The sequence below is a fragment of the Anaerospora hongkongensis genome, assembly GCF_004339805.1.
Taxonomy (GTDB): Bacteria; Bacillota; Negativicutes; order Sporomusales; family DSM-15969; genus Anaerospora; species Anaerospora hongkongensis.
On record NZ_SLUI01000007.1, the window covers coordinates 230,685 to 278,185 of the forward strand.

A 47,501-nucleotide genomic window follows, 5' to 3' on the forward strand; every position below is an offset into this window, starting at 1 on the left:
GGACAGTCCCCTTTTTTGTATACAACGAGGTTGATAAGATGAGTCATTTTTTTGCCTTTTTATCCCGTATGAAATTGATACAGCGCTGGGGTCTGATGCGCAATGTGGCAGCTGAAAATATTCAAGAACATAGCCTGCAGGTCAGTATGATTGCTCATTGTCTGGCGGTTATCCGCAATACGCATTTTGGGGGCAATGTTGATGGTGCGCAGGCGGCTCTCCTGGGGATGTATCATGAAGTATCAGAGGTGTTTACCGGGGATATGCCGACACCGGTAAAGTATTTCAATCCCCAGATCAAAGCGGTTTATAAAAATATTGAAGATTTAGCGCAGCAAAAGCTCTATCATATGCTGCCCCAAGAGTTAAAATCCAGTTACCGGAATCTCCTGATCAGGAATGAAGAGGATGCAGAGCTTTGGATACTGGTAAAAGCGGCTGACAAGCTCAGTGCTTATTTAAAATGCCTCGAAGAATTGAAAGCTGGCAATCAGGAATTTGCAGCGGCTGAAAAAACGGTTAAGCAGGAGCTGCTTGACTCACCTTTGCCGGAAGTCCACTATTTTATGGAGGTATTTATGCCAAGCTTTCTGTTGTCTTTGGATGAACTGAATGAAGAATAAAAGGCAAGGAAAAAGCTGCGCTGTAAATGTACAGAGCAGCTTTTTCCTTTACCTGGCATGAGTAAGATACTGATTATTTCTAAATTCCAGTGGTGTGAATTTGGTGAATTTCTTAAAAAGTACTGTATAGTAATTCTGGTTATTAAAGCCTACCGCAAGAGCGACATCCAAAATTGAGCCCGTCTCTTTCACTAGCAGTTCTTTGCTTTTTTCAATGCGGATTTCATTTAAGTACCGGGAGAATGTTTTTCCAGTTTCTTTTTTAAACAAGCTGCAAAAATAACTTTTGCTGATGGAGAGAGTCTTGGCAATGTCGTCCAGCGTAAACGGTTCGTGATAGCGGGCATCAAGGCAGTCAAGTGCTTTCTTTACATATAGGCTGTAGGGCATTTGATAAAATGCTGTAACTTTTTGTTTTACATAGAGACTATCGGCAGCGATATTGCGGATTAACGTGATAATATGGGGGATACAGCATTGGGGCTTATACAAGATGCCGGGGACCGTTGTCTGCGGACAGGTCGTATAAGGGCCGAGGATATGTAAGCCTCTGTTACTGTTTTTTGCGCAAATTAAGAAAGCGGTATAGGCAAGCGAATTACTGCACGTGATGGTTACCGACTGTTCTTCAGTTGCCGCTAAAAGCTGCTGTTTGGCCTGCTCGAAGATATTCTGCCGGTAGAGCCGTTCTTCTAATTGTCTGCTGTAACCGGCTGAGGAGAGCGGCGTACCGTCGAACTCAAAGGAACAGATGGGAATATGAGTACATAAAAATGCCATGCGGATGGTTTCTTGAATATGTTCTTTTACTTGCAAAATAATCTCCTCCCAGAGTTAGTGCAAAAGATCGAAATATGCTAATAAAAATAGTAATATTTTGATAAGAAAGCTGGCGAAAAAGTGGTACCTTAATTGATAAAGATAATTAATATCACTAAACGTCTATCTAAAATAGTACTTTCGTAACGACAAAGAAGCAAGACTTTTTTTGCAGCGTGGTTACCATGACGCTAGCGTTACAAGAGGGCAAAGGAGCAAAAAGCAATGAGAAAAACAATCGTAGTTGTTCTGGCAGGGCTACTGATGACAATACTAAGCGGCTGCGGTCAGGAAAATGAACCAAAAGCTGCCGTAAAAAATAATTCGGGCCAAGTCCGGTCTATACACTATTGGGGCCAGGTATACACTGTGCCGGAAAAGGTGGAAAGAATCGTGGTCACCGGTGCACTTGAGTCGCTCGAGGATGCCGTGCTATTAGATGTAAAACCGGTTGGCGCAATGACGGTTGGAGGAACTTTTCCTGCTATGCTGGCAAGTATCACGCAAAAGACGGTCCCGATTGGTGAGCAAAAACAGCCTAATTTCGAGGCTATTTTGAAGCTGTCGCCGGATATCATCTTAAGCAGTGATAAATTTCCGGCAGGTACGGCTGAACAATTGCAAAAAATTGCGCCTGTCATTCCGGTATCCCATATTGCTACTGCCGGTGAAGCCAATCTCCTATTACTGGCAGAGTTGACCGGAAAGAGCAGTTTAGCCCAGGAGATTCTGCAAAAGTATCATGAGCAGGTTAAAGCAGTACAAGCACAGCTGCAGGAAAACGTACGGAACAAAAAAATTATTGCCGTACGATTCCGAGCTGGCAATCTGAATATTTATCCGGAAGATGTTTTCTTTAATGAAATTATTTATCAGGATTTAGGGTTGGCAGTACCTGCGGAAATAAAAGCCGCCAAGGCTCAGGAAATTATTTCGCTGGAAAAGTTAAGCGAAATGAATCCGGATGTGATCATCCTGCAATACGCAGCAGGAGAAAACCTGGCGCAGCCAAAGGCACTGGAGGAGCTGCAGCAAAATGCGATTTGGCGCAATTTAACGGCAGTTAGAAATAAGCAGGTCTTTGTTAATATTGTCGATCCATTAATTCAGGGAGTGGCTATAGGCGGAAAAATGCAATTTTTACAGGCTTTTGCTGACAGGCTGCAATGAAAAACAGTACGTATTATTACCTGATTCTGGCAGTGGCGCCGGTTTTATTTATTGGCGTAATTGTGCTGTCGGTTTTTTGCGGTGTAAAAACAATCAGTCCGGAAATGGTTGTTTCCGCATTCCTGGATTTCAATCCCGCGAATGTTGATCATCAGATTATTATGAGTTCCCGTCTGCCCCGGGCCTTAGGAGCTTTGCTTATCGGCGGTGCCTTGGCCGTTTCAGGCGCATTGATGCAGGGGGTTACCCGAAACTACCTGGCATCGCCGGGCTTAATGGGGATCAGTGACGGCTCAGCACTGGCGGTTACCGTAAGTATGCTTATACTCCCTGATGCTACACTTACGGAAAGAATGCTCTACTCTTTTGGTGGATCAGGACTTGGTGCCGGTTTGGTTTTTGGCTTTGGGGCAGTTGTTCCCCGGGGGCTGTCTCCTGTTCGGCTAGCAATTTTAGGTGCAGTCGTCGGCACTTTTTTAAGCAGTATGGCAGCTGTGCTGGCACTGTATTTTCAAATTTCCCAGGATATCAGTTTCTGGTACAACGCACGTCTTCACCAAATGAATGCGGAGCATCTGCACCTTGCCGGCGGAATGATTCTGGGTGGCATGGCAGCAGCCTGGTGGCTGGCACGGTCTGTTACTGTTCTTGCTCTGGGCGAAGAAGTAGCGGTCAGTCTGGGGCAAAGAACCGGGAGAGTCAAAATTGCTGTAGCTGCCGTTGTTATGCTGCTAACCGGTGCGGCAGTTGCCTTAGCAGGAAAAATAGTCTTTGTTGGTTTGATTATTCCTCATATAGCCCGCTATTTGGTTGGCGTGGATTATAAATGGGTTATACCCTGTTCCGGCGTGCTGGGCGCAGTATTTTTGGCCTTAGCCGATGTTGGCAGCCGATTTTTAAATTATCCCTTTGAGACGCCGGTAGGAGTCATTACGTCGCTGATCGGCGTGCCGTTCTTTCTCTATCTGGCACGGACAAGAGGTGGCAATAAAAATGGTTAACACAGACCGTCAATATAGGACTGTTATTACCGTGTCATTATGCTTATTAGCTATAGTCATGTATTTCAGTTTAACTTATGGAATATTTTCGATCACTGTTTCTGATGTGGTTACCACCTTGCTTAGAATTGATCCTGTTAGAGAATATGATTTGCTGTTGTTTGATTTTCGGCTGCCCCGTATTATTATTGCCGGTCTGGTAGGGGCCGGTTTAGGAATGTCTGGCGTTGTCCTCCAGGGGATTTCCCGCAATGGTCTTGCCGATCCCGGGATTTTAGGGATTAATGCAGGTGCCGGTTTGGGGATTGTTTGTTTCCTCTTTTTTGTCCAGGGAAGCTTTACCGGCATAAGCTGGCTGTCTGCGCTGGCTATGCCCCTTTATGGCCTGGCAGGCGGGTTGGGGGCAATGCTGCTGGTATGGCTGTTCTCCTGGGAGAGTGGCAGACTGAATTCGGAACGCTTCCTGTTAACGGGAATTGCGGTTAGTGCAGGCTTGAGTTCAATCTCCTTATACTTAACCTTAAAAATGAATCCTGCTGATTTTCACATGGTGGCAGTGTGGCATACCGGCAGTATCTGGAATGCAAACTGGCAATTTATAGCAGCTTCCATACCATGGTTTATTCTGCTGGTGCCTGTGTTGATACACAAGGCATCAGTGCTGGACTTGTTTCAGCTGGAGACAAGCAGTGTGCGCAGTCTGGGAGTTGCCGTTGAACGAGAACAAATCATTTTATTGCTGGCCAGTACCGGCTTGATTGGTGCTTGTGTTGCTGTGGCAGGAAATATTAGCTTTGTGGGGCTCGTTATCCCCCATATTGCCAAACGGCTGGTAGGCATTCAACATCATCACGTTTTGCCTACGGCGATGATCTTGGGAGTGGTTCTGGTCGTAGCGGCAGACTTTGTTGCAAAAAATTTGCTTGCTCCAGTGGAAATATCAGTCGGTATTGTGATTTCGCTGCTGGGAATCCCGTATTTTATTTATTTATTGTATAAAGCAAAAGCCTAATTGAAGGAGCAAGATAATGGGAATAGTAACCACAAAAAAATTACAGGCAGGTTATGAAAAACGCGTTGTTTTTCAGGAAATCGACTTAGCTGTTCCAGCGGGAAAAATAACGACGATTATCGGCCCTAACGGTTGCGGCAAATCAACGCTGCTCAAAACAATGGGACGGATACTCAAGCCCCGGCAGGGAGCCGTGTATCTGAAAGGCCAGGAGTTGAGCCGCATGGATACAACCCGGATTGCCCGGGAACTTGCGCTGCTGCCGCAAAATCCGGCGGCTCCGGGGGAGTTAAAAGTTGAGGAGTTGATAGCCTATGGCCGCTATCCTCACAGCCGCAGACTGCAGCAGCCTACGGCTGATGATCAGGCAATCATCGAGTGGGCCATGGAAATCACTCAGGTTGCGTCTTATCGCCAGCGAGAGATCGGACAATTGTCGGGCGGTGAACGTCAAAAGGTATGGCTGGCAATGGCTTTAGCTCAAAAGACGGAGATCCTTTTGCTTGATGAGCCAACAACCTATCTCGATATGTCTCATCAGCTGGAAGTGCTGAAAATTGTGGAACAGCTGAATTTGCACCACCACTGCACGATAGTGATGGTACTGCATGATATTAATCATGCTGCCCGCTTTTCGCACGAGATCGTGGCAATGCGAGCCGGAGCAATCATTGCTACGGGATCTCCGGCGCAAGTGATTACGCCGGAAGTACTGCGTAAGGTATTTCACATTGAGGCGAGAGTCCTGGTTGATGATATAAACGGTGCGCCTGTATGTTTTAGCTATGATACTCTTCCCAGAATTGTAAGCGTGGAACAATGACTGCAAGAATTGAAAAAACAGTAATTGGTACAAGGGATATTACCATATTTCTGCCGCCGGCTTATAATGTGAATCAAAAAGAATTTGCTGTTGTCTACATGCAAGATGGGGGAGAACTGGTATTTAAACAAGTGGAGACCATTTCGAGGCTGATGGCCGGCGGTAAAATGGAGCAGCTTATTTTTGTCGGTATTGCCCCCGAGCAGCGCTTAGATGATTACACACCCTGGCCAGCGGTCGCACTTACAGAAAAATACCCGGATTTCGGCGGCAGAGGCCAACAGTATCTTGCTTTTGTGGTAAATGAAGTCAAGGCGTATGTGGAGACAAAATACCGCACCCGTACCGGTCCTGAGCATACTGGAATCATTGGTGCGTCACTTGGCGGCTTGATTTCGCTTTATGCGCTTTATCTGTATCCTCAAGTTTTCGGCAAAGCTGGCTCTTTTTCGGGATCTTTCTGGTATGAAGGGTTTGTAGAGTATATAAACCAGCAGCCGTTACCGTATCAAAACAGCCGGATTTATCTGGATGTAGGCAGTCAGGAGGGAATAGGGAAGAAGACAGCGCAAAGGGAAATGCTTCACAAAACCAGTGAAGTATACCAAATATTGCTGAATCAGGGAATAACTGCCGCAAACTGCAGGTATTCTATCAGTGCAGGTGATACACATGGCCAGCGTTGTTTCATGCGACGATTTCCGGCGGCTGTAAATTGGCTGTTTCCAATGAAATAAAAGAACCTGCGAATTTCGCAGGTTCTTTTTAGTACAGCGTTAACCTAAGCTGACTGGTGGCAGGGCAGCGGCAAATTGGTAGAAATCAGCATAAGAGCCTCGGTAATCAGTAGTAAATTCACCGCCGCGATGAATGAGGTGATCCTCTAGTAAATAGGTTTTGATCCCTAATTTGCGGGCAGCCAGGTCTTCCTGTACATCATTGCCGACCATCAGGCAGTTTTCCGGTGTTTCATTAATAGTCGTCAGAACTTCCCGGAAATAAGCTGAGCTGGGCTTACAGTAGCAATTATTTTCAAAAGAGGAAATGTAGGCAAAATCTTGTGCATCTAGTCCGGCCCAACGGATGCGGTGCAGATTGGCTTTTAGCGGAAAAATTGGGTTGGTTGCAACAACAAGACGGTAATTCTTTTCCTTCAAAAGCCGTATTGTGTCGGCAATAAAGGGGTTTGGCGGCAATTTTTCCTGCAGGTTGAGAAAGGCAGAATCGTAAAAAGCAGCAAAGCGTTCAAGGTAGAGCGTGATATCTCCAGGAACGAGTTGGGCGAGATGTTCAATAAAGACGGCTTCATTTTTCCGTTCTTCCTGATTCTGTAGAACAGCAGCTGTAGCCGTAAGCACGTGATTGATCAGGCTTTTTCCGTCTATTATATCAGCAAAAAACATACTCAACTGCTTGCAATAGTCGCTGGTGAACTGTTCAATATCCATAGGAAGCAACGTTCCATCTAAATCAAATAAAATTGTTTTCATGGGATACTCCTTGTCCATTTTCGGATCGCTTAAGAATACAAGAAAAATTGTACCAGCTGTCTTTGCAAAGCGCAACTGGTTGATAGAGGCGAACAGGCAAAAAGCTGGCAGATGGATGTCTGCCAGCTTTTCTTGGTTAAATTGCACTTACGGTCTTTTCGCAAAAGTACCTGCGCACCCAGAGTAGTCACCTTGCCTAATTGCAGTTAATTTTAAAACAGCAAAATTTTTTGCTTCTTCCAAATCAGCAAAAGTTAGTTTGCCACTCTTGACCCAGTATGAATAATACTCTAAATCCAGCTCTTTATAGGTGATGGCGACGGTAAAGCGGTCTTCTTCATGCTTTTCAAGAACAATAATACAGTCAGGCTGGTCACTGATCCACTCCCGCTTAATCATGCCCCAGTCTACTGTTTCCTTGTATTCATATTCCATATTCAGCACCTCACACCATCATTTTTGAAATTAGGTAAAAATTTTTAAAAGAAAGGTTCTGGTTGGGTTTTGATGTGTGCATATCTCCCTTCCTGTGTAATAGTATAAAAGTTCCCTATTAATGAACGGCTTCCTGCTATTAACAGATAATTAATTGATTATTACAAAAATATATAAAAAGAAAAAATATTAATTAATTATAATTATCACTTGAAATCAATCTGATAATCTATTAGAATAAATATAAAGAAATAAGGAAATGTTTTCTGGTGATAATTTTTATTAATTACTCAAGAAGAGGGTGTGTTGTATGGAAAATAGGAGTGAGGAGATTATTCAATTATCAGAAGAGGAGATTGCTGAGGTTTTCCGTGAAGCCAACCGGATTTTAAGCGAATTATTCCAGTCAGAAGAACTCGCATAGTTTCGAATCAGCCAGATTAACGATGTTGCAGCATACAGGTACTTCGAATCAGAAGTAGCCTGTTTTTCTTTTTTGCACATAAACAGATCACCGGTGGGTAAATTAAAACTAGTTTAAGGAGGTGCCTGTTATGAATTATTTCCATTGGGGAGCACGAATGCTTGGGAAAAGCTCCCCAGCCTTGCTGCTGATTGGCGGTGCGGCTCTTGCCTTGTGTTCGCAGCCTGTTCGCAGGGGTTTGCATCGCCTGGCGGTGCAAACAACAAAGGGAATTTTAATAGTTAATGATGAAGTGAAGAAACTTGCTGTTAAAATGAAAGAACAAAACGTTGATAACGAGAGCGCGGCAACGGATGGCGAGCTGCCAAATGAGCCGTATCAATTGACGGGAAAACACAAAGTGCAAAACAGATCCGATAAAAGACAGATCGTAGCGCAAAAGATACGGAGTAAAGTCAATTAAATCTAATTGACTTTTCGAAAAAGATCTGATACAGTAACAGTAATTAAAGATTACCCTAAAGGGGAGTAGCTAACAAGATAGAATCAACATACGGCCCGCGCCTGGTTCTATCGTTGGTCAAAATACCAATCAGCGAGACCTTTAGTATAGTGTTCTATACTAGAAGTGTCTCTTTTTATTTCCCCTATCAGTAGAGACAAAACCTTCGGTATAGAAATTATACCGAAGGTTTTTTAGTTGTATGCAGAGTGTGAATCAAGTGGAAATAGGACATTTTTACACAAAAAAGAAGGAGTGAATCAAAATGGAATTTTTATCAAATGAGTTTCTCTGGGCGTTAATTTCAATCGTTTTTATAGATTTGGTCTTGGCCGGCGATAACGCAATCGTCATTGGGATGGCTGCACGCAATCTCCCGGCTGAGCAGCAAAGGAAGGCTATCGTCTGGGGCACCGCTGGTGCTATTGCCATTCGCTTGCTTTCCACACTTGTGGTGGTATGGCTGCTGAAAATCCCCGCTCTGATGGTTGCAGGAGGAGTATTGCTGTTATGGATAGCCTTGAAACTGTTGATTGAAAAGAAAAATCATGAGGTTGGTGCCTCTGACAATCTTTTTAGTGCCGTAAAAACGATTGTAATTGCTGATGGAGTTATGGGGATTGATAATGTGATTGGCGTAGCTGGTCTGGCGCATGGGGATATGACCTTAATCATAATCGGTGTGTTGATTACGATCCCGATTGTTATTTGGGGAAGTACAGCATTTATCAGCCTAATAGAACGTTATCCTGTTATTGTTTACCTGGGCGGAGCGATCTTAGCCTGGACTGCAGGAGGCATGATTGCGGGAGACATCATCTTTGCCGACTATCTTGCCGGTATCCCTTATGCAAGTTATTTGCTTAGCAGTACTGCTGTTATCGGAGTTATGTTTATTGCCTGGAAATACAGAAACGGCATGGACAGGCAAGCGCTTTCCTAAGTTCCGGTAGAAGCCGGACTTAGGAAAGTGTACTATCAGTCAATAAGCGCCGGGAATTTAGAATAACGGTTAAGGTGCTGGCATTGAGCAAAAGGCCGGCACCGACAGGCGATAAGCATTGCAAAGCTGCCAATGCCATCCCTGCAGTATTAAACCATGTAGCCAGAACTGTATTTTGCCGGATAACCTCTCTCGTTTGCTGGCTCAGGTGAATGAGTTCAGCCATTTTCCCTGGATCATCTTCAACAATCACAATGTGAGCTGTATGCCCAGTATGGGTAAGCGCATTATGGCCCTGGACAATGATCAGTTGATCGGTATCATAAGTTATTTGTCCGGCAAGCTCAATTGCATGGACGTCTTTGATCAAAATACCCCGTCTGGCGGCTGTGGCCAGTGCTGCATCGAGAGCACTGCTGCGGGAGATAGCTGCTGTTACCGGGCAGCCTGCAACTAAGACGGCGAGACTGCTCATAATGTTCCGCTTGGCCAGGTAAACAATACCGGCAAGCAGTAAGGACAATAGCAGTCTGGCTTTATAAGGAAAGGGAGGGGTGCTATCTGGCAGCGGCTGACATATTCTGGCGGCAGGAGCAGAATGGGAATTGCTGCACCGCAGCAATTGTTTTATATGACGGTCAGTATGGCGTTTGAGAGTTTGTCCGGAGAAATTTGTCATATAAACCAGCCAGAGGGCAGACAGACCGGCGATGCTTTCCCTCATGATCAGCAGGGGCAGTGTTATACCAAACAGGAGAAGCTCAGCATTGAGCTTTTTTTTCTTGGCCATGTTGTGGAAGCCGGACTGGAGCAATGGATATCCGCCAATAATGGTTGCAATGGCGGCCAGACTGACAATATATGGTGATGACGATAGGGAGGACTTTCCAAAAAGCAAGCGCTTGGTTAGCAAGGCTGCAAGAGCAGCCGCTGTTGCCAATGGATAGATGGCAGGCAGCAGATCGAAGGAAGCGGGAGCCTTGAATGCTGAGGCCTTAAGCGCCAAGAGGGATACGCTATGAACCGGATCAGCCGCTCGGGCAATTAACTGTTTAATATCCGGCAGGGTTAACAAATTCGGATGAAAATAGATCAGTGCTCGGCCTGTTAGTGGATTGGCTGTAACACTTCGGATACCTCTCTCCTGTGCTAGACAAGTGATTACCCGGCAAGCCAGCAGACGGTTATTTTTAAGGCCTTTAATTGATATGCGCAACCGGCCGGGAATCAAAGTATAGTCACTGCGTGTTATATCAGCTGCTGTCAAGGCGATTGCTCCTTCCCGGTCTGGTAGTTTAAATGCCAAACAGCAAGGAAAGAATCCCTGCTGCTTCATGAGTCGATATGTTAGAACAGATTTAAGCGGGCCCAGGATACTCCTGCCAGCAAGTTATCTTTAGATGCTTTGCTTTTTTGTTTAATATAACCAAAAAATTGTCCGAGAAATGTTTCCCAAATTTTTACTACTTCCGATTTCATTTGCGGGGACTGGCGCCGCAATTCAATACTTAAGTCAATTGCTTCAATCAATTGCTGATTGGCACTGTGAATTTTCTGACGTAATAGCTCAATGGTAGCCACGTAGGTCCTCCTAATGTAAGGCTTATGCCAAATCGGGTCTTATGCTGTTTTCATTTGGAGTTTCAAAGGACGGCGGTAATTCATCGTCCAGTTCATCTTCAATCGAATTTTTAAAACGCTCAAACTGGGCTTCACTTACCAAATCTTCAATATCTTCGCGAACACCACTGAATAAGCCCTGTGTATGTTCGGTAAACCCCATAACGCCTTGCACCGCTTTAACGGCAAGGGGACGCAGTTTTTCCCTGACGCTTGGCAGCAGTACGGCGCCAACAACCGCCAACCCCAGCCAAAATGTTAAGTCATGGCCGGTTCGCGCCTTTACCTCATGGCGGATACGCCGCCGTGATCGGGCAAAGGTGTTGGTTTCGGGGCTTTGTTCAAGCATCTCGGTCAGTTCAGCCAAATGCAGCAATTCTTTTCGCTCTTTGTGAATCAGCTGTTGCAGCGCTTTGCGGGTATAGGGGTCGGCAATGGAAGACAGCCGTTGTTCATAGGTACGGATTGCAGCCAGTTTGGCTTCAAAGACTTGTTCTAAGCTGAGCAGGGTACCATCGCCGCCTGTATCCATGGCCCGGTCACGCATGCGTTGGCCCCGGTTTATTCTAGGGCCGGCAGAAACGGCAGTGTTATATTCCGGCTGTTCTTCTATAGTTGGCATAGTATCTCTCCTTTATTGCTCATAAGGTGATTGCACAGCAATATTATTGCCAGGTTTATCCACCCTATGCGTTCCTTATCTGCTTTTTAATGCGGATCGTTGAGAATATTGTCCAGGTATTGACTAGCAACAGGATTCTATACTATAATTAATGATAATGATTATCGGTATCGTCGGAGGGCGGATTTGTATGTCAGGATATAATACTTTAATAAAATTAGCCGCAATAGAGTGCATTGCCGATATACGCTGTGAATGTAATCAGCTGCGGTCCCGGATAAGCACAGTGGAAATTGAGCGTTTAGCCGACGGATTACTGGAAAAAGCTCCGTTGCAATGGCCAATGGCATTAGTGGAGTTACAAAATGGGTGTATGACTGAGCGGCTGCTGCAGCATCTACAGTTTCGCGTCCGGCAATATGGGATTGCTTCTGAGTTCAATTTAGCTTTTCATGGACCTTTCCCGACCTTATCCTTAAAGCCGCTTCGTGAAATAGTAAACGAACACCGGATTACCTTACGCACTTCCCGCTGCATTGAATTTGTGGGCAACAAAGCATGGAACTGTGCTTTGAAGAAAGCAACCTCCCTGCCGTTGCATATCCCTGCCGCTACATGGGTGCTGGATACACTGGAATGCTCTCCTAAGCAGCAGCTGGCCATTGCCAGGCAGGACATTATACAGCGAATTAAAGGCATCATTATTAACTTTTTGCACGAATGGGAGAACTTGCTGGTTAGTTCCATAAAAGAGCAATTTTTATCAATCTCTGCCAGAATGCATATTCCGGCAGAAGCAGTATAATCAAAATATTCTTTTCGCATAATACATTCTGTAGGCTGTGGCGTACCCGAATGTTTTTTTAAATCCCAAAGCCTGGGATTTTTTTTATTCCACTTCGTCTTAGAGGACTTGGTCCAAGCCAAGTCTTTTCTAATGCCATCGATCAAAGGAGGTAAGCTTGTTTGGTCCCAGGAGTAATACGCATTGTTCACCATTTGCCAGGCCGGATGCGACTCTATATTGGAGAAATCCGGTTCAGGCCCGAACGGGCTGCCCATACTGCGGCGCTTCTCCGTGTTCAGGAGGGAATAAAAGAGTGTACGGCAAATGCTAAGACAGGTACAGTACTATTGCATTATGAGCAAAACCGTATATCGGAACAATCCATCGTTGCGATGGTAAGAAAGTTATCCCTTCGACCCCGTCCTGAGACTGCACCGGAGCAGCAGAGCGGACGAAGGGTCCCCTTCCAATTGGAAGATTTATCGATTTTTGCCCAGGCGGCACTGGTAGCTGCCGGTGGGGTTATGCTGCTGGTCCAATTCGCAGTTTATTTGCTAAAACGCAAGGGACTGTCCATGCAGCTGGCAGTGTGGACAAATCTCATTACGCTGCTGACAGCACTGCCAATTTTACGCAGTGGCTTGGAGGGGCTGGTTTTGCAGCGAAAATTAAATAATGAGTTTTTAATTGCTACCGCGATCGTGCTGTCGCTGCTATTGAAAGAAGGCCTTACCGGACTAGTTGTTGTCTGGCTGGTTAATGTGAGTACCCTGGCGGAGACGATTACGCTGGACCGGTCACGGCGGGCTATCCGCAGCATGCTGGAAGGAAAGGAGAAGTATGCCTGGGTTGTGGCAGACGGACAGGAAAAGCGCGTAGCGATTGATCAACTAAAACAAAAGGATATTGTTTCCGTCAAGATTGGTGCCCGAATTCCAGTTGACGGCATAATAACAGCGGGTGAAGCTGTTGTGAATCAAGCTGCGCTAACCGGTGAACCTATCGCCGTATTCAAAAAGCAGGGCGAGCGGGTACTGGCAGGCTCTACGATTGAACAAGGCACGTTATACATATGCGCTGAAAAAGTAGGTGACCAAACTTCTGTTGCCCGCATCATCCATCTGGTGGAGCAAGCAGCTCACGCACGGGCGCCGATTCAAAAGACGGCTGACCGGTATTCGGCGCGCATCATTCCGGCTTCGTTTGTACTGGCTTTTGTGGTATTTTTATTGACAAGAGATATACGGCGGACAATGACGATTCTGATTGTTGCCTGCCCGTGTGCCGCCGGATTAGCTACTCCGACCGCTTTGAGCGCTGCTATCGGCAATGCTGCCAGCCGGGGTATTTTGGTGAAAGGCGGCCGGTACCTCGAAGAAGCAGGCCGAGTTAATTACCTGTTGTTCGATAAGACAGGCACGCTGACGGAAGGAAATCCTGCGGTCAGCAAAGTAATTTCTTTGAACCCGGATTATAATGCCAGAACCATTCTTACCCTTGCGGCAGCAGCTGAAGCGAATGCCAATCATCCACTGGCCAGTGCGATTCAAAAGGCTGCAGCAAGTGCCGGGATTACACTGCCTTGCCTGCCGAATAGCGAAATGGCAGTGGGACGCGGCGTAAAGGCAATGATCGATGGTGTTCCTGTATATGTAGGCAATTCCCGGTATTTAAAAGAGCTGCAGCTGACGATTCCTTCCACTTCCGAACTTGATGATTTGCGGCAAACCGCAACCTTTGTGTATGTGGCAAGCGGTAAACAAGTTATCGGAGTTCTGGCAATTGAAGATGCTCTTCGTGCCAACGCTGTAACGGCGATCCGCAGCATACGAGAGGAAGGAATTACGGATATTGGAATTGTGACCGGTGATAATAGCGCCGCAGCCCAGGAAACGGCACGCCGTCTGGGGATAGAACGAGTTTGGTCGGGCATGCTCCCGGAAGATAAGTTTGCTTTGATTCAGGACCTGCAGCGGCAAGGCCGTATTGTTGGAATGACTGGCGATGGCGTAAACGATTCGCCATCCCTGGCACTTGCCAATGTAGGCATTGCTATGGGCGTTGGCGGTGCCGATGCTGCGATTGATACTGCCGGAATCGTTTTGCGTGAGGATAATCCGGAAAAGATTGTAGAAGTTGTCCGGCTGGGCAAACATTCTTTAACGGTGATCAGACAAAATTTCCTGTTTGCAATCGGTGCTAATATAATCGGGCTTGGCCTGGGAACAGCTAAACTGATATCACCCTTCTGGGCTGCTGTTCTGCATAATGCCAGTACGCTGGCAGTAGTCTTGAATTCGACACGGCTACTGTCTTATTCGCCGGAGCAAAGACCGGCTGTCAGTCAGCCGGAGACTAAGGAGGAGGATTGTCTGCCGTATAGTGGAATGCGACAGTAATAAGCTGATGATAAATGATATCAATGGTGATTCCGTTTCTTTTGATGCCTATGAAAAAATGGCTGGGTATTATTTTGAAGATGTTGATATAAAGCCGTTTAATGCTTACTTTGAAAGGCCGGCTACGTTGTCACTGCTGCCGGATGTACAGGGAAAATCTGTTCTCGATGCGGGCTGTGCTGCCGGATGGTATAGTAATTGGCTATTAGAGCAAGGGGCTAATGTTACTGCCGTAGATTTCAGTCCGAACATGGTTGCCATGACTAAGAAAAGAGTGGGCAATAAAGCTGCTGTGCGGCAAGCTGATTTACATGAACCGCTGCCATTTTTAGCTGATCGTTCAATGGATATAGTTGTTTCATCTTTAGCATTGCATTATTTAAAGACCTGGGAAATTGTACTGGCGGAATTTAATCGGATTTTAAAACCGCAGGGACTGCTGATTTTCTCTGTACATCATCCCTTACGGGATTTTGCTGCCTTTCCTGATAGCAATTATTTTAGAACGGAAACAGTAGAAGAGGAATGGGAGATGAACGGGGAAACAGTAAAAGTCCGATTCTATCGCAGGTCATTATCCACGATGATTACTGCTTTACTGGATGCCGGGCTGATTATTGAAAAGTTCCTTGAACCAACCCCAACCAGGCAGTTTGCTGAATTACATCCTGAAGATTACAAACAGTTAACGACGAAACCACATTTTCTTATGATTAGAGCGAGAAAAAGTTAAATAGAATTGTAATTATATAGTATTTCTTAATTTTAATTATGTATAAACTGTAAATAGCGATGTTTACCAGGTATTACAATAATTGACAATAGCCAGTAGGCGTTATATATTCATTGTAAATCTAACAGTAAAGCTGGGATGAAAATGAGTGAAAAAACGTCAATCGCTTTCCGGACAAAGTGTGTGCATGCAGGTAATGGAATTGATACAGAAACGGGAGCCATTAGGCGGCCGCTGATTATGGCCAACAGTTACCGCTTGCCTGAAGACGCGTCTACTCTTAACTGGAGCGATGCTGATCAGCTTTTGTACACGAGAAATACTTCAGCTAATCAGCGCTATTTGCAGGAAAAGCTGGCGGCCCTTGAAGGCGGCGAAGACTGCGTAGTGCTTGCCACTGGCGTGGCTGCTCTTGCCGGTGTGTTTTTTACTTTTTTGGATAAAGACGCTCATGTTGTATGCAGCAATGTTTCTTATATCGCCGTTTACCGGCTGCTGCAAGAGTATTTTCCCGATAAATATGATATAGAAACGACATTAGTCGATACGGCTGACCCCGAACAGGTTAAGCAGGCGATTCGTCCTAACACCAGGCTTATACACATTGAAACGCCGGGAAATCCGACAACCCGGGTAACCGACATTGCTGCCATTTCCCGGATCGCTAAAGAAGCAGGTGCCTTGCTTACTGTTGATAGTACATTTGCATCACCGTATTTGCAGCAGCCCCTTGCTCGTGGTGCCGATTTGGTTATTCACAGTCTAACCAAATATATTAATGGCCATGGCGATGCAATGGGTGGTGCGGTTATTGGGTGCAAAGAACTGGTCGATAAAATTAAGCGCCAGGCGATGGTCAATCTGGGAGGAGCGATTAGTCCCTTTAATGCCTGGATGATTATGCGCGGTGTGGTAACCTTGCCGCTGCGTATGCGGCAGCATAGCGAAAGTGCGCTCAAGATTGCTCAGTTTCTAGAGAGTTCTCCAGCAGTTGCCTTTGTTGCATATCCCGGCCTTGCCAGTCACCCGCAGCATGAAATTGCCAAAAAACAAATGTCCATGTTCTCCGGAGTCATTGCTTTTGGCCTGAAAGCTGATGTAGCAACGCATAATCAATTTGTTAACTCTCTTACCTTAATTGTACCCGCTGTTTCGATCGGACATGATGAGAGTCTGATGGTTTATACAGGACCCACCGATGAGAGAAATCACTTTTACCCAGCCGAGTTTCAAAACGGTCACCTCCGGTTTAGCGTTGGGCTCGAGGAAGCAGATGATATCATTGCTGATCTCATACAAGCTTTTACCATTTGTGGTTTATATTGACAACTGGATTGGTTTGTGATACCATCAGTACAATTAAATAGCGCAAATCCGGATGGCGATGTCATTTGGACAGTTGCATGCTGATCAGAAATACTGAAGGCTAAGAACAATGTTCTTAGCCTTTTTTGTGTGTAAAGGAGATTTTGCGAGCGATGGCACAATTGATTCCGCTGACGATACCTTATGGCGGTACGACTCTTACTGTTGAAATTCCTGAGGAAAATTATCAGGCGACAGCTATTCCATCTCAGCCCCTAGCTGCAGTTGCTGATGAAGCGGCTGCAGTCCGGCAGGCCTTGCATTCCCCTATCGGTACACCCCGCTTGTCCCAAATGGTAAGGCCAGGTCATAAAATTGCGATTCTCGTCAGTGATTATACCAGGCCAACTCCTTCGGGTGTCATTTTGGAACCGATTTTATCAGAATTGGCTGAAAGCGGTGTTAAAACAGCTGATATTATCATCTTGGTAGCTTGCGGCCTGCATGAACCATCATCGGAGGCCAATCTTAAATTGATGCTGGGCGAAGCTGTGCTTGGGAAGTATCAAGTAGTAAATCATAATGCCGACAGCCTGGAGGACCTAGTCTTTGTCGGTACGACAAGCAGGGGAATCCCTGTTAAAATTAACCGTCTGGCAGCTGAGGCAGATATACGTATTTCAGTTGGCAGCATTGATCCCCATCGTTTTGCCGGCTGGAGTGGCGGTGCGAAAAATATCTTGCCCGGTATTGCTGCCAGAGAAACGGTTAATAGTCATCATATCCTTTTGCGTGATCCGGCAACAGGCATGGGCATAACGGATGGCAATCCTTTTCGGGAGCAGCTGGAAGAGGCGGCGAGACTCGCGAAACTGGATTTTATTATTAATGTCATATTAGCTCGTGGAAGGGAGATCGCCCATGTTGTGGCCGGAGATGCGGTCAAAGCCCACCGTGCCGGTGTGGCATATGCTCAGCAGCGAATGGAGGTTCAAGTTTCCAGGCAAGCGGATATCATCATTGCTTCGCCCGGTGGTGCGCCGCGGGACCGGGAGTTCTGGCAGACAGAAGGCAAGGGACTTGGCCCTGTCAGTACAATGGTCAAGGATGGCGGCATTGTGATTATAGCGGCTCAGTGTCTCGGCGGCATTGGTAATGATGAGTTTGCCCAATACTTAAGCACTATGAATATTACCGAAATGGAAGCGGCATTAGTAAACGGCCCATTTTCCATGGCTTTAGCAAAAGCGTATGAATTCGCCAAGCTGGCTCAACGGGTTCAGGTCTGGCTCGTTACAGAGGGCCTGGATGCTGCGGCGTTTACGAAAATCGCAGTAAAGGTTTTTCCTTCTCTGGAAGAGGCTGTAAAGCTAGCCTTGGAGCAAAAACCTGCTGCCGCTGTTCTGGCCGTGCCAAATGCGGCAGGAGTGATTTTAAAATTGCGTTAGCTGATCAGAAAACTGAAGGCTAAGGAGAAATCCTTAGCCTTTTTATTTTCAGATTAAAGGAGGAAGAGGCGTGCGGGCAGGTAATTTTGTTGCAGCACTGTTGACCATCGGACTGGGTTTATTTATGGTCATAGAAGCAGGTAAAATGAATATTGGGTTCACAGGGGAACTGCATGCCGGCATATTTCCCCGTTTGGTGGGAATTGGCTTTTTGCTGCTGGGGACTTTGCAATTGTTTCAGGAATGCCGGTCTGCTACAAGCTCCCAAGGAAAAATACCATGGCCTGCTGGTGAATACAGGCAGAGAGCAGCCGCAATTGGCAGCGCCATTCTTGTATATTTACTTGTTTTACCCTGGATGGGATTTGGGCTTACTACTTTTTTATTTACTATTTTTTGCATGAAAGTTTTAGGGAATTATCAATGGACACTCCCTGTTGCGACAGCCTTGCTGACGTCCGGACTAAGTACTTTGGTGTTTCAGGTTTGGCTTGATCTTAGATTGCCTGGCGGATTGCTGGGATATTGAGTGGAGGTAGTAACTGTGCCGGATGTGTTAGGTTATTTGTTACAAGGCTTTTCTACCGCAATGGAATTACAGAACTTATTGTTTGCTTTTTTGGGAGTACTGCTGGGGACGCTCATTGGTGTATTGCCCGGAATTGGTCCAACATCGGGGATTGCCATGCTGCTGCCGCTTACGACCATATTGCCGCCGACACCGGCTATCATTATGCTTGCCGGGCTGTATTACGGGGCGATGTACGGGGGATCGACGACAGCCATACTGGTTAATATTCCCGGTGAAGCCTCTTCCGTCCCGACTTCCCTTGACGGCTATCAGATGGCCCGGCAGGGGCGGGCAGGACCGGCTTTGGCCATTTGTGCAATAGCCTCCTTTGTGGCAGGTACGGTTGGCTTAATCGGGCTGACCTTCTTTGCGCCTGCGCTGGCTAAGTTTGCACTTGTATTCGGTCCTCCCGAGTATGTAGGCTTAATGCTGCTGGCCTTCAGTGTGGTGATCAGTTTATCCGGCAAGTCTCTGCTGAAAGGGTTTGTCTCTGCCTTGCTTGGACTGGCGATTGCAACAATCGGTTTAGATCCGATGACCGGAGTGGCCCGGTTTACTTTTCATAATACCGATCTGCTCGCCGGGATTGATTTTATCAGTGTGATTATTGGCCTGTTTGCCATAGCCGAAATTTTAATGAATTGTGAGCAGAACTGCGCTGCTGTTTTTCCACAGCGATTACATGGCCTGATGCCGACCAGGCAAGATCTGAAAGATTCCTGGAGGGCGATTATGCGATCTACGGGTATTGGTTTTTTTCTTGGCTTAATTCCCGGCTGCAGCCCAGCGGTAGTGTCCTTTTTAGCTTATGATGCCGAAAAAAGGCTGTCGAAGCAGCCGGAACGCTTTGGAGCCGGAGCCATTGAAGGGGTGGCTGCGCCTGAGGCCGCTAACAACGCTTGCTCCAGCGGTGGTTTTGTTCCGCTTATTTCACTGGGCATTCCGTCCGGTCCGGCCCTGAGCGTACTATTAGGAGGCTTTCTTATGTACGGCTTGCAGCCCGGTCCGGCTCTGTTTGAAAAAAATCCTGAATTTGTCTGGGCCCTGATTGCCAGCATGTATATCGGTAATGTTATGCTTCTGATATTAAATTTGCCGCTTGTAGGTCTCTGGGTCAACCTGCTTAAGATTCCATATCCAATGCTGGCACCGGCTATTCTGGTTTTTTCCTTTATCGGGGCCTACAGTGTCCGGAATAATCTGTTTGATGTTTGGGTCGCTGCCGGATTTGGTATATTGGGCTATTTGATGAAAAAGCTGGATTATCCGATTACACCTCTGGTGCTGAGTACCATTTTGGCAAAACTATTAGAGGTTTCAGTAAAGCAGACCCTTAGCATGTCGCAGGGCTCTTTCCTTATCCTGCTAACCCGCCCGCTAACACTGGGGTTGATTCTGTTTGCCGTTATTCTTACTTGTATGTCATTATACGGACGTTTTAGCAAACAAGCTGCCGTACAGGGAATAGTCAAAGCCGGCTCCGATCCGGACTAAATAGAAGAGGTGGAGAGAGAGTATGTGGACAAGAAAAAAGACGGGCTATTTGCTGATTGCTATATTTTTGGTGGCAGCTTTAATCAGCGGCTGCGCCAAAAAAGAGACTGCTGCCGTGAGTAAGTATCCGGATAAGCCTGTCGATATGATTATCGCATTTACTGCAGGAGGCTCAAGCGATGTTCAGGCACGAATTGTTGAGAAATACTGGAAACAGGAATTTGGCAATACCTTGGTTTTTCAATATAAAGTGGGTGCCGGGGGCCAGGTTGGTTTTACCGAATTAGCGAAAGCACGGGCAGATGGATATACGGTAGGGGGCGTAAATTATCCTCACATTGTTCTCCAGGCATTAAGTCCTCAGGCAACTTTCAGTAAAGATGACTTTGTTGCAATTGCACAGGTTGTCAATGATCCGCAAATCATTGCAGTCCGCAAGGAAAGCTCCATTAAAAATTTAAATGAACTGCTTGCTGCGGCCAAGGCTAATGAAGGAAAGCTCACGCTGGGGATTGTCGGTACTTATTCGGGCCATCATGTGGCTGCTTTAAAATTTATGGATCTGACAGGTACAAAATATTCCTTAGTTACCTTCCAGGGAGCAGCGGATCAAAATATTGCCCTGCTAGGGGGACATATTGATGTTATGGTGGGCAATCTGAACGATGTCATGCGGGATATTGATAAGTTTACAATTCTGGGGATTGCTGCTGATAAACGGCATCCCTATATTAAGGATGTTCCTACCTTTAAAGAGCAGAATGTAAACTTTGTGGCCGATATTCGCAGGGGATTTTCTGTTCCTAAGAATACCGATCCACTGGTAGTTAAACGCTTGCGGGATGGCTTTGCCAAGATTGCCGTCAACAAAGAATATTTGGCCGATATGGAAAAAATCGGACAGCCGAGTGAATATTTGTCCGGTGAAGAGTTTCAGAAATATATTGATAGCTATCACAATGATGCCAAAGCAATTCTGGAAAAATACGGTTTGCTGAAAAAATGATGAGCTGGTAACAAAAGATCCCCCCTGTTCGCTATTATTGCGAACAGGGGGATTTTTTCATTTAACCGCTTGTAACCATATCAGCAAGAGAACAGTGTGGTGATTGGGTTATAAGTTTGCTGTTTTTTCGGAGGCGTTCATACCGTAAACAGCAGTACTCCAGAAAATCATCGCCATTGTAATGACGGATTAACGCCCAGGCGGTCCACAGTAAATCCTGAGCCATCATAAAGCTTTTTAGCTTTATTTCTTCTGCAGGCTGCAATGGCCGGCCAAAATAGTATTGGACCAAACCATGAATGGCATCTTCGGACAGCTTAGACTCCAGTATGTACGCTGCCACATCCCAGCAAGGATCGTTCATGCCCGCATATTCCCAGTCAATCAGGTATGTCCTGCCCGCACTGTCAACGATAAAGTTTTCCGGAACGGTGTCATTATGACAGGGGACTAAGCTGGCAATTTTCACATTATCTTGCACAAAACTGACTAACTGATTTTTCAGATCGGGATAATCAAAAAAAAGTTCCCCGCCCAGCTGTCGGATAAGTTTTTCATATTTAGCCAATTCCACTTGCCAGTCAAAACAATTAGCAAAATGCTGGGGAATGGAATGAATCTGTTTCATCAGCCTTGATACGGCGGCCAGGTTTTGGGGAGAAGCGGGATTGGCGCAAGCCATATTTTTGCTGTCTGTTATATAGGTGCTGACTTTAATGCCGCTGTCTTCATCAAAGTAAATGCAGTGGGAGTTTACACCGTAGGCCGAGGCGATAGCATTATTGACTTTCTCCTGTCTGCGGTCAATAATCTGGTCTGTCATGCCGCCAGGCTGTCTGATGACGTATTCGGTTCCGTTAATCTCCTGTATATAGTTATAATTGGTAAGTCCGCCGGCAAAACGGGATTTATCAAATCGTATACTTTCATCCTGAAATACTGCACGCAGTTTTTCCTGTACCAATGCTTCTAGATTCATGGATATAAGCTCCACCAAGTTATAGCAAACTTGGATTTTTACGAATTTTCAATAATTCACTATAGCAGAAAACAGTAACAAAATCAATGTGCAGGCTAGTGTACCAGCGGGCTTATGCCGAGGGAAATATTCCAATAATCTGCTGTTTTATGCCAGCTCTGATTTGCTGGACAGCCGCTGAAAATGCCGTTTGTCAATATTGTACAAGTAAGTCGTTTTTGTGCAATAAGTCGCTTGGTAGTAACAATGATAATGCTAATTTTATATATTGATTTTTCAAAAAAAATAAATTTAACTGTAGTATTATAAAAAACGAAATTATCAGTTAATTGGTTTTAACAAGAAAAATAATACACAACGCGAGCAGCACACGTCAGTAAAATAGATCAAAAAAGAAAAGAGGCGGTGCTTTATGGAGTATTTTGGTGAAGAGGCTTTAGGGCTGGTAGAAACAAGAGGCATGGTTCCGGCAATTCAGGCAGCGGATGTTATGTTAAAAGCAGCGGATGTAGTACTTGTTTCGTACGAGAATGTAGGTTCCGGACTTGTAACAATTATGGTAAAGGGCGATGTTGCCGCAGTACGCTCAGCGGTTGAACAGGGCGCTGCTGCTGCTGCTGCCATCGGAGAAATGACAGCAGCTCATGTTATGCCGCGGCCTATCCGCCGGGTGGGGAAAATTGTCTCAAAACATGATATCGACGGCGACTAAATGCTGCATATTCAGGAAGGAGAATCTGTGTGGAGCGAAATGATGCTTTGGGATTTATCGAAACCTACGGTCTGGTATCGGTTTTGGAAGCTGCAGATGCAATGTGCAAGGCGGCAGATGTAGAATTAGTCGGCTATGAGAATGTAGCGTCAGGTTTGATTTCCGTTGTGGTGCGGGGAGATGTGGGAGCAGTAAAAACAGCTGTTGCTGCCGGTGTTAAAGAAGCGAGCAAGGTAGGCCCCATCTATAGTTCCAATGTTATTGCCAGACCTCATGGCGATATTGAGAAAATTATTGCCCGTTATGTGCTTGACTGGTAGGCGTGAGTGATGAACCGAATTGACAATGATTTGCGCTCTATTCAGGAAGCTCGCATTCTTGTGGAAAACGCCCGGGAGGCGCAAAAACTGCTGGCAGCCTATTCCCAGGAAAAGCTGGATCGAATCGTTGCCTGCATGGCTGAAGAGATTGCCCAGCATGCCCGGGAGCTGGCAGTTTTTGCGCAGGAAGAAACAGGATTTGGGAATTGGCACGATAAGTTTATTAAAAATTTATTTACCAGCGAGTTTCTCTATCAGAAGATCAGGGATATGAAAGTCGTCGGTATTATTAGTGAAGATAAGGAAAACAGAACAATGGATATTGGCGTTCCGGTTGGGGTTATTGCCGCTCTGATTCCTTCGACCAATCCGGCCGCTACCACGATTTATAAAACATTGATTGCAATCAAATCAGGCAATGCTATTGTGTTCTCTCCCCATCCGAAAGCACGCAAAACGATAGAAAAGGTACTCGATATTCTGATGCGAACAGCGGAGGAATGTGGTCTGCCATCCGGAGCCATTGCTTATCTGCGGACTGTAACGGTAAGTGGCACCGCTGAGCTGATAAGCCATAAGGATACGGCACTGATTTTGCTTACAGGCGTTCCCAAGCTGGTCCGCTTAGCAAGGCGTTCGGGAAAGCCGGTGATCTGTAGTGGTCCCGGCAATGGACCGGCTTTTATTGAACGTACTGCTGATATCAAAAAAGCTGTACGGGATATTATTGCCAGCCGGACCTTCGATTACGGTATTGTCTCTGCATCAGAGCAATCCATTATTGCTGAAGAATGTATAGCCAATGAAGTTCGGCACGAATTACGGCAAAATGGAGCCTATTTTATGTCCCCTCAGGAAGCACAACAACTCAGCAGCAGCATTTTCCGCTCGGATGGAAGCTTGAATCCTGACTTTGTTGGCAGATCAGCTTCTGAGATTGCCCGGAATGGAGGCTTGTGTATTCCTGCTGATACGAAAGTAATTATTGCAGAACAACAATACGCGTCTGCCGCCAATCCGTATGCACGGGAGAAGTTATGCCCGGTTTTAGCGTTTTACGTGGAAAAAGACTGGCGCTATGCCTGTGAAAAATGCATAGAGCTTTTGCTCAACGAGGGGCGGGGACACACTTTAGTGATTCATTCGAATAATGAACAGGTAATCAGAGAATTTGCTTTAAAAAAACCGGTATCCAGACTACTTGTTAATACCCCCTCCACCTTGGGCGGAATTGGCGCAACGACCAATCTCTTTCCAGCGTTAACATTAGGCTGCGGAGCAGTTGGCGGAGGAATTACTTCCGACAATGTTTCGCCGATGAATTTAATTAATATCCGTAAAGTTGGTTATGGCGTGCGCCGAATAGAGGAAATAGCTCCTGACAAACTGCTGCAGACATCTGATACCGGCTACGATGCCTTGTGCTTTGCGGATCAGCAGACGGCAGACTTACCAGATTTAAATGAGCTGCTAAACAAATTACTCAAGCAGCTTACCTAGGATCAATTTAGCAAGAAGTATTTTAGCAGGCTAACCAGTAGGTGTTAAACAGGCGAAAGGATGGGCAAAAAGTTGAATATTCAAGAATTTACCACTAAATTTGCGGATGCAACAAAGAATTTGTCCCCAGAAGAAACAGCTGCCATTCTGAAATTGTTTCAGGGAATTTCCCGGGAGCTGTCTGCCAATGGACGAAAAGCAAACAGTACGGCTAAATCGCCGGCATATGATGGTGAGATTACAGGGCTTACGCCGCGCCTGGAGAGACTGCGGGAAGCTTACTTAAAAGTCAGGCCCAGTATTAGTGTTTTCCGGGCGCAAGCCTTTACTCAGGTAACGAAAGAACATATGGGGCTGCCTAAAATCCTGCTGAGGGCGAAATGCTTCCGCAAGGCGTGTGAAACAGCCCCACTCGTTATTCAGAAAGATGAACTCATTGTTGGACATCCCTGCGGCAAGCCGAGAGCAGGGGCCGTATCGCCTGATATTGCCTGGCGCTGGATCAGGGATGAATTGGATACAATGGCCTCCAGACCGCAGGATCCGTTTGAAATCAGTGAAGAAGACAAGCGGATTTTGCGTGAAGAAATATTCCCTTACTGGGAAGGGAAAAGTCTGGATGAAGCCTGTCAGAAGCAATATGAGGAGGCAGGCGTATGGTCTTTTTCCGGCGAGGCGTTTGTCAGTGATCTTTCGTACCATCAGGTCAATGGGGGTGGTGATACCTGCCCGGGCTATGATGTAATCCTGATTAAAAAGGGGATCGCCGGTGCCCGTCAGGAAGCTGCAGAGAATTTGAGCAAACTCTCGATGGAAAATCCGGATGATCTTGATAAAATTTATTTTTATAAAGCGGAAATCGAAACTTGTGACGGCATTCTGGCTTATGCCAGGCGACTATCTGTCTATGCAAAAGAGTTGGCAGACAGAGAGCAGGACGTAAAACGGCAAAATGAGCTCTATCAGATTGCTGCTATCCTGACGCATGTACCGGCTAATCCTCCCCGTACCTTTCATGAGGCTCTTCAGTCAATCTGGACGCTGGAATCTCTGTTTGTCGTAGAGGAAAATCAGACAGGTATTTCCGTTGGTCGTCTTGATCAATATATCTATCCGATGTTTCAAGCTGATTTGGAAGCAGGCCGCATGAACAAACTGGAAGCTTTTGAACTTTTAAGCTGCTTCATTATTAAATGCTCCGAAGTCATGTGGCTGTCCAGTGAACTGGGCGCAAAATATTTCGCCGGTTACCAGCCGTTTATTAACTGCACAATAGGTGGGCAGAAGCGGACCGGTGGCGATGCAACCAATGAGCTGACGTATCTGATTATGGATGCTGTGCGCTTCACAAAAATGTATCAGCCGTCACTTGCCTGTCGTATCCACAATCAGTCGCCGCAAAAGTACCTCAAGAAAATTGTTGATGTTGTGAGAGCCGGTCTTGGTTTTCCAGCCTGCCATTTTGACGATACTCACATTAAAATGATGCTGACCAAAGGTTTTTCCATTGAGGATGCCCGGGATTACTGTCTGATGGGCTGCGTCGAGCCACAAAAGTCAGGCCGGATTTATCAGTGGACATCTACCGGTTATACGCAGTGGCCGATTGCTATTGAATTTGTTTTGAACCGTGGCAGGATGAAATGGCATGGCACGATGCAAGGCCTTGATACAGGTGAACTGGCAGATATCAAGACGTATGCCGAATTTGACGAGGCTTGCAAAAAGCAGATTGAGCATATTATCCGGTTATCCGCTGTGGGTACGATAGTCAGTCAGCGGGTGCACCGCGAGCTTGTGCCAAAGCCGCTTATGTCCTTGCTGGTAGAGGGGTGCATGGAAAAAGGAACGGATGTTACGAATGGCGGAGCTCTTGTTAACTGTGGTCCCGGCCTGATTTTTTCGGGGCTTGGAACCTATGCCGATTCTATGGCTGCGATTAAAAAATTGGTCTTTGATGACAAGAAATATACACTGCAGCAAATCAGGGATGCATTGGAAGTCAATTTTACCGGTTATGAAGCTTTGCGGACAGACTGCCTGAATGCTCCCAAATATGGAAATGATGACGATTATGTCGACAGCATCGCATCCGATATTGTGATCTGGACGGAACGAGTCCACAATACCTTTAAGATGCTGTTCTCCCACTTTAGTCATGGCACTTTATCCATTTCTAATAATACCCCGATTGGACAAATTACCGGTGCCACACCCAACGGTCGTTTGGCGTGGATGCCGTTATCCGACGGGATCAGTCCGACCCAGGGAGCCGATAAGCTGGGACCTACTGCGATTATTAAATCTGTCAGTAAGCTGAGCAATGAGTCGATGAGCATCGGTATGGTCCATAATTTTAAATTATTGCGCGGCATTCTGGAAACGCAGGAAGGCGAAAATGGCTTGATTACCTTGCTGAGAACGGCATCCATACTGGGGAACGGTCAAATGCAGTTCAGCTATGTGGACAATGAAGTTTTGAAAAAGGCTCAAATTGAGCCGGATAAGTATAGAGACCTGATTATCCGTGTGGCCGGTTACAGTGCGTACTTTGTCGAGCTGTGCAAGGAAGTACAGGATGAGATCATAAGCCGAACAATTCTGGAGCATTTTTAACTAACCTGTAACAGGCTCAGTATCATAAGGCAGCAGTCTTTTGATACGGAGCATACACGGAGGGGAGCGTTTCTCGATGAATACAATGGTAAATCACACGGCTCTTGCTATGAAACGGAAGCTTGATGCCAACTTTGACAGGAAAGGCGTATTAATCGGCCTGTTCAGCGGCGGTACCTGGGGCATTAACAATGTGGTTCTGGGACTGGCTTTGACGCTTGTGCCAGCAATGGGTGATAATGCAGCCCTGTATGCGATACCGCTGGCAGCGGCCTGCTTAAATGATACGCTGGCCGGAGTATGGCTGCTTTTCTATAACTGCTGGGCCGGTCGTTTTCAGGAAATTATTCGCAGCCTGAAAACTGTTCCCGGGCTGATGGTCTGCGTAGCTGCCCTGCTGGGAGGGCCGGTGGCAAACAGCGGCTATCTGCTGGGGATATCCATGGCAGGGCCTGCCTATGCACTGACCATTACCGCTTTATATCCTATCATCGGCGCCATTCTTTCCCGCATTTTTCTCAAGCAGCACATTCTGCCCCGCGTGTGGGTCGGGATGCTGCTCTCGGTTATTGGTGCAATTATCATTTCTTATGTGCCGCCGGAAGGCGGCAATAATGAGAATTTCTATCTTGGCCTGATGTTTGCCGCATTAGCTGCTTTTGGCTGGGGAGCGGAAGCTGTGCTGGCCGTATTCGGCATGTCCATGATTGATCCGAAAATTGCAATCAATATCCGGGAGCTAACGTCCGGTTTGTGTATTGCCATTTTTATTCTTCCTTTTGTCGGCGGCTGGGCGGTTATCTCTGAAATTGTTGCGCTGCCGGAAACAATCGGCACATTTGCCCTTGCCGGTCTGGCAGCAGGCGTATCCTATCTGGCCTGGTATACAGCTAATAGCAAATGTGGTGTTGCTAAAGGGATGGCGCTAAATGGAACGTATGTCATGTGGGGCGTTATTCTGTCGATTGTTTTTCTGAGTCAGCCGATTACACACAATCTGGCTGTTGGCAGTTTTCTGGTACTAATTGGTGCCACGCTTGTCGCAATTAACCCCAAAGAATTTTTCAATAAGGGTGGGGAGGCATAATGATGGCTGCTCTATTGCCGCTGCGTTTTAGGATGCTGCATTATATTTCGACTGTTGATAAGACCTGTGCCGAGGAGATTATGGCGGCACTGAAAGCGGAATATGGCACGGAGAAGCAATTTACTAAAGCTGTTTTTACTGAACATCTCTTAGATATGAAGGCAAATTTCATTATCGATGATCGTGATGTATTGCTGGACAGTAATGGTGAATTGGTGATCTACTATTCCATTAATGATGAAGGAAAAAGGCTGCTTGCTAAATATCTCCCCAAAAGCTGGCATACGGCAAGTCCGATTTCCACTAGCAGTTGTTAGGGAAGGTACAGGATGAATAGCGAGATCGGCAGCATTTTAGAAAGGAAAGCCCGCATATTTAATGTCCAGAAATATTCCATCTATGATGGGCCGGGTATTAGAACGCTGCTGTTTTTTAAAGGGTGCCCCCTGAGATGCAAATGGTGTTCCAATCCTGAAGGGTTGGAACGCAAATATCAGGTCATGTTCAGTGCCGACTTGTGTATTAACTGCGGCAAGTGCAGCTCGGTGTGTCCCGTTAATATTCACGGTTCGCAGGAGACGGCATTACAAGAACAACTGAACGGACAGCAGGCAGGAGTGCATCAAATCAACCGAGGAATTGCCTGTGCAGGCTGCCGCAAGTGTGAAGCCGTTTGTCCGAAACGGGCGCTGGCGATTGCCGGCACAGATATCAGTATTTCGGAAGCGCTTGATCGTATTCAGCAAGATGCGCTTTTTTACCTTAGCTCGGGAGGGGGAGTCACTCTTGGCGGGGGAGAAGTTAGCGGGCAGTCCGAATTTGCCGCTAACCTGCTGATGGAATGCAAGCGTATGGGCATGCATACCGCCATTGAAACCTGCGGCTATGCGAGACTGGACGCGCTGCTGATGCTGGCACCGTTTACCGACTTATTCCTCTATGATCTGAAACATATTGACCCTGAACAGCATTATGCATTTACAGGAGTGCGCAATGAACGTATTCTCGATAATTTGACTGAACTCATTTGCCGCAAGTATACCGTAAAAGTGCGGATGCCGTTAATCAGGGGCGTAAATGACAGTGCCGATACGATCAGCCGCACGCTTGAATTTCTGCACGCCTTTAGGAAATACAAGAATTTTCAGGGCATAGATTTGCTGCCTTATCACAAATTGGGGGTTAACAAATACAAGCAGCTGGATATGGAGTACGGCTTTGCCGAAGATGGCAGTCTTACGAAAGAACAGCTGGAAAATATCGAGAAACTAATTCGACGGTCTGATTTGCAGGTCAACATTATTCAGCATTAGCAAGCCAAGGACGGAGGGGTGTTATGAGCGCCGATGATGGGGATAAAAAACGCATTATCCAGGAATATGTGCCCGGAAAGCAGGTTACGCTGGCTCACATCATTGCTTCTCCCGTGCAAGAACTCTATGAGCGTCTGGGGATCGAGGAAAGAGGGGCTATCGGAATTTCTACGCTTACTCCCAGTGAAACGGCGATTATTGCTGCAGATATTGCCACAAAAACCTCAAATGTGGAAATTGGTTTTCTGGATCGGTTTACGGGCTCGCTGGTAATCGCCGGTGATGTGGCCAGTGTTGAAGCGGCGATGCTCGCTATTAATGAAACACTGGCAACGTTATTGGGGTTTACACCTGCCAGGATTACGCGGACATGAAAAAGCGGATTATGGTTATTGGTCCCGGTCAGGCGGGCAAAACCAGCCTGTGCAATGTGCTTAATGATTCAGACAGGCCGTTAAAAAAAACACAGGATGTCATTTATGGCAAATATACGATTGATACTCCAGGGGCTTATATTGAGAATGCTTCGATGTACAGATACCTCATAGCAGCGGCTCAGGGGGCCGCTTGTGTGGTCATCCTGGTAGATCAAGCGCGGCCGGTTGAAGTATATCCGCCTGGCTTTGCAAAAGTTTTTACCTGCCCCGTTTTTGGTGTCATTACCAAGGCCGGTACAGCAACGGATAATCAAGACTGGTGCCGGAGTCAGCTGCAAAAAATCGGCGTATATGAACCTTACTTTTCTATTGATTTACCAGCCGGTACAGGTATCAAAGAATTGATGAACTGCCTATTTAAAATACAGGAAATATCGATGGAAAGTGGAGTGTCTTCCTGAAGACTGTTTTGCTTATGGCTTTTATCGTTATTGCCGGGAAATATGCGCAGGTGGTTGGGATAGGAGGGGAAAGCATGAAGTTTGTTACCGAGTCGGAGTTGCGCAGCTTATATAAGCAGAATTCTTTTGATGTATATGTGCTGGAACCGGCTGTTAAGCTTACACCAGGAGCGCGGCAATTTCTTGCAGATAGGCAAGTTGTTGTAAAGCAGTCTGCCGGCTTCGCCAACAGGAGGCCTGGTAGCCTGCCCTGCCTGCCGGCTGCTGGTAATTGGTGTGTACAGAGGCTGCGCCGGAGGATCGAAGCAGTTCATTCTTTATTTTTGCTTACGGCTGTTGAACTGCTTTTAGCCGGTGATTCTTCGTTATCAGCAGAAGTTTTGCATGTGGCCCACTATTTCCGTACTATTCAGAAGGCCGAACTGGAGCAGACTGCACCGGGGCGGATTCAATTCCAGAACTGGACAGAAGAAGAAATCCGGAACAACCTCCGGCATGAGGAAATTGGTGAGTTTCATGTGAGACTGAAAAATGGCAAAGAAATTATCCTGCTCCATCACTTGCGGGCTTCGCTCCAGGAAATTGAGCCGCTGCTGCTGGAATGTTACTGGGATGAAGGGCAGCAGGGTTGTACACGGCAAGACGTGCTTGATGCGCTAAATTTGCTTGGTGCAAGCCTTACTAGGATGATTAAAAAGTGTCTGGGAGGACAGCAATGGAATCCGTAAATTCAGCATTTCGATTTTGCAATCAACTTGTTCACGCTTTTGAACAAGCTGTTGCCACCCCCAAAGTAACAAAGTCCAAAGTGTACTACACGGGCGTTGACCTGGGAACCGCGTATATTGTCCTGGCCGTCCTTGATGAAAATTACCAGCCTGTCGCCGGTGCTTACCGGTTTGCCAATGTTATCAAAGATGGTATGGTTGTGGACTATATCGGTGCTATGCGCATCGTAAGAGAGCTGAAGCAGGAGCTTGAACATAAACTTGGCGCCGAACTGGTTTATGCGGCAGCGGCGCTGCCGCCGGGAACTTTTTCCCTTGATGGAGGAGCGATTCGGCATGTGGTACAGGGAGCCGGATTTGAAATAACCGGCCTGCTTGATGAGCCGACGGCGGCGAATGCCGTACTGAAGCTGCAAAATGGTGCGATTGTTGACATCGGTGGTGGTACCACAGGAATTGCGGTCTTAAAAGAGGGCGAGGTTATTTATGTTGCCGATGAGGCTACCGGCGGAACTCACTTTTCCCTTGTTATATCAGGTGCTTACAAGCTGAGTTTTGAGGATGCCGACCAGTATAAGCGTGATTTTAACAATCATAAGGAACTGCTGCCTATTTTGAGGCCGGTTATTGAAAAAGTTTCGTCGATTATCAGCCGTCATATCAGCCCATACGCGGTAAAAGAAATTTATCTAGTTGGCGGAACCTGCTGCATGAGTGGAATCGAAGAGATTATTGCCAGGCAAACGGGTGTGCCTACATTTAAACCACACAATCCCTTATTTGTAACACCATTGGGAATTGCATTGAATTGTACCCAGCAAATCCTATAGACGGAGGGTCTATACATGGAGTACCGGATAATCAAATCTCCTTCACCAGGAACAATGGATATTCTGCTACGGCGAAAGAGTTCTCCTTCCACTAATACGGACAGAAGCTATGCTGCGGTAGGGTTGGTTCAAGGGCGGCTGATTGATATGGTGGTTGCTGCCGATATTGCAGAAAAAGCGGCAGGAGTGGTCGTTGAAGATATAAAGGGGCATTGTCCGCAAAATCTGATTATGCTTGCCATTTTTGGTGATACTGCGTCAGTCGAAGCGGCCATGGAAGACATTAAAAAGAAAACTGAAATGACCCAAGGCAGGTGAACGAAATGATAGCTGCTAAAATCATCGATACTGTTTGGGCAACGAGAAAAGCAGATTCGCTGGTGGGACTGAAATTTATGCTGGTAGAAGTTCTTGGCGGCTTAGATGCTGGCCGTATGCTGATTGCTGCCGATACGATTGGCGCCGGTATTGGGGAACGTGTGCTTGTCTCAACCGGCAGCTCAGCCAGGAAAATGCTGGACAGGGACAATGTGCCTATTGACGCTGTTATTGTAGGCATCATTGATGAAGACTGTATGTTTTAAACAAAGGGGAGGTGGAGAAATTTGGATCTGCTGAACGTAATCAAAGCGGCAGGGATTATTGGGGCGGGAGGAGCCGGATTTCCTACTTATGCTAAGCTGACTTCCAAAGCGGAGTATATATTGCTGAATGGAGCAGAATGTGAACCGCTCTTGCGTGTTGACCAGCAGTTGCTCGAACAGTTTCCCGATAAAATCATTACAGGTTTGGAGGCTGCGGGAAAAGCGGTTGGTGCCCAGAAAGCCGTTATTGGAATTAAGGGTAAACACAGGGCGGTAATAGCTGTCCTCCGAGAAAGGATTACCGCACTGGGACTTGCCGGTTATATGGAAATTATGGAACTGAGAGATTTTTATCCTGCCGGCGATGAGCAAGTTCTGGTACATGAATTGACCCGGAGAACGGTCCCTGAGGCTTCCATTCCATTAAAAGTTGGCTGTGTAGTGATCAATGCGGAGACAGCTCTGAATATATCCTGTGCTATGGAAGGCAGTCCTGTTATAGAAACGTACCTGACAATTGCCGGAGATATTACCCGGCCGATGACCGTCAAGGTCCCGGTAGGCATAGCTATCCGTGAGGTTATCAGCCAGTGCGGCATAGCCAATATCGAGGACTACACCGTTATTGACGGCGGACCGATGATGGGAACTGTCTTGAAACAGGTTGACGGGTATGTGACCAAAAAAAGCAAAGGCTATATTCTTCTGAAAAAAGATCATTTTCTGATCCGGAAAAAATCCGTAGGGGTCGATCAGGCCAGAGTTATCGGCAGAACGGCCTGTGAACAGTGCCGGATGTGTACCGATTTATGTCCGCGCTATCTTCTGGGGCATAATGTTCAGCCTCATAAGGTTATGCGTGCTTTGAGCTATAACCTGGCAGATATAAAGGAACAGCAAATTGCACAATTGTGCTGTGAATGCAATGCCTGTGAGCTGTTTTCCTGTCCGGCTAATCTTCATCCGAAATCTGTTACTATGCTTTATAAAAAAAAGCTGGCTGAACAGGGGATAAGGTATCAGCCTTCTCAACTGGAAGCGGTAACCCGGCCGGCAAGAGAGTATCGCCTGATTCCCAGTAAACGGTTGGTCGCCAAAATTGGCTTGACTGCTTTTGATAGACCTGCGCCGATGACACACGTTTCTTTTGAGCCTTCCCATATCCGGGTTGCTCTGAATCAGCATATCGGAGCTCCGGCCATACCGGTAGTAGCGGTTGGTGAGCAGGTAAGGGCCGGACAGCTGATTGGAAAAGTTCCGGAGGGCAGTCTGGGCGCTGCTGTTCATTCCAGCTGCGACGGAACAGTAGTTGAACAAGCGGATAACTCTATTGTGATAAAGGTGGTTTCTCATGTATAACGCAATTGGCATGATCGAACTTACGAGTATTGCCCGAGGCATTTATGCTACTGATTTGATGCTAAAAACAGCTTACGTTGAAGTAGTTAGTGCAACCCCTGTCTGCCCGGGAAAATATATCGCGATTGTCCAGGGTGACGTAGCTGCTGTGGAAAGTTCTATTTCTATGGGCATAGAAACGGCAGGAGAATATCTGGTGGACAGCTTTCTTCTTCCTAATGTGCATCCGGCAGTTTTTCCGGCTATAACTGCTACGACTATGCCCGATGGGATGGGTGCATTAGGGATTATGGAAGCATTTTCACTGGCGTCGATGATTATTGCCGCCGACGCGGCGCTCAAGGCCGCAGATGTACAGGCGCTGGAGCTGAGGCTGGGCAGCGGCCTTGGTGGAAAGGCTTACTTTACGTTTACCGGTGATGTTGCCGCAGTTAATGCCGGTATTGAGGCGGGAAAAGCCGTTGTGCTCGAAAAAGGACTGTTAGTAGATATCGAAGTTATTCCGGCTCCTGCCGCAAAATTGTGGACAGCGCTGTTTTAACGCTTTATATGAGTCAATTCTAGTAAAAGGAGTAAAAGGAGGTGCTAAATTGAAAAAACTTGTTTGTGCAAGCGAAGTCGAAGCGGCGGTAAAAACGGGGCAAAAAGCAGTCCATATCGACTGCAACACGATTATTACTCCTGCCGCCAAGGATGCTGCCAGAGAACTGGGGGTATTGTTCACTGCGGCTCAGACAGACCAAGAGGCTGGTGGGGCGCAGCAGGAAAGCAGGTCGGAGGTTAAGTTCGACAGAGAGGTAATCTGTCAGGTCGTAAAAGCAGTGTTAGCCAGCCAGCTGCTGTCTGGCAGGCCCGCTTTTTCACCTCCCTATCTTTCTGAAACTGAGCTTAAAAGCGGAGTGAAGATAATCCGCGGCAGAACAGTTCAGTTTGAGAACTTCGATACGGGTAATCCCGCAGCTAATGTGGCCTGCCGGGAAGTAATCGGAAAATCTGAATCGCAAATGAGTGCCGGTTTTTTGACAATTGAACAGTCCAGTTTTGATTGGGAACTGAGCTATGAAGAAATTGATGTTATCCTCGAAGGAAGCCTGTCTGTAACTATTAACGGTGTAACTCAGCATGCAGCACAGGGCGATGTCCTGTTTATTCCAAAGGGGACCAAAATCACCTGGAGTGCTGCCAGCTATGTCAAGCTTTTCTATGTAACTTATCCGGCAAACTGGGCTGAGCTTATGTCCGGACACTAGGAGGCTGAATGATGCTGGCATTAGGCTTAGTTGAAACCAAGGGGCTGCTGCCTGCTATTGAAGCGGCTGATGTTATGCTGAAAACCGCGCAAGTGGAACTTGTAGGGAAAACATTGGCAGGCGGCGGTCTGGTGACGATAATTGTATCCGGCGATGTAGGCGCCGTTCAGGCAGCCGTAGAGGCGGCAGTTGCAGCGGTTGAAAAGCTTGGGCCGTCATCACTCTTATCCCGGCATATTATTCCCAGGCCTCATCAAGAGCTGGAGCAGATAATTACCGTCAGAGCAGACCCTGTTGAGGCACAGCCTTCTGCTGGGCTGACAGCAGAAACTGTCCGGTTCTCTACAACGGCTGCAATACTGCATAATACCCCTCCTGTGGAAGAATTGCAGCAATTTCATAAGCCGCAGGCAGATGCTTTTGTACGGGAATTCGGTCTTGCAAAACTAATGGCTGCTCTCAGTTTGCTTTCCGTAGTGAAGCTCCGCAATCTGGCAAGGGAGTATAAAGAGCTCGGCATAGCAGGCCGGGCAATATCCAAAGCCAACAAAGACTTGCTGCTTGAACAGTTGAAGGAGCATTACGAGGGGAGGGGTGAGACGTAATTTGTGTGCAGTACGATGAAAATGCAGCTGCCATACTGACTAGCCGGTATGGGAGACGGAGGGTGAACACTAGAGTGGAAAACTATGATTATGATTTGCAGTCTGTGCAGGAGACCAGAAGCTTGGCACGACTGGGCAAGCAGGCACAAACGGAGCTTGCAAAATTGAATTGCGAGCAGATTGATCGAATCATCCGTAATATGGTGAAGGCAGCAGAAGAAAACGCTGTTTCCCTGGCCAAAATGGCTGTTGAAGAAACTGGGTTCGGCAAAGTGGAAGATAAGATTTTCAAGAATCGCTTTGCCTCTAGCGAACTTTATGAATTTATCAAGCCAATGAAAACAATTGGCATTATTAAAGAAGATAAGATCAATAAGATGATGGAAATTGCCGAACCGGTGGGTCTGCTGATGGGAATTATTCCGTCTACAAACCCTACCTCAACGGCTATTTATAAGTCGATTATTGCCATTAAATCGCGTAACGGAATTGTATTTTCCCCTCATCCATCGGCAGTAAAATGTACGCTGCAGGCAGCACGGCTAATGAATGAAGCCGCTGTAGCAGCCGGTGCTCCTGCCAATAGTATTGGCTGCATTGCAAAGCCCTCGATGGAGGCTACGAATGAACTGATGAAATGCGATGAAATTGCCATGATCATCGCGACCGGCGGAGCAGCAATGGTGAAGGCGGCGTATAGTGCGGGCAAACCGGCTCTGGGAGTAGGGCCGGGCAATGTTCCGGCCTATATAGAAAGAAGTGCAAACATACCGAAGGCCGTTAGCAATATCATCGCCAGCAAGACCTTTGATAATGGTACTATTTGTGCATCAGAGCAATCCGTTATTGTGGAAGAATGTATCAGAGAACAAGTGATGGAAGAATTCAGGCGCCAGGGCGGTTATTTTATGACTCCGGCTGAAACTGAGCAGGTAGCCCAGAAATTGTTTGTGCGCGGTCATGCCATGAATGCCAAAATGGTTGGCAGATCAGCGGAGATTATTGCCAATAGTGCCGGGATTACTGTCCCGCCAGGCACGAAGGTTTTACTGGGGGAACAACAGGGAGTTGGCGAGGGGTATCCCCTGTCTTATGAGAAGCTGACTACCGTACTGGCTTTTTATACGGTGCAGGATTGGCATCAGGCTTGTGAGCTGTGTATCAAGCTATTAAACAACGGTGGTGTGGGCCACAGTCTTTCGATCCATACGGAGACGCCTGAGCTGGCGATTAAATTCTCAGAAAAACCTGTGTTCAGAATATTGGTTAACACTCCTTCCAGTCAGGGCGGTGTTGGTGCCAGTACCGGACTCTCTCCAGCCTTTACACTAGGCTGCGGAACCTGGGGAGGAAGTGCTACTTCCGATAATGTAACTCCGCTTCACTTAATTAATATCAAACGCATTGCTTATGGAATTAAAGATTTTACCGAAACAACAACGGCTTCGTCGCCGCGCTGCTTAGCACCGATCGGCAGTTCGGCGGCAATCAGTGATGATCAAATTATGTCGGCTGTTAATGAAGTCATTTCGCTATTGAGTCAAAAAAGGTGATTACCAGCATGGGAAAATATGATGCTTTAGTAGATCTTCTGTTAGAAGCAATTCAAGAAGGCAAAGCGGGAAATCATGCTGTCAATTCCATACCGGTAGGAATATCCAACCGGCATGTCCATCTTTCGCAAGTTGATTTGGATACGCTCTTTGGCATGGGTTATCAGTTAACAAAAGCCAAGGATTTATCGCAGCCGATGCAGTTTGCCTGCGAGGAGACGCTGACGCTTTGCGGACCTAAAGGAGCAATTGAAAACGTTCGGATCTTAGGGCCGGTACGGCGAGAAACACAGGTGGAAATCCTCCAGGCTGACTGCTTTAAACTCGGAGTAACCGCTCCGGTCAACCTGTCGGGAGATTTGGGGGGGACTCCGGGAATTACGCTGATAGGACCCAAAGGCAGTACATTTCTTTCACAAGGAGTAATCATTGCCCAGCGGCACATTCACATGACACTGGAGGATGCCAGCTGTCTTGGTGTAACTGACGGCGCGCTGGTGTCTATTCAAGTAGAAGGCCTGCGCGGCGGGACTTATACCAATGTTGCCATCAGGGCCAGCAATACTTCGGCGCTGGAATGTCATCTTGATACGGAAGAAGCAAATGCAATGAATCTTACAGCCATATCGACAATAACAATAATAAAATAAAAATTTAGGGAGGCAATAACAATGAGTAAAACAGAAGCTTTAGGATTAATCGAAACAAAAGGGCTGGTCGGTGCAATTGAAGCGGCAGATGCGATGGTGAAGGCAGCCAATGTTTATCTGATCGGCCGCGAATTTGTCGGCGGCGGCTTGGTAACCGTTATGGTAAGAGGCGATGTGGGCGCAATTAAAGCTGCTACCGATGCCGGTGCTGCTGCTGCCCAGCGCGTGGGTGAGCTGATCTCCGTTCATGTGATTCCCCGGCCTCATGGTGACGTAGAAATGATTCTGCCGACTGCCAATAAGCAGGTTTAAATTTAAAATGAGCAGAACATAAGGCACAGGTCAAAATCTTAAGTAAGATTTTGACCTTGGCTTTTCTATTGCTGGACAGAGCCAAACTGGTTGCTATTTACATTTTCAGAAGGGTATTATAAAATAAATTTAATATTTTATATTTTGCGAATGGCAACAAAATTATTGCTGTATCCGTGTTGGTGATCGTTTTCCACTAGTCTTTGCTGCTGGAGACTTGATCCATCTTTTCGGATGCGCTTTCTTTGCATGCCCCCATCAGGCTTTGCTCATCAACAGACAGCCAAGCCAAGAAAAGGAATTTATGGCGAATCGTATGAATAAGACGGAAAATACGTTAAAGCAATTCATGGATGCTAATCTTTACTCCCGCTATAGCGGATTGCTAGCGCTATCCAATATTTCGTTACAACTAATTGATACTAGCGGTGATATTCTGCTGGAATTCAATCCTTCGCCCGATTTTTGCAAATTAATTTGCCAGCACGAGGAATCCCGCATATGTCAGGACTATATTTCCCGGTTAAAGCCAGGCGCAAAGGAGCGGTTTACCTGCCGGCACGGACTGGAGAATATTCTGCTGCCGATCGATAGTAACAATGAAACGCTAGGCTATGTAATTGGTGCACAGGTTTATTCAACCGCTAACGAGTATCGGAAATATCTCATTGATATTATGGCAATTGCCAAAGACCGGAAGCTGAATCCCGAGTTTATTGCTAAATCAGTTGCAGCGATAAAAACAGTAGAAGTGAATAAAATCGAAATTCATGAGCAGCTCTGCCATCATCTTGCTAAAAACGTTTTTTACGACTTTTCGGAAACAATTCATACTACCGATACTGTTATTGCCAGACTTTCCATTGAAAAAGAAATGCTTGAGAAAAAGATTATTGATCTTGAAGCAAAGAATATGTCTTTAGTTATTAATCCGCACTTTTTATTTAACACATTAAACTCAATTGCACGTATTGCTTATTTTGAAAAATCTCATAAAACGGAAGAACTGATTTATTGTCTTTCCGATTTATTGCGGTACAATTTAAAACAAGACGATGATTTGCATACGATCGGTGCCGAGATGGATAATATCGAGAAATATCTCTATATTCAAAAAACTCGGTTTAAAAATCGTCTGGATTACACAATTGAAGTTGCAGAGGACATAAAGCCGCATAGAATTCCGAATATGATCATTCAACCAATTGTTGAGAATGCCGTCATTCATGGCATAACTCCCAAAAGGGGTGGCGGTGTGATCCGGATCACTGCGGAGAAATATAGAAATGATATTAGCATTTCGGTTATGGATAATGGAAACGGTTTTCCTAAAGAGGTATTGCAAACTTTATATCAGCCGGAAACCAAAATGGGCATAGGCTTTCGCAGTACAGACCAGCGTTTGAAGCGTTATTTCGGGGAGCATTATGGATTACGTGTCGTAAAATCGGATTATAGTGGCAGTACCGTTACCATTGCGATCCCTACCAAACCCAATGTGAGGCGATAGTATGAGCGTAGTGTTAATTGTGGAAGATGAATTACTGGAGCTGGAATTCCTGGAATCCATTGTGACCGATCTTCTGCCAAATGATAAGATCCTCACCTGCGAAAGTGGCTTACAGGCTGTAGAACTGGCCAAACAATACCGGCCAGATATTATCGTTATGGATATTCTGATTCCCGAATTGGACGGCCTTAAGGCGATTCGGGAAATAAAAAAATTTCTGCCCCGGGTGCCTGTGATGATTTTATCGGCATATTCCGATTTCTCCTATGCTCAGACAGCGATTCGATTAGGTGTTCAGGAATATTTGCTGAAGCCTATTAAACCGTCAGTCATTAAGCAGGCAGTACATGATTTGCTGGCTGCAGCCTCCGCAAAGGAGGAGGACGATTTTAGTGAGCCTAAGATTAATCAAATTTATTTTATTGAGAAATCAATTAAATACATTCACGATAATTTTAAGCAAAAGCTTCCCTTACAGCTTGTATCATCCTACATATATGTGAATCCGCAGTATTTCAGCCGCATCTTTAAAAAAGAAGTGGGCGTTAATTATATTGATTACGTAAACAATTTAAAGATTGAATATGCCTGTAAACTACTGGAAACGACTAATTATCCTGCTTACCGCATTTCCAGTGAGTGTGGTTTTACCGATCCCTCCTATTTTAATCGTGTTTTTGTCCAGCAGATGAAACTGACTCCTCATGCTTATCGAAGAAAACTGCTATGTGAGCGGGCGGAGAATAACGGCTAAGTTCAGCGAATATGGAGCAAAGGCTCATAATAATACTACTTGAACCAGACGTTCTTTCATAAAGAATGCTGGTTTTTATTTCCTTTCTAGCAGGTTATCTGCTCCTAAAAATACTGTCATGGGGACGGAGCTTTTGACAGTATTCGCTATGCTTGTTATAATAAACGTGCAGTGCAGGTTGCAGTACGCAAAAGTGTGTCGCTGGAACCGTCCCCGTAACAGTGGATGGGGAGTGCTAAAATGAGGTGAATAATGTGATAAAGCATTGGAAACCGTTTGTGATAGGTGCAACGACGATGCTGCTTGTTCTTGCAGGCTTTTATATGTTTTTTCCAACATCACAGAAAAACAGTATTTATCCCTCGGTTCTGCCAAGTGCGGATACAGCTTCGCAGCTGGATGCGGTTACGATTACCCCTTTGCCGACCTTGCGCCTGATCAGGGGAAATGAAGTTCCTTTTGAGGGTAAAGTAGAGCTTAAGCAAACGATAGCCGGACGGTTTGCCCAGAATGTAACGGTTGTCAGCTTTCAGGCTACCGGAGAGCATGCTGAAAAGTCATTACTTAAAATTGTCTGGGAAAATGGAGAGGAAGAAAAACTTTCCCCCGGTACGCTAAATAAGGTTTTTCCGCCTGATAAGCGTGCTGTTGATATTGTGGTAAATGGTTACAGTGTACATGAACGGCGGCTCTTTAAAGACTCCAACCGCAGCGGAACCTTAACCTGGGAAATTCGCTATGAACCTGTTGAACAATAGGACTTGCTAACTAACGGCAAGTCCTTTTTGCTTATTATGGTTAGTAGATCTTTTAGGCAAATTATGATAAGGTAGAAATAAATTTTAAATAGAGGATGATACGTTATTTTTGAAACATGGGTTCCTAACTTAAATGAATTATTTGTTGGCTTATCCGTAATGCTAATTCTGGTATTTGGACTCAGTAAAACAGCCATGTTTCGGCGAATCGTTATTAATAAGGGGAACTCACTGATCGAGAAATGCGCTTTAGCGGTTTTCTTTGGTTTGTCAGGGATCGTGGGAACTTATATGGGCGTTTCAGTGGGAGATGGCTTTGCTAATACCCGGGCAGTTAATGTTATTGTTGCCGGTCTGGTAGGCGGAAAAATTGCCGGCCTGGGCGCAGGTGTTATTGCGGGGGTACACCAGAGTTATATTGATAATTTTAGTGCTGTGGGCAGTTCTATCGCCACAATTCTGGAAGGCTTGCTTGCCGGGGTAGTGGGCAACCATATTGGTCATGGCAAAGATAAATGGGCTTGTGCCTTAGCAGTAGGAATTATCCTGGAAGCGTTACACATGATTTTGCTGCTTTTGACTAACTGGCCGATTGACCAGGGACTATTATTTTTATCCCATATAGCTTTACCCATGCTGGTTATTAATCCACTGGGGATTATCGCCCTTATTGCCATACTGGAAGGAGTCTTTCGCGAACAGGAGATAGTCGAAGGCTCGGCCGCCAGATTAGTGTTGCAGATTGCCAGTAATACCATTACTCATTTGCGGAAAGGTCTAAATCGCGATTCAGCTGAAAAAACTGCGCAAATCATTTTTGACAGGGTGCCTGATTTGGCGGGGGTGGCAGTTACCAATCGCACAGAGGTACTGGCTTTTACCGGTAAAGAGGCAGAGCTGCATTATCCGGACAGCATAACGAGAAATATTCAGCAATCGTTGGAGACCGGAGAGTCAGTTCTGGCACAGACTCACCGGGAAATTGGTTTTATCAGTCCTGACAGTCCAATTGGTTCCAAGATTGTTGCACCATTAAAAGATAAAGATGAGGTAATCGGCACAATTGTTATATTTAAATTGGAAGAAAGAAGTATTTCACCTTTTGAAATTGAATTGGTAAATGGTCTGGCACAGCTTATATCGACACAGCTCGAGGTCAGCAAAAGCGAGCATCAATCAGCGCTGCTTGCTCATGCTGAAATAAAGGCCTTACAGGCGCAGATTAATCCTCACTTCTTATTTAATGCCTTAAATACCATCCGCTATTACTGCCGCAAGCAGCCTGAGACGGCACGAGAGCTTTTGGTCCATTTAGGAAAGTACTACCGGGATAACATTGTCGCCCATGACGGACTGGTCGACTTAGCAACGGAAATCAAGCACATCCGGGACTATGTAGTAATTGAAACAGCACGATTTCAGGATAAGCTCCAGGTTATTTATCGTGTGCCTGACGAATGCAATTGTCTAATCCCCCCCTTATTGCTGCAGCCAATTGTCGAAAATGCGATAAGACATGGCTTATATCCGAAGCGGGAAGGCGGGACCGTTACCATTACCGGGCAACTAGGTGATGATAGGATTATTATTACCATAGAGGACGATGGGGTTGGAATGAAGCAAGAGCAAATCAGCGAAGTGCTTAAGCCTGATCCTGCCCGCAATAATATCGGACTTAGCAATGTATACAGCCGCCTGAAAAGCTTATATGGTGATGAGTGCGGTTTTTTAATTGAAAGTGAAATAACGAAAGGGACAAGAGTAACCATTACACTTCCTGTCGAGGGGGAAACAAAAGATGTTAAAGATAGTTATTGTTGATGACGAATATCCTGCCCGAGAGGAACTTAAGGATATGCTGGGCGAAATGGAAGATGTTGATATTATTGCCGAGTTTGAAGACGGCCTGGAGACCATTGAATTCTTGCAGAAGCATAACCAGGTAGACGCTGTGTTTTTAGATATTCGTATGCGCCATCAGGATGGCATCGTGACGGCCTGGGAGATTCTGCAATTACCTAATTCCCCTCAAGTTGTTTTTGTTACCGGCTACGAGGATTATGCGGTTAAGGCCTTTGAATTAAATGCGGTTGATTATGTTTTGAAACCTTACAGTCAGCAGCGGCTGGAACAAACAGTAAGCAAGCTGCGCAGCATTACGCCGGCTAATCCGCCTGTTAACGACAACACTTTTGAATTTATCCGGAATAATCTTACAAATGAGCAGATGAGGTTATTTGTCTGGGTTGGTGAAAAGATGGTTGTGTTACATGCCGATGACATTGTGTATATTAAAACGGACGAAAAAGGCAAGCCAATGATTTATAGCGGCAAAGGTGTTTTTATGACACGGCTGACCTTAAAAGAAATCGAGAAAACACTGTCTCCCGCTCAATTTGTCAGAACCCATCGCAGTTACTTGGTCAATCTTAATAAAGTAAGTGAGGTTGTTCCCTGGTTTAATAACACGTATATGATTACCTTGGAGGGATATAAGGATGAACAAATTCCTGTAGCCCGCCATTATCTCAATGATTTTAAAAGTGCATTTAAAATCCTGTAAATGATTGTTTGTCCTGTGTAAGCGAAACAAGCAGCAAGGCAGTCAGCCGTACGGCTGGCTGCCTTGTTGTTGTTTAAGGCATCATTTATGCATCTAAAAGCCTGTTTTTATCATGTTGTAGTGAAATGCATCCAAAATTACCGAAAAATCGCTATAATTTTAATGCAATTCAATCGTAGCCTTTATGCAGTCGATGCTACTTGTTCATAAGGGAGGTGTGTACGAAAATCACGGTTTGTAGATCTAAAATTTGTCAATAATACCGCTGCTAGTTTGCGTAAGCAATAGTAAGATTGGAGGAAGCGAAACGTGAGAGTTTTCAAAGTAAATGTTAACGGTGTAGCGTACAATGTTGAAGTGCAAGAAGAAGGTGTTGCTATTGCTGCCGCGCCAGCCGTCGCTGCTGCCGCTCCTGTCACAACTCCCGCTCCAGCTGTAGTTCCTGCTCCGCAAGCTGCACCGGCTGCTGCTGTGCAAGCAGCTCCTGCTGAAGTTGCTGCCGGTGATACTCCCATTACCGCGCCGATGCCGGGAAAAGTAAGCAAAGTGGTTGTTAAAGAAGGTACGACAGTTAAAAAAGGCGATGTCATCATGCTGCTGGAAGCGATGAAGATGCAAAATGAAATCGGCGCTCCGGCTGCCGGTGTGGTTAAATCAATTAATATAGCTGCCGGTGAAAGTGTAAAGCCAGGTCAGGTGCTGGCAGTTATTAAAGGCTAAATGCCTGATTTTTAGCTTTGAGTAATCATTTTAAACGATATTTTAGTAGGAGGAAAAAAACCAATGGACGCTTTATTTATCCAGTATCCGTGGCTCAATGAATTGCTCATGGGCTTTATGGGGTTATCTTTCAAGCATATCACTATGTGGGGTATCGGTGCAGTTTTGATTTGGCTGGCCGTAGCCAAAGATTATGAGCCTGCCTTGCTGCTGCCGATGGGCTTTGGTGCTATCCTTGCCAATATTCCGCACTCTTCTGCAGTTTCGCAGCATCCTGGCGAGGAAGGTTTCTTAGTTGTTCTTTATAAAATGGGTATTGCCAATGAACTCTTTCCAGTATTAATATTTATTGCAATTGGGGCAATGTGTGACTTTTCGCCGCTTATTCGCCGCCCGTCGGTTATGCTGTTTGCCGCTGCCGCACAGTTTGGTATATTCACAACGGCGATCGGTGCGACACTTGTAGGTTTTAGCTTCCCCCATGCCGCTTCCATCGGAATTATCGGCGCTGCTGACGGTCCGACCACCATTTATGTAGCCAGCCGCTATGCGGTTGACTTGCTTGGTCCCCTTTCTGTAGCTGCATACTCCTATATGTCACTTGTTCCTGTTATTCAACCGCCGGTAATCCGTGCTATTACTACAGAAGCTGAGCGTAAGATCAGAATGGGCTTCCAGGGCGAAGAACCCGTTTCGAAAACAACGAAATTCCTGTTCCCGCTGATGGTTGTTATTATTGCCGGTATCGTTGCGCCGATTTCGGTTGCTTTGATTGGTGCACTCATGTTTGGCAATCTGCTCAAGGAATCAGGGGTTACTGAAAATCTTTCCAATTGTGCACAAAATGAGTTAGCTAACCTGGTTACTTTATTACTCGGTATTACGGTTGGCGGTACGATGAGCGCAGATCGCTTCTTAACGTTTGATGTTGCTTTAATCATGGCTCTGGGCGCCGTTGCCTTCGTATTTGACACCGTTGGCGGCGTACTGTTCGCCAAACTGCTGAATACTTTCAGCTCCTCGAAAATCAACCCGATGATTGGCGCTTGCGGTATTTCTGCCTTCCCGATGTCGGGACGCGTTATTGCTAAAATGGCGTTAAAAGAAGATCCTAGTAATTTCATTGTTCAGCACGCAATTGGCGTTAACGTTGCCGGGCAGGTTGCATCTGTTGTGGCCGGTGGTCTGGTATTGGCGCTTATTCCGGCTCTGAGCAAATAAAAGGAGGTAATGTAAGTGACTAATGCTACTAGCTCTGCCATTACGATGCTGTTTGTTGCTCTGCCAACGATGTTTTTCGTAATCGGTGTATTTATCCTCTCAACAAAGGCTCTGCACGCTGCATTTCCTGCACCTATCGAAGCAGACGGAGAAGAAGACGAGGACTAAAATTCTTCGCTTCACATAAACCAAGTTTCAGCAAAAAACACCGAATGATTTCGGTGTTTTTTGTTTTGTGGCGTTTTCCAGCATTTACATACAGGCTGGGTAGGAAAAACAGCTGTTGGCCGAGAATCATAAACGTTTACACAAGAATGATTACTTGTTTATACGGAGGCTATTTTTTGTGCAATTGTCGATTATCTGTAAAACTGTTGTTGTGAGTATGTTCTTATTCACCGGCAGTACTGTAGTATTAGCCGCTGTTGGGAATACGGCGGATGGCATTGCGGAGATTTCATTCAGTTCGTATCGCAGCCATGACAAGACATTTTCACAAAACCGGAATGTTTTAACCTGGCAAACGATCAGTGCCTCCACAAGGGCTATGTTCCAAGCAAGTGAAATCCGGCTGGGTGATGACCAGGCAGGACAATACGGCGATTTGCAGAAATTTGCCGCCGGCTTTCGGGTGAGCGGTTTGAAAACCAATACCAGCTTGTGGCTGGATCAATACCAGAGTGGTTATTCTTTTACTGGCTACCGGTTTGACAGCCGGTATGCTGCCGATGAACAAACCAGTATTGTTTTGGCAGTAGCGAAGACACCGGTAATTGACCTGGATACCTTAGGGGAGCAAGGCAGGCCGCTCTTAACGTCTAACAGCTATTCCCTAAAAACGGAGCGAATTTTGGACGCGAATAAAGACCTTTCTGTTGGCATGACGCGGGGGCTGTATAGTGATGCGAATAAGAGTACCGCATATACCTGGCAGTATGGACAGACAATATATGACCGGGGCCGGGATAGACTGCGGATCGGGGCCTATGGTTACAAAGGCAGCTGGGACACTGTCAGTCAGTGGTATGGTAATCCGTTAAGCAGTAAGTCCTTTGGGCTAACGACTACCTATGGCGCCCGTGATGGCAATGGACAATGGACAACTACTTTTACGGGTGCCTGGGGAGCCGACGACAATAATCCGCTAGAGTTCTGGCCGTCACTCAGGCTGCAGTACCAGTATCAAGCCTCGCCCAGCAGCAGTATGACATTTGGCTTTGCCAGTGGCCTGCGTACGGATAAGGCCAATGAATTAGAAGGGCTGCGGCATAACTACCGGCAGTTTAATGCCGCCTATCAGGCAAACTGGTAGGTGTAAAAAGGGGGCGAAACGTTGTAAAAACGTTCTCGCCCTTTTTTAACGTCTCGGCAACGAGAGGAGCAGAAAAAGCCCGGCTTTCTACTTTTGGCATTGCCCCAAAAGCCTGCTAAGCAATGTCAATGCTTAAAAGCAAGATTTAATAAAAAGCTGAGTACTTTCTGTAGAGCATAGCAAATAAACCATAGCCTTAA

52 protein-coding genes are annotated in these 47,501 nt (G+C 46.1%); 45 read left to right on the forward strand and 7 right to left on the reverse strand.

Annotated features, from left to right (window positions below; genetic code table 11):
• Positions 1–38: 38 nt before the first annotated feature.
• Positions 39–623, forward strand: a complete 585-nt coding sequence (gene yfbR / locus EV210_RS12195) for a 5'-deoxynucleotidase (RefSeq protein WP_132080696.1) — start codon at positions 39–41, stop codon at positions 621–623.
• Between the two features lie 48 nt (positions 624–671).
• On the opposite strand, the gene EV210_RS12200 is transcribed toward yfbR, so the two are convergent.
• Positions 672–1,439, reverse strand: coding sequence for a helix-turn-helix transcriptional regulator (locus EV210_RS12200; RefSeq protein WP_132080698.1), 768 nt, complete (start codon positions 1,437–1,439; stop codon positions 672–674).
• 228 nt (positions 1,440–1,667) lie between these two features.
• Here EV210_RS12200 and EV210_RS12205 point away from each other — a divergent pair, with 228 nt between their 5' ends.
• The 5 genes from EV210_RS12205 to EV210_RS12225 are packed head-to-tail and all read left to right on the forward strand — an operon-like array spanning position 1,668 to position 6,185.
• Positions 1,668–2,612, forward strand: a complete 945-nt coding sequence (locus tag EV210_RS12205; protein WP_132080701.1) for an ABC transporter substrate-binding protein — start codon at positions 1,668–1,670, stop codon at positions 2,610–2,612.
• Positions 2,609–3,613 carry a FecCD family ABC transporter permease gene (locus EV210_RS12210; RefSeq protein WP_132080704.1) on the forward strand — a complete coding sequence of 335 codons (1,005 nt, stop codon included), beginning with the start codon at positions 2,609–2,611 and terminating at the stop codon, positions 3,611–3,613. Before EV210_RS12205 ends, EV210_RS12210 begins: the two co-directional genes overlap by 4 nt.
• Entirely contained in the window at positions 3,606–4,625 is a 1,020-nt protein-coding gene (locus EV210_RS12215; protein ID WP_132080707.1) for a FecCD family ABC transporter permease, read from the forward strand. Before EV210_RS12210 ends, EV210_RS12215 begins: the two co-directional genes overlap by 8 nt.
• A 16-nt stretch (positions 4,626–4,641) precedes the next feature.
• Positions 4,642–5,448: an ABC transporter ATP-binding protein gene (locus tag EV210_RS12220; RefSeq protein ID WP_132080710.1), complete on the forward strand. Its 807-nt coding sequence runs from the start codon at positions 4,642–4,644 to the stop codon at positions 5,446–5,448.
• Entirely contained in the window at positions 5,445–6,185 is a 741-nt protein-coding gene (locus EV210_RS12225) for an alpha/beta hydrolase (RefSeq protein WP_132080713.1), read from the forward strand. Before EV210_RS12220 ends, EV210_RS12225 begins: the two co-directional genes overlap by 4 nt.
• Before the next feature lie 39 nt (positions 6,186–6,224).
• Here the strand turns inward: EV210_RS12225 and EV210_RS12230 are convergent, their stop codons facing one another.
• Positions 6,225–6,938, reverse strand: coding sequence for an HAD family hydrolase (locus EV210_RS12230; protein WP_165898889.1), 714 nt, complete (start codon positions 6,936–6,938; stop codon positions 6,225–6,227).
• A 147-nt stretch (positions 6,939–7,085) separates the two neighbouring features.
• The gene (locus tag EV210_RS12235) at positions 7,086–7,373 is read right to left on the reverse strand and encodes a hypothetical protein (RefSeq protein ID WP_132080719.1); all 288 of its coding nucleotides are present in this window, start codon (positions 7,371–7,373) and stop codon (positions 7,086–7,088) included.
• A gap of 554 nt (positions 7,374–7,927) precedes the next feature.
• Here EV210_RS12235 and EV210_RS12240 point away from each other — a divergent pair.
• Entirely contained in the window at positions 7,928–8,260 is a 333-nt protein-coding gene (locus tag EV210_RS12240; RefSeq protein ID WP_132080722.1) for a hypothetical protein, read from the forward strand.
• 304 nt (positions 8,261–8,564) lie between these two features.
• Positions 8,565–9,242, forward strand: coding sequence for a TerC family protein (locus EV210_RS12245; protein ID WP_132080725.1), 678 nt, complete (start codon positions 8,565–8,567; stop codon positions 9,240–9,242).
• A 19-nt stretch (positions 9,243–9,261) separates the two neighbouring features.
• Here EV210_RS12245 and EV210_RS12250 read toward each other — a convergent pair whose 3' ends face one another.
• From EV210_RS12250 to EV210_RS12260, 3 genes are all read right to left on the reverse strand, one after another.
• A complete protein-coding gene (locus tag EV210_RS12250) occupies positions 9,262–10,509 on the reverse strand; it encodes a hypothetical protein (RefSeq protein WP_132080728.1) in 1,248 nt (415 codons plus the stop codon).
• Positions 10,510–10,589: 80 nt separating this feature from the next.
• Positions 10,590–10,823, reverse strand: coding sequence for a hypothetical protein (locus EV210_RS12255; protein WP_132080731.1), 234 nt, complete (start codon positions 10,821–10,823; stop codon positions 10,590–10,592).
• 22 nt (positions 10,824–10,845) lie between these two features.
• On the reverse strand, positions 10,846–11,484 hold the full coding sequence (locus tag EV210_RS12260) for a ferritin family protein (protein ID WP_132080734.1): 639 nt from the start codon (positions 11,482–11,484) through the stop codon (positions 10,846–10,848).
• A 190-nt stretch (positions 11,485–11,674) separates the two neighbouring features.
• On the opposite strand from EV210_RS12260, the gene EV210_RS12265 reads away from it, so the two are divergent.
• The 8 genes from EV210_RS12265 to EV210_RS12300 all read left to right on the forward strand — a co-directional run bounded on the left by EV210_RS12265 (position 11,675) and on the right by EV210_RS12300 (position 21,227).
• Positions 11,675–12,289, forward strand: a complete 615-nt coding sequence (locus EV210_RS12265) for a hypothetical protein (RefSeq protein ID WP_132080737.1) — start codon at positions 11,675–11,677, stop codon at positions 12,287–12,289.
• Positions 12,290–12,450: 161 nt separating this feature from the next.
• Positions 12,451–14,670: a heavy metal translocating P-type ATPase gene (locus EV210_RS12270; RefSeq protein ID WP_243650534.1), complete on the forward strand. Its 2,220-nt coding sequence runs from the start codon at positions 12,451–12,453 to the stop codon at positions 14,668–14,670.
• Positions 14,654–15,403, forward strand: coding sequence for a class I SAM-dependent methyltransferase (locus EV210_RS12275; RefSeq protein WP_207900716.1), 750 nt, complete (start codon positions 14,654–14,656; stop codon positions 15,401–15,403). The genes EV210_RS12270 and EV210_RS12275 overlap by 17 nt, the downstream gene beginning before the upstream one ends.
• A 144-nt stretch (positions 15,404–15,547) precedes the next feature.
• Positions 15,548–16,729: a trans-sulfuration enzyme family protein gene (locus tag EV210_RS12280; protein WP_132080740.1), complete on the forward strand. Its 1,182-nt coding sequence runs from the start codon at positions 15,548–15,550 to the stop codon at positions 16,727–16,729.
• Positions 16,730–16,881: 152 nt separating this feature from the next.
• A complete protein-coding gene (locus EV210_RS12285; protein ID WP_132080743.1) occupies positions 16,882–18,156 on the forward strand; it encodes a nickel-dependent lactate racemase family protein in 1,275 nt (424 codons plus the stop codon).
• Between the two features lie 70 nt (positions 18,157–18,226).
• The gene (locus EV210_RS12290; RefSeq protein WP_132080746.1) at positions 18,227–18,685 is read left to right on the forward strand and encodes a tripartite tricarboxylate transporter TctB family protein; all 459 of its coding nucleotides are present in this window, start codon (positions 18,227–18,229) and stop codon (positions 18,683–18,685) included.
• A gap of 15 nt (positions 18,686–18,700) precedes the next feature.
• Positions 18,701–20,221: a tripartite tricarboxylate transporter permease gene (locus EV210_RS12295; RefSeq protein ID WP_207900717.1), complete on the forward strand. Its 1,521-nt coding sequence runs from the start codon at positions 18,701–18,703 to the stop codon at positions 20,219–20,221.
• Between the two features lie 22 nt (positions 20,222–20,243).
• Positions 20,244–21,227: a tripartite tricarboxylate transporter substrate binding protein gene (locus EV210_RS12300; RefSeq protein ID WP_132080749.1), complete on the forward strand. Its 984-nt coding sequence runs from the start codon at positions 20,244–20,246 to the stop codon at positions 21,225–21,227.
• 61 nt (positions 21,228–21,288) lie between these two features.
• Here the strand turns inward: EV210_RS12300 and EV210_RS12305 are convergent, their stop codons facing one another.
• Positions 21,289–22,206: a choline kinase family protein gene (locus EV210_RS12305; protein ID WP_132080752.1), complete on the reverse strand. Its 918-nt coding sequence runs from the start codon at positions 22,204–22,206 to the stop codon at positions 21,289–21,291.
• Positions 22,207–22,618: 412 nt separating this feature from the next.
• On the opposite strand from EV210_RS12305, the gene EV210_RS12310 reads away from it, so the two are divergent.
• The 29 genes from EV210_RS12310 (at position 22,619) to EV210_RS12445 (ending at position 47,301) form a co-directional block, all read left to right on the forward strand.
• On the forward strand, positions 22,619–22,918 hold the full coding sequence (locus EV210_RS12310; protein ID WP_132080755.1) for a BMC domain-containing protein: 300 nt from the start codon (positions 22,619–22,621) through the stop codon (positions 22,916–22,918).
• Positions 22,919–22,947: 29 nt separating this feature from the next.
• The gene (locus tag EV210_RS12315) at positions 22,948–23,238 is read left to right on the forward strand and encodes a BMC domain-containing protein (protein WP_132080758.1); all 291 of its coding nucleotides are present in this window, start codon (positions 22,948–22,950) and stop codon (positions 23,236–23,238) included.
• A 9-nt stretch (positions 23,239–23,247) separates the two neighbouring features.
• Positions 23,248–24,738 carry an acetaldehyde dehydrogenase (acetylating) gene (locus tag EV210_RS12320; protein WP_132080761.1) on the forward strand — a complete coding sequence of 497 codons (1,491 nt, stop codon included), beginning with the start codon at positions 23,248–23,250 and terminating at the stop codon, positions 24,736–24,738.
• 72 nt (positions 24,739–24,810) lie between these two features.
• On the forward strand, positions 24,811–27,354 hold the full coding sequence (gene cutC, locus EV210_RS12325) for a choline trimethylamine-lyase (RefSeq protein ID WP_132080764.1): 2,544 nt from the start codon (positions 24,811–24,813) through the stop codon (positions 27,352–27,354).
• Between the two features lie 76 nt (positions 27,355–27,430).
• Positions 27,431–28,441 (forward strand): DMT family transporter, encoded by a 1,011-nt coding sequence (locus tag EV210_RS12330; protein ID WP_132080767.1) that lies wholly within the window; start codon positions 27,431–27,433, stop codon positions 28,439–28,441.
• Positions 28,441–28,758 carry a hypothetical protein gene (locus EV210_RS12335; protein WP_207900718.1) on the forward strand — a complete coding sequence of 106 codons (318 nt, stop codon included), beginning with the start codon at positions 28,441–28,443 and terminating at the stop codon, positions 28,756–28,758. Before EV210_RS12330 ends, EV210_RS12335 begins: the two co-directional genes overlap by 1 nt.
• A gap of 12 nt (positions 28,759–28,770) precedes the next feature.
• The gene (cutD, locus tag EV210_RS12340) at positions 28,771–29,754 is read left to right on the forward strand and encodes a choline TMA-lyase-activating enzyme (RefSeq protein ID WP_132080770.1); all 984 of its coding nucleotides are present in this window, start codon (positions 28,771–28,773) and stop codon (positions 29,752–29,754) included.
• A 23-nt stretch (positions 29,755–29,777) separates the two neighbouring features.
• Positions 29,778–30,128 carry an ethanolamine utilization microcompartment protein EutS gene (eutS, locus tag EV210_RS12345; protein ID WP_132080773.1) on the forward strand — a complete coding sequence of 117 codons (351 nt, stop codon included), beginning with the start codon at positions 29,778–29,780 and terminating at the stop codon, positions 30,126–30,128.
• Complete coding sequence (locus tag EV210_RS12350) at positions 30,125–30,592, forward strand: EutP/PduV family microcompartment system protein (RefSeq protein ID WP_132080776.1); 468 nt, start codon at positions 30,125–30,127, stop codon at positions 30,590–30,592. Before eutS ends, EV210_RS12350 begins: the two co-directional genes overlap by 4 nt.
• Before the next feature lie 74 nt (positions 30,593–30,666).
• Entirely contained in the window at positions 30,667–31,320 is a 654-nt protein-coding gene (locus EV210_RS12355; protein ID WP_132080778.1) for a cobalamin adenosyltransferase, read from the forward strand.
• Positions 31,308–32,150: an ethanolamine utilization protein EutJ gene (gene eutJ / locus EV210_RS12360; RefSeq protein ID WP_132080781.1), complete on the forward strand. Its 843-nt coding sequence runs from the start codon at positions 31,308–31,310 to the stop codon at positions 32,148–32,150. The genes EV210_RS12355 and eutJ overlap by 13 nt, the downstream gene beginning before the upstream one ends.
• Positions 32,151–32,165: 15 nt before the next feature.
• Positions 32,166–32,468 (forward strand): BMC domain-containing protein, encoded by a 303-nt coding sequence (locus EV210_RS12365; protein ID WP_132080784.1) that lies wholly within the window; start codon positions 32,166–32,168, stop codon positions 32,466–32,468.
• A 5-nt stretch (positions 32,469–32,473) separates the two neighbouring features.
• Positions 32,474–32,734 (forward strand): EutN/CcmL family microcompartment protein, encoded by a 261-nt coding sequence (locus EV210_RS12370; RefSeq protein ID WP_132080787.1) that lies wholly within the window; start codon positions 32,474–32,476, stop codon positions 32,732–32,734.
• Between the two features lie 21 nt (positions 32,735–32,755).
• Positions 32,756–34,093, forward strand: a complete 1,338-nt coding sequence (locus EV210_RS12375; protein WP_132080790.1) for a 4Fe-4S dicluster domain-containing protein — start codon at positions 32,756–32,758, stop codon at positions 34,091–34,093.
• On the forward strand, positions 34,086–34,634 hold the full coding sequence (locus tag EV210_RS12380) for a BMC domain-containing protein (RefSeq protein ID WP_132080793.1): 549 nt from the start codon (positions 34,086–34,088) through the stop codon (positions 34,632–34,634). Before EV210_RS12375 ends, EV210_RS12380 begins: the two co-directional genes overlap by 8 nt.
• 49 nt (positions 34,635–34,683) lie before the next feature.
• Entirely contained in the window at positions 34,684–35,343 is a 660-nt protein-coding gene (locus EV210_RS12385; RefSeq protein ID WP_132080796.1) for a cupin domain-containing protein, read from the forward strand.
• Between the two features lie 8 nt (positions 35,344–35,351).
• A complete protein-coding gene (locus EV210_RS23500) occupies positions 35,352–35,948 on the forward strand; it encodes a BMC domain-containing protein (protein WP_207900719.1) in 597 nt (198 codons plus the stop codon).
• A 62-nt stretch (positions 35,949–36,010) separates the two neighbouring features.
• Positions 36,011–37,501 carry an acetaldehyde dehydrogenase (acetylating) gene (locus EV210_RS12395; RefSeq protein WP_207900720.1) on the forward strand — a complete coding sequence of 497 codons (1,491 nt, stop codon included), beginning with the start codon at positions 36,011–36,013 and terminating at the stop codon, positions 37,499–37,501.
• A gap of 8 nt (positions 37,502–37,509) precedes the next feature.
• Entirely contained in the window at positions 37,510–38,151 is a 642-nt protein-coding gene (locus tag EV210_RS12400; RefSeq protein ID WP_132080799.1) for a phosphate propanoyltransferase, read from the forward strand.
• A gap of 21 nt (positions 38,152–38,172) precedes the next feature.
• On the forward strand, positions 38,173–38,463 hold the full coding sequence (eutM, locus tag EV210_RS12405; RefSeq protein ID WP_132080802.1) for an ethanolamine utilization microcompartment protein EutM: 291 nt from the start codon (positions 38,173–38,175) through the stop codon (positions 38,461–38,463).
• Positions 38,464–38,767: 304 nt separating this feature from the next.
• Positions 38,768–39,973, forward strand: coding sequence for a histidine kinase (locus tag EV210_RS12410; protein ID WP_207900721.1), 1,206 nt, complete (start codon positions 38,768–38,770; stop codon positions 39,971–39,973).
• A 1-nt stretch (position 39,974) separates the two neighbouring features.
• Positions 39,975–40,727, forward strand: a complete 753-nt coding sequence (locus tag EV210_RS12415; RefSeq protein WP_132080808.1) for a response regulator transcription factor — start codon at positions 39,975–39,977, stop codon at positions 40,725–40,727.
• Positions 40,728–40,981: 254 nt separating this feature from the next.
• On the forward strand, positions 40,982–41,485 hold the full coding sequence (locus tag EV210_RS12420) for a hypothetical protein (protein ID WP_243650535.1): 504 nt from the start codon (positions 40,982–40,984) through the stop codon (positions 41,483–41,485).
• Positions 41,486–41,644: 159 nt separating this feature from the next.
• Positions 41,645–43,306 carry a LytS/YhcK type 5TM receptor domain-containing protein gene (locus EV210_RS12425; RefSeq protein ID WP_132080811.1) on the forward strand — a complete coding sequence of 554 codons (1,662 nt, stop codon included), beginning with the start codon at positions 41,645–41,647 and terminating at the stop codon, positions 43,304–43,306.
• The gene (locus tag EV210_RS12430) at positions 43,284–44,048 is read left to right on the forward strand and encodes a LytR/AlgR family response regulator transcription factor (protein ID WP_132080814.1); all 765 of its coding nucleotides are present in this window, start codon (positions 43,284–43,286) and stop codon (positions 44,046–44,048) included. The genes EV210_RS12425 and EV210_RS12430 overlap by 23 nt, the downstream gene beginning before the upstream one ends.
• 309 nt (positions 44,049–44,357) lie before the next feature.
• Positions 44,358–44,768: a biotin/lipoyl-containing protein gene (locus tag EV210_RS12435; protein WP_132080817.1), complete on the forward strand. Its 411-nt coding sequence runs from the start codon at positions 44,358–44,360 to the stop codon at positions 44,766–44,768.
• Positions 44,769–44,831: 63 nt separating this feature from the next.
• On the forward strand, positions 44,832–45,989 hold the full coding sequence (locus EV210_RS12440) for a sodium ion-translocating decarboxylase subunit beta (RefSeq protein ID WP_132080819.1): 1,158 nt from the start codon (positions 44,832–44,834) through the stop codon (positions 45,987–45,989).
• A gap of 15 nt (positions 45,990–46,004) precedes the next feature.
• Positions 46,005–46,157, forward strand: a complete 153-nt coding sequence (locus tag EV210_RS22650; protein ID WP_165898875.1) for a hypothetical protein — start codon at positions 46,005–46,007, stop codon at positions 46,155–46,157.
• Positions 46,158–46,335: 178 nt separating this feature from the next.
• Positions 46,336–47,301 carry a hypothetical protein gene (locus EV210_RS12445; RefSeq protein ID WP_132080822.1) on the forward strand — a complete coding sequence of 322 codons (966 nt, stop codon included), beginning with the start codon at positions 46,336–46,338 and terminating at the stop codon, positions 47,299–47,301.
• Positions 47,302–47,501: the final 200 nt, after the last annotated feature.

Coding starts and splice junctions, on each gene's coding strand:
- yfbR (WP_132080696.1), top strand. CDS start 39: ATGAGTCATTTTTTTGCCTTTTTATCCCGTATGAAATTGATACAGCGC.
- EV210_RS12205 (WP_132080701.1), top strand. CDS start 1,668: ATGAGAAAAACAATCGTAGTTGTTCTGGCAGGGCTACTGATGACAATA.
- EV210_RS12210 (WP_132080704.1), top strand. CDS start 2,609: ATGAAAAACAGTACGTATTATTACCTGATTCTGGCAGTGGCGCCGGTT.
- EV210_RS12215 (WP_132080707.1), top strand. CDS start 3,606: ATGGTTAACACAGACCGTCAATATAGGACTGTTATTACCGTGTCATTA.
- EV210_RS12220 (WP_132080710.1), top strand. CDS start 4,642: ATGGGAATAGTAACCACAAAAAAATTACAGGCAGGTTATGAAAAACGC.
- EV210_RS12225 (WP_132080713.1), top strand. CDS start 5,445: ATGACTGCAAGAATTGAAAAAACAGTAATTGGTACAAGGGATATTACC.
- EV210_RS12230 (WP_165898889.1), bottom strand. CDS start 6,938: ATGAAAACAATTTTATTTGATTTAGATGGAACGTTGCTTCCTATGGAT.
- EV210_RS12235 (WP_132080719.1), bottom strand. CDS start 7,373: ATGGAATATGAATACAAGGAAACAGTAGACTGGGGCATGATTAAGCGG.
- EV210_RS12240 (WP_132080722.1), top strand. CDS start 7,928: ATGAATTATTTCCATTGGGGAGCACGAATGCTTGGGAAAAGCTCCCCA.
- EV210_RS12245 (WP_132080725.1), top strand. CDS start 8,565: ATGGAATTTTTATCAAATGAGTTTCTCTGGGCGTTAATTTCAATCGTT.
- EV210_RS12260 (WP_132080734.1), bottom strand. CDS start 11,484: ATGCCAACTATAGAAGAACAGCCGGAATATAACACTGCCGTTTCTGCC.
- EV210_RS12265 (WP_132080737.1), top strand. CDS start 11,675: ATGTCAGGATATAATACTTTAATAAAATTAGCCGCAATAGAGTGCATT.
- EV210_RS12280 (WP_132080740.1), top strand. CDS start 15,548: ATGAGTGAAAAAACGTCAATCGCTTTCCGGACAAAGTGTGTGCATGCA.
- EV210_RS12285 (WP_132080743.1), top strand. CDS start 16,882: ATGGCACAATTGATTCCGCTGACGATACCTTATGGCGGTACGACTCTT.
- EV210_RS12300 (WP_132080749.1), top strand. CDS start 20,244: ATGTGGACAAGAAAAAAGACGGGCTATTTGCTGATTGCTATATTTTTG.
- EV210_RS12305 (WP_132080752.1), bottom strand. CDS start 22,206: ATGAATCTAGAAGCATTGGTACAGGAAAAACTGCGTGCAGTATTTCAG.
- EV210_RS12310 (WP_132080755.1), top strand. CDS start 22,619: ATGGAGTATTTTGGTGAAGAGGCTTTAGGGCTGGTAGAAACAAGAGGC.
- EV210_RS12320 (WP_132080761.1), top strand. CDS start 23,248: ATGAACCGAATTGACAATGATTTGCGCTCTATTCAGGAAGCTCGCATT.
- EV210_RS12330 (WP_132080767.1), top strand. CDS start 27,431: ATGAATACAATGGTAAATCACACGGCTCTTGCTATGAAACGGAAGCTT.
- EV210_RS12335 (WP_207900718.1), top strand. CDS start 28,441: ATGATGGCTGCTCTATTGCCGCTGCGTTTTAGGATGCTGCATTATATT.
- cutD (WP_132080770.1), top strand. CDS start 28,771: ATGAATAGCGAGATCGGCAGCATTTTAGAAAGGAAAGCCCGCATATTT.
- eutS (WP_132080773.1), top strand. CDS start 29,778: ATGAGCGCCGATGATGGGGATAAAAAACGCATTATCCAGGAATATGTG.
- EV210_RS12350 (WP_132080776.1), top strand. CDS start 30,125: ATGAAAAAGCGGATTATGGTTATTGGTCCCGGTCAGGCGGGCAAAACC.
- EV210_RS12355 (WP_132080778.1), top strand. CDS start 30,667: ATGAAGTTTGTTACCGAGTCGGAGTTGCGCAGCTTATATAAGCAGAAT.
- eutJ (WP_132080781.1), top strand. CDS start 31,308: ATGGAATCCGTAAATTCAGCATTTCGATTTTGCAATCAACTTGTTCAC.
- EV210_RS12365 (WP_132080784.1), top strand. CDS start 32,166: ATGGAGTACCGGATAATCAAATCTCCTTCACCAGGAACAATGGATATT.
- EV210_RS12370 (WP_132080787.1), top strand. CDS start 32,474: ATGATAGCTGCTAAAATCATCGATACTGTTTGGGCAACGAGAAAAGCA.
- EV210_RS12380 (WP_132080793.1), top strand. CDS start 34,086: ATGTATAACGCAATTGGCATGATCGAACTTACGAGTATTGCCCGAGGC.
- EV210_RS23500 (WP_207900719.1), top strand. CDS start 35,352: ATGATGCTGGCATTAGGCTTAGTTGAAACCAAGGGGCTGCTGCCTGCT.
- EV210_RS12400 (WP_132080799.1), top strand. CDS start 37,510: ATGGGAAAATATGATGCTTTAGTAGATCTTCTGTTAGAAGCAATTCAA.
- eutM (WP_132080802.1), top strand. CDS start 38,173: ATGAGTAAAACAGAAGCTTTAGGATTAATCGAAACAAAAGGGCTGGTC.
- EV210_RS12410 (WP_207900721.1), top strand. CDS start 38,768: ATGGCGAATCGTATGAATAAGACGGAAAATACGTTAAAGCAATTCATG.
- EV210_RS12415 (WP_132080808.1), top strand. CDS start 39,975: ATGAGCGTAGTGTTAATTGTGGAAGATGAATTACTGGAGCTGGAATTC.
- EV210_RS12425 (WP_132080811.1), top strand. CDS start 41,645: ATGCTAATTCTGGTATTTGGACTCAGTAAAACAGCCATGTTTCGGCGA.
- EV210_RS12430 (WP_132080814.1), top strand. CDS start 43,284: ATGTTAAAGATAGTTATTGTTGATGACGAATATCCTGCCCGAGAGGAA.
- EV210_RS12440 (WP_132080819.1), top strand. CDS start 44,832: ATGGACGCTTTATTTATCCAGTATCCGTGGCTCAATGAATTGCTCATG.